Origin of the sequence: Gordonia soli NBRC 108243 (assembly GCF_000334455.1) — a bacterium.
GTDB lineage: Bacteria > Actinomycetota > Actinomycetes > Mycobacteriales > Mycobacteriaceae > Gordonia > Gordonia soli.
Genome location: NZ_BANX01000023.1, coordinates 57,672 through 115,342, shown reverse-complemented (window position 1 = coordinate 115,342; position 57,671 = coordinate 57,672). Strand labels below are relative to the sequence as shown.

At 67.7% G+C, this 57,671-nt stretch carries 48 protein-coding genes (1 of these 48 only partly in view); 18 read left to right on the top strand and 30 right to left on the bottom strand.

Annotated elements, in window-relative coordinates; all coding sequences use genetic code 11:
• Together GS4_RS15650 and GS4_RS15645 are read left to right on the top strand one after the other, a co-directional pair.
• Positions 1–374 carry the 3' portion of a TMEM165/GDT1 family protein gene (locus tag GS4_RS15650; protein WP_007622227.1) on the top strand. The gene continues 355 nt to the left of window position 1, outside the view, so 374 of the gene's 729 nt are visible here — the last part of the coding sequence; its start codon lies off the left edge, out of view; it ends in the stop codon at positions 372–374.
• 105 nt (positions 375–479) lie between these two features.
• A complete protein-coding gene (locus GS4_RS15645; protein ID WP_007622226.1) occupies positions 480–1,241 on the top strand; it encodes an SDR family oxidoreductase in 762 nt (253 codons plus the stop codon).
• 87 nt (positions 1,242–1,328) lie between these two features.
• Here the strand turns inward: GS4_RS15645 and GS4_RS15640 are convergent, their stop codons facing one another.
• Both GS4_RS15640 and GS4_RS15635 read right to left on the bottom strand, forming a co-directional pair.
• Positions 1,329–1,907, bottom strand: a complete 579-nt coding sequence (locus tag GS4_RS15640; RefSeq protein WP_040510692.1) for a helix-turn-helix transcriptional regulator — start codon at positions 1,905–1,907, stop codon at positions 1,329–1,331.
• A 297-nt stretch (positions 1,908–2,204) separates the two neighbouring features.
• Positions 2,205–3,842 (bottom strand): TM0106 family RecB-like putative nuclease, encoded by a 1,638-nt coding sequence (locus GS4_RS15635; protein ID WP_007622220.1) that lies wholly within the window; start codon positions 3,840–3,842, stop codon positions 2,205–2,207.
• 220 nt (positions 3,843–4,062) lie between these two features.
• Between GS4_RS15635 and GS4_RS15630 the strand changes: the two genes are divergently transcribed.
• Positions 4,063–4,755 carry a DUF6474 family protein gene (locus tag GS4_RS15630; RefSeq protein ID WP_007622219.1) on the top strand — a complete coding sequence of 231 codons (693 nt, stop codon included), beginning with the start codon at positions 4,063–4,065 and terminating at the stop codon, positions 4,753–4,755.
• A 100-nt stretch (positions 4,756–4,855) separates the two neighbouring features.
• Here the strand turns inward: GS4_RS15630 and GS4_RS25930 are convergent, their stop codons facing one another.
• Both GS4_RS25930 and GS4_RS15620 read right to left on the bottom strand, forming a co-directional pair.
• Positions 4,856–5,563 carry a hypothetical protein gene (locus GS4_RS25930; RefSeq protein WP_176564505.1) on the bottom strand — a complete coding sequence of 236 codons (708 nt, stop codon included), beginning with the start codon at positions 5,561–5,563 and terminating at the stop codon, positions 4,856–4,858.
• Positions 5,564–5,690: 127 nt separating this feature from the next.
• A complete protein-coding gene (locus GS4_RS15620; RefSeq protein WP_007622213.1) occupies positions 5,691–6,545 on the bottom strand; it encodes a helix-turn-helix domain-containing protein in 855 nt (284 codons plus the stop codon).
• Positions 6,546–6,650: 105 nt separating this feature from the next.
• Here GS4_RS15620 and GS4_RS15615 point away from each other — a divergent pair, with 105 nt between their 5' ends.
• Positions 6,651–7,097, top strand: a complete 447-nt coding sequence (locus GS4_RS15615; RefSeq protein WP_007622212.1) for a DUF3224 domain-containing protein — start codon at positions 6,651–6,653, stop codon at positions 7,095–7,097.
• Positions 7,098–7,509: 412 nt separating this feature from the next.
• Here GS4_RS15615 and GS4_RS15610 read toward each other — a convergent pair whose 3' ends face one another.
• From GS4_RS15610 to lysX, 10 genes are all read right to left on the bottom strand, one after another.
• The gene (locus tag GS4_RS15610; RefSeq protein ID WP_007622211.1) at positions 7,510–9,633 is read right to left on the bottom strand and encodes an ArnT family glycosyltransferase; all 2,124 of its coding nucleotides are present in this window, start codon (positions 9,631–9,633) and stop codon (positions 7,510–7,512) included.
• 183 nt (positions 9,634–9,816) lie between these two features.
• Positions 9,817–10,824 (bottom strand): Gfo/Idh/MocA family oxidoreductase, encoded by a 1,008-nt coding sequence (locus tag GS4_RS15605; protein ID WP_007622210.1) that lies wholly within the window; start codon positions 10,822–10,824, stop codon positions 9,817–9,819.
• Positions 10,825–10,861: 37 nt separating this feature from the next.
• Positions 10,862–11,839 carry a Gfo/Idh/MocA family protein gene (locus GS4_RS15600; protein ID WP_007622209.1) on the bottom strand — a complete coding sequence of 326 codons (978 nt, stop codon included), beginning with the start codon at positions 11,837–11,839 and terminating at the stop codon, positions 10,862–10,864.
• 125 nt (positions 11,840–11,964) lie between these two features.
• Complete coding sequence (locus GS4_RS15595) at positions 11,965–12,759, bottom strand: cyclase family protein (protein WP_007622208.1); 795 nt, start codon at positions 12,757–12,759, stop codon at positions 11,965–11,967.
• A 29-nt stretch (positions 12,760–12,788) separates the two neighbouring features.
• Entirely contained in the window at positions 12,789–13,979 is a 1,191-nt protein-coding gene (locus tag GS4_RS15590) for a PQQ-dependent sugar dehydrogenase (protein ID WP_007622206.1), read from the bottom strand.
• Positions 13,980–14,143: 164 nt separating this feature from the next.
• Complete coding sequence (locus tag GS4_RS15585) at positions 14,144–15,697, bottom strand: succinic semialdehyde dehydrogenase (protein WP_007622204.1); 1,554 nt, start codon at positions 15,695–15,697, stop codon at positions 14,144–14,146.
• A 10-nt stretch (positions 15,698–15,707) separates the two neighbouring features.
• On the bottom strand, positions 15,708–16,196 hold the full coding sequence (rraA, locus tag GS4_RS15580) for a ribonuclease E activity regulator RraA (protein ID WP_007622202.1): 489 nt from the start codon (positions 16,194–16,196) through the stop codon (positions 15,708–15,710).
• Positions 16,197–16,206: 10 nt separating this feature from the next.
• Entirely contained in the window at positions 16,207–16,716 is a 510-nt protein-coding gene (locus GS4_RS25920) for a hypothetical protein (protein WP_007622200.1), read from the bottom strand.
• A 40-nt stretch (positions 16,717–16,756) separates the two neighbouring features.
• Positions 16,757–17,659 carry an alpha/beta hydrolase gene (locus GS4_RS15570; RefSeq protein WP_007622199.1) on the bottom strand — a complete coding sequence of 301 codons (903 nt, stop codon included), beginning with the start codon at positions 17,657–17,659 and terminating at the stop codon, positions 16,757–16,759.
• A gap of 73 nt (positions 17,660–17,732) precedes the next feature.
• Positions 17,733–21,173: a bifunctional lysylphosphatidylglycerol synthetase/lysine--tRNA ligase LysX gene (gene lysX / locus GS4_RS15565; protein WP_007622198.1), complete on the bottom strand. Its 3,441-nt coding sequence runs from the start codon at positions 21,171–21,173 to the stop codon at positions 17,733–17,735.
• A 142-nt stretch (positions 21,174–21,315) separates the two neighbouring features.
• Between lysX and GS4_RS15560 the strand changes: the two genes are divergently transcribed.
• Both GS4_RS15560 and GS4_RS15555 read left to right on the top strand, forming a co-directional pair.
• Positions 21,316–23,109, top strand: a complete 1,794-nt coding sequence (locus GS4_RS15560) for an ABC transporter ATP-binding protein (RefSeq protein WP_007622197.1) — start codon at positions 21,316–21,318, stop codon at positions 23,107–23,109.
• A gap of 78 nt (positions 23,110–23,187) precedes the next feature.
• Complete coding sequence (locus tag GS4_RS15555; RefSeq protein WP_007622196.1) at positions 23,188–23,415, top strand: RNA-binding S4 domain-containing protein; 228 nt, start codon at positions 23,188–23,190, stop codon at positions 23,413–23,415.
• Positions 23,416–23,505: 90 nt separating this feature from the next.
• On the opposite strand, the gene GS4_RS25855 is transcribed toward GS4_RS15555, so the two are convergent.
• Together GS4_RS25855 and GS4_RS15550 are read right to left on the bottom strand one after the other, a co-directional pair.
• Positions 23,506–23,664: a Rossmann-fold NAD(P)-binding domain-containing protein gene (locus GS4_RS25855; protein WP_007622195.1), complete on the bottom strand. Its 159-nt coding sequence runs from the start codon at positions 23,662–23,664 to the stop codon at positions 23,506–23,508.
• Between the two features lie 252 nt (positions 23,665–23,916).
• Positions 23,917–24,759 carry a cutinase family protein gene (locus GS4_RS15550; RefSeq protein WP_051989745.1) on the bottom strand — a complete coding sequence of 281 codons (843 nt, stop codon included), beginning with the start codon at positions 24,757–24,759 and terminating at the stop codon, positions 23,917–23,919.
• A gap of 833 nt (positions 24,760–25,592) precedes the next feature.
• Here GS4_RS15550 and GS4_RS15545 point away from each other — a divergent pair.
• Complete coding sequence (locus GS4_RS15545; protein ID WP_007622193.1) at positions 25,593–26,030, top strand: SRPBCC family protein; 438 nt, start codon at positions 25,593–25,595, stop codon at positions 26,028–26,030.
• A 99-nt stretch (positions 26,031–26,129) separates the two neighbouring features.
• Here the strand turns inward: GS4_RS15545 and GS4_RS15540 are convergent, their stop codons facing one another.
• Both GS4_RS15540 and gltB read right to left on the bottom strand, forming a co-directional pair.
• Entirely contained in the window at positions 26,130–27,596 is a 1,467-nt protein-coding gene (locus GS4_RS15540) for a glutamate synthase subunit beta (protein WP_007622192.1), read from the bottom strand.
• Complete coding sequence (gltB, locus tag GS4_RS15535; RefSeq protein ID WP_007622191.1) at positions 27,589–32,172, bottom strand: glutamate synthase large subunit; 4,584 nt, start codon at positions 32,170–32,172, stop codon at positions 27,589–27,591. Before gltB ends, GS4_RS15540 begins: the two co-directional genes overlap by 8 nt.
• 381 nt (positions 32,173–32,553) lie before the next feature.
• On the opposite strand from gltB, the gene GS4_RS15530 reads away from it, so the two are divergent.
• Together GS4_RS15530 and GS4_RS15525 are read left to right on the top strand one after the other, a co-directional pair.
• Complete coding sequence (locus GS4_RS15530; protein WP_007622189.1) at positions 32,554–33,615, top strand: alpha/beta hydrolase; 1,062 nt, start codon at positions 32,554–32,556, stop codon at positions 33,613–33,615.
• Positions 33,599–34,225, top strand: coding sequence for a DUF937 domain-containing protein (locus GS4_RS15525; RefSeq protein ID WP_007622187.1), 627 nt, complete (start codon positions 33,599–33,601; stop codon positions 34,223–34,225). The genes GS4_RS15530 and GS4_RS15525 overlap by 17 nt, the downstream gene beginning before the upstream one ends.
• Positions 34,226–34,253: 28 nt before the next feature.
• Here the strand turns inward: GS4_RS15525 and GS4_RS15520 are convergent, their stop codons facing one another.
• The gene (locus tag GS4_RS15520) at positions 34,254–36,449 is read right to left on the bottom strand and encodes a DUF2254 domain-containing protein (protein ID WP_007622184.1); all 2,196 of its coding nucleotides are present in this window, start codon (positions 36,447–36,449) and stop codon (positions 34,254–34,256) included.
• 495 nt (positions 36,450–36,944) lie between these two features.
• On the opposite strand from GS4_RS15520, the gene GS4_RS15515 reads away from it, so the two are divergent.
• Positions 36,945–37,940, top strand: a complete 996-nt coding sequence (locus tag GS4_RS15515; RefSeq protein ID WP_439644624.1) for a LysR family transcriptional regulator — start codon at positions 36,945–36,947, stop codon at positions 37,938–37,940.
• On the opposite strand, the gene GS4_RS15510 is transcribed toward GS4_RS15515, so the two are convergent.
• The 5 genes from GS4_RS15510 to GS4_RS15490 all read right to left on the bottom strand — a co-directional run bounded on the left by GS4_RS15510 (position 37,902) and on the right by GS4_RS15490 (position 43,854).
• Positions 37,902–38,327, bottom strand: coding sequence for a DUF779 domain-containing protein (locus tag GS4_RS15510; protein WP_007622180.1), 426 nt, complete (start codon positions 38,325–38,327; stop codon positions 37,902–37,904). The two genes, GS4_RS15515 and GS4_RS15510, sit on opposite strands and share 39 nt — an antisense overlap.
• Before the next feature lie 63 nt (positions 38,328–38,390).
• Positions 38,391–39,914 (bottom strand): acetaldehyde dehydrogenase ExaC, encoded by a 1,524-nt coding sequence (gene exaC, locus GS4_RS15505; protein ID WP_007622179.1) that lies wholly within the window; start codon positions 39,912–39,914, stop codon positions 38,391–38,393.
• A gap of 644 nt (positions 39,915–40,558) precedes the next feature.
• Positions 40,559–41,416 (bottom strand): type IV toxin-antitoxin system AbiEi family antitoxin domain-containing protein, encoded by an 858-nt coding sequence (locus tag GS4_RS15500; protein ID WP_007622177.1) that lies wholly within the window; start codon positions 41,414–41,416, stop codon positions 40,559–40,561.
• Positions 41,417–41,671: 255 nt separating this feature from the next.
• Complete coding sequence (locus GS4_RS15495) at positions 41,672–42,943, bottom strand: GAF domain-containing protein (protein ID WP_007622175.1); 1,272 nt, start codon at positions 42,941–42,943, stop codon at positions 41,672–41,674.
• Positions 42,944–43,014: 71 nt separating this feature from the next.
• On the bottom strand, positions 43,015–43,854 hold the full coding sequence (locus tag GS4_RS15490) for an AraC family transcriptional regulator (protein ID WP_007622173.1): 840 nt from the start codon (positions 43,852–43,854) through the stop codon (positions 43,015–43,017).
• Positions 43,855–43,923: 69 nt separating this feature from the next.
• Between GS4_RS15490 and GS4_RS15485 the strand changes: the two genes are divergently transcribed.
• Positions 43,924–44,502, top strand: coding sequence for a maleylpyruvate isomerase family mycothiol-dependent enzyme (locus tag GS4_RS15485; RefSeq protein ID WP_007622170.1), 579 nt, complete (start codon positions 43,924–43,926; stop codon positions 44,500–44,502).
• A 61-nt stretch (positions 44,503–44,563) separates the two neighbouring features.
• Here the strand turns inward: GS4_RS15485 and GS4_RS15480 are convergent, their stop codons facing one another.
• Positions 44,564–44,818 carry a hypothetical protein gene (locus tag GS4_RS15480; protein ID WP_040510733.1) on the bottom strand — a complete coding sequence of 85 codons (255 nt, stop codon included), beginning with the start codon at positions 44,816–44,818 and terminating at the stop codon, positions 44,564–44,566.
• Positions 44,819–45,078: 260 nt separating this feature from the next.
• Here GS4_RS15480 and GS4_RS15475 point away from each other — a divergent pair, with 260 nt between their 5' ends.
• The 7 genes from GS4_RS15475 to GS4_RS15440 all read left to right on the top strand — a co-directional run bounded on the left by GS4_RS15475 (position 45,079) and on the right by GS4_RS15440 (position 51,558).
• Complete coding sequence (locus GS4_RS15475; RefSeq protein WP_040510731.1) at positions 45,079–45,486, top strand: YccF domain-containing protein; 408 nt, start codon at positions 45,079–45,081, stop codon at positions 45,484–45,486.
• Between the two features lie 198 nt (positions 45,487–45,684).
• Positions 45,685–47,058, top strand: coding sequence for an NAD(P)/FAD-dependent oxidoreductase (locus GS4_RS15465; RefSeq protein WP_007622159.1), 1,374 nt, complete (start codon positions 45,685–45,687; stop codon positions 47,056–47,058).
• Positions 47,055–47,897: a DUF1365 domain-containing protein gene (locus GS4_RS15460; protein ID WP_007622157.1), complete on the top strand. Its 843-nt coding sequence runs from the start codon at positions 47,055–47,057 to the stop codon at positions 47,895–47,897. The genes GS4_RS15465 and GS4_RS15460 overlap by 4 nt, the downstream gene beginning before the upstream one ends.
• On the top strand, positions 47,897–49,198 hold the full coding sequence (locus tag GS4_RS15455; RefSeq protein WP_007622155.1) for a class I SAM-dependent methyltransferase: 1,302 nt from the start codon (positions 47,897–47,899) through the stop codon (positions 49,196–49,198). Before GS4_RS15460 ends, GS4_RS15455 begins: the two co-directional genes overlap by 1 nt.
• On the top strand, positions 49,195–50,052 hold the full coding sequence (locus GS4_RS15450) for a DUF1295 domain-containing protein (protein ID WP_007622153.1): 858 nt from the start codon (positions 49,195–49,197) through the stop codon (positions 50,050–50,052). The genes GS4_RS15455 and GS4_RS15450 overlap by 4 nt, the downstream gene beginning before the upstream one ends.
• Positions 50,049–50,729: an ECF RNA polymerase sigma factor SigK gene (sigK, locus tag GS4_RS15445; RefSeq protein ID WP_007622151.1), complete on the top strand. Its 681-nt coding sequence runs from the start codon at positions 50,049–50,051 to the stop codon at positions 50,727–50,729. The genes GS4_RS15450 and sigK overlap by 4 nt, the downstream gene beginning before the upstream one ends.
• Complete coding sequence (locus GS4_RS15440) at positions 50,722–51,558, top strand: anti-sigma factor (RefSeq protein ID WP_007622149.1); 837 nt, start codon at positions 50,722–50,724, stop codon at positions 51,556–51,558. The genes sigK and GS4_RS15440 overlap by 8 nt, the downstream gene beginning before the upstream one ends.
• Before the next feature lie 24 nt (positions 51,559–51,582).
• On the opposite strand, the gene GS4_RS15435 is transcribed toward GS4_RS15440, so the two are convergent.
• The 5 genes from GS4_RS15435 to GS4_RS24830 all read right to left on the bottom strand — a co-directional run bounded on the left by GS4_RS15435 (position 51,583) and on the right by GS4_RS24830 (position 57,518).
• Complete coding sequence (locus tag GS4_RS15435) at positions 51,583–53,112, bottom strand: ATP-dependent DNA ligase (RefSeq protein ID WP_040510687.1); 1,530 nt, start codon at positions 53,110–53,112, stop codon at positions 51,583–51,585.
• Between the two features lie 62 nt (positions 53,113–53,174).
• A complete protein-coding gene (locus GS4_RS15430; protein WP_083862742.1) occupies positions 53,175–54,464 on the bottom strand; it encodes an MFS transporter in 1,290 nt (429 codons plus the stop codon).
• A gap of 256 nt (positions 54,465–54,720) precedes the next feature.
• The gene (locus tag GS4_RS15425) at positions 54,721–55,356 is read right to left on the bottom strand and encodes an MBL fold metallo-hydrolase (protein WP_007622141.1); all 636 of its coding nucleotides are present in this window, start codon (positions 55,354–55,356) and stop codon (positions 54,721–54,723) included.
• Positions 55,356–56,444 carry an S-(hydroxymethyl)mycothiol dehydrogenase gene (locus GS4_RS15420; RefSeq protein ID WP_007622140.1) on the bottom strand — a complete coding sequence of 363 codons (1,089 nt, stop codon included), beginning with the start codon at positions 56,442–56,444 and terminating at the stop codon, positions 55,356–55,358. Before GS4_RS15420 ends, GS4_RS15425 begins: the two co-directional genes overlap by 1 nt.
• A gap of 144 nt (positions 56,445–56,588) precedes the next feature.
• A complete protein-coding gene (locus GS4_RS24830; protein ID WP_007622139.1) occupies positions 56,589–57,518 on the bottom strand; it encodes a hypothetical protein in 930 nt (309 codons plus the stop codon).
• Between the last annotated feature and the right edge of the window lie 153 nt (positions 57,519–57,671).

The window sequence follows — 57,671 nt, the reverse complement described above, 5'->3', positions numbered from 1 at the left end:
ACAAGACGATGCTCGCCACCATTACGCTGTCGACCAACCACAACTGGCTCGGCGTCTGGATCGGATCGACGGTCGGCATGGTCGCGGCGGACGCCCTGGCCATCGCCGTCGGCGCCCTGCTCGGCAAGCACCTGCCCGAACGCTCCATCGCGATCGGTGCCTCGATCCTGTTCTTCGGCTTCGCCGCATGGCTGATGTACGAGGGGCTCGCCGACGCCACCGCGGTGCCGATCGTCGCCACCATCTCGGCCGTCGTGGTGATCGTAGGTCTCGGGGTGTGGCTGATCCGCCGTAACCGACGGTCAGAGAGCGGCGCTCAGGCTGTCGAAGCAGACGAGACGACAGACGACAGCTCCCGACCGATCGCTCGGTAATTCGGGGGGTCGTCGCCGCCTGGAGTCGCACCCGTGTCTAGGGTGAGCGGTGAATCCTCTCCGGCACGCCCTCACGGTGGCCGGTCGTGTCACCGAAAGGACATCATGGACGTCTCCGGTTCATCCGTACTGGTCACCGGCGCAGCCTCCGGGCTCGGCGCCGCCACGGCCAAGCGATTCGCCGCCGCCGGCGCACAGGTCTTCGGCATCGACCTGCAGCCCTCCATCGACAAGGCCGAGAAGGTCGGCGGGGTCACCCTCCTGGCCGCCGACGTCACCAGCGAGGTCGACGTCCAGGCTGCGATCGACACGATCACCGACGGCGGCGCCCCGCTGCGTGTCGCGGTGAACTGCGCGGGTGTCGGTTGGGCGTCGCGCATCCTGGGCAAGGAGGGGCCGCACGATCTCGACCTCTTCCGCAAGATCATCGACATCAACCTGATCGGCACCTTCAATGTCATGCGTCTGGCCGCCAACCAGATCCAGAAGGAGTCGACGGTCAACGACGACGAGGGCCGCGGCGTCATCATCAACACCGCGTCGGTTGCCGCGTTCGAGGGGCAGATCGGCCAGATCGCGTATGCAGCATCCAAGGGTGGCGTGCACTCCATGACCATCTCCGCAGCTCGCGACCTGGCCCGCGCAGGCATCCGGGTGAACACCATCGCTCCCGGCACCATCGAGACCCCGATGCTGGCCGGTATCACCGAGGAGTTCCAGAAGACGTTGTCGGCGGCCATCCCGTTCCCGCAGCGCCTCGGCAAGCCCGACGAGTACGCCCAGCTGGCCGAGTTCATCGTCACCCACGACTACCTCAACGGAGAAACGATCCGCATGGACGGCGCGCTACGCATGGCGCCGCGCTGACCACCGGCTCCCCGAGAGCGAAGAAGGCCGCCGACGCATTGCGCGTCGGCGGCCTTCTCGTCGAGATGAGTTGACGCTGCGACGATCTCAGTCGAGACGCGGGAGTCCACCGACCACCCGCAGGCGCGCGTCGGCGGCCACCTCATCGCTGATGCCCGCAGCGATGATGTCCGGCGGATCCTTGGGAAGTCCCTGCTGCTCGCGCAGGACCTTGATGAGCTCGTTGACCACCGTCACCGAATCGCTCGACAGGCCCGCCAGGCGGAACGCCGCCAGCTGGACATTGGTGTCTGCCTGGAGACGCATCAGATCGATCTCGTCACGCGTCCGCTGGGCGGCGCGGTCCTCGAGGAAGTAGTGGACGTCGACCCCGAAGGCAGCCGCGATCCCCTCGACCGTGCGGAACGACGGCGACTTCGCCTTACCCGAACGCAATTGGCTCAAGTAGGACTCGCCGAGCCGGAATCCACGCTCGGTGGATCGGGCGGCGATCGCCTTGGCGCTGTAGGCGCGTCCGTTGGGACCCGGCACTGTGCGGAACAACTCTTCGAGCCGTCGGGCGAACAACCCCGGATCGACCGTCTCATGAGTCGATGCGTTCGCCGCCTGGGACCCGATGCGATGTGCGGTATCGGCCACAGGCTTATCCGTACCTCGTGAAGTCATGCTTCTCCCCGGTAACCAAAACTTGAACTTGCAAACATTAAACGCCCCCGCGCATCCCCCATGCAACGCTCAGTACCGTCAGAACGTACCCGAGACGACCTACCCCGCGTATCACCTGTGGCGATGTTGTAACGAAACACGGTGTGGCATTCTTCACACTTGACGCCGCATCGGGCTTTCCCAGCCGAATTCTCGCCATCCAGCGGGTGAACAGTCGATGAATCCGCGTCGCGCGCGCCTGGCCGAATGGTGGCACTCCGGCCCGCCGACGACGTGGGCCTGATTCACTCGGCGGCCTCAGTCTCGCAGGGCCAGGAGACTGTCCTGATACGGCACCTCGTCGCGCGCCGGGCCGTCCATCCACTCGCGCAACACCTTGGTCGCCCGGACGTCGTCCTCGTTGTACTCCAACAATCGTTCTCGCTGACCGAGATCCGGGCTTCCGCCGTCCAGCGCCACCGCCAACCGGTACCAATCCATGGACGCCTCGCCGCTCGCCTCGTCATCTCGCCATCGGAAACCCGCCACGGGGGCAACGCGTTTGAGTCCTTTGCCCAGCGGGCAGATGAAGTTGCGGCCGACCGCCTCGAAGATGTCGACCCACTCGTCGGAGTCGATGAACTGCTGTACCTCCGTACGGGTGGGCACACCGGGATCGCCGGCGAAACGATCCGTCGACGACAGCAGCCAACGGTTCTCGGCCTGTTGCGAATAGCAGTACGCCGCAAAGGTCTTGCCCGCGCGGGTCGCCTTGTCACGCTCGTCGATGAGCCAGGTCCAGAACTCCCCGAACGAGCGACCCTCGTCTCGAGTGGGCAACGGGTCCCAGGTCACGAACGGGCGATAGCGCACTTCGCGCATCGGATCGGTGGTGTCGGTGAGCAGAGTGCCCCAGAGGTACGCGCCACTCTCGCCGTAACTCTCCATGTCGACGTCCACCTCTACATCGGCCCGCGCGACGGTCGGCTCCTCCACCCGCCGCACCAGCTTGGTGTCGGTCAGCCAGGCCATCGCCAGCACGACGGCATCCGAGAAACGAGCATTGCCGGGCCAATTGGGTGGTGGGGCACCGCGGTATGCGGCCAGTTGATCGATGGTGTTCACGCCGATCTCGAACAGTGCCGAGCTCTGGTTGCCCCCGACGACCAGGCTCACGTCGCGCCTGCGTTCGAGGTCGGGACCGCATCGCTCCCACCACGGACAGCTGCGGCACTCTCCGATCCGACGAGGGATGGTCGCGATCAACTGTTCGGCGATCGCGATACGGCGGTCGAACACCTGCTCGTAGTCGGCGAGCACGGGTCCCATCGCGTGGACGACGATGCAGTCGGCGTCGATGCCGATGATCCCCGCCTTCAGCTCTGTCGGGTCGTCGGACGGTGTCAGCCCGAGATCGCTCATCATCGTGGTGAGCTGCGCCAACCGGAGAAGGTCCCGACGCTGGTTGCGGGCACTCCGGGACGAGTCCACCTGTGGCGCCCAGGTCCACACCGGACTCGTGAGGACCGTCGGGCCGCCGCTCGCCCTGGCGGCCGCGGAGGTCGGATAACTCACCCGGTGGTTGACCACGATCACCGGGACGTATCCCCCGTCTACCCGGACCAGGAGTTCGGCATGACCACGACGTCCACGCTCGGTCGGGAGCGTCGCGTTCCAGATCCACTCGACGCCGTCTCGGCACGCGGCCAGCGTCGCATCGACCCTGGCCTGATGGGAGGCACCGACGATCACCTGCCATGTGCCGGGCGGCTGGTCACTGTGGACACCGCGGAGCATCTCGCGGACCGCCGTCCGATGATCTGCGGCGGCTTCCTTGCGGCGAGCGGTGTCCGGGGTGTCGGTGCGGTCGGCCCGCTGATCAGGGTGAGCGAAGTCGAGCGCGAGGCGGTGTTCACATCCGGCGAGGTCACGGGGGTGCAGGACGACTCCGCCCACCTCACACCTCATCTCTCGCCATCATCCGAACCGGCACGGTCGCGTCGACGCCGGAGTCCCCCCTCCGACGGCACGCGCTCTTCCGCCTGCCGGCCACCGGCGGCCGGATCGCGCCCGGTCGCCTTGTGTCGACCCTATGTAATGCTTGTAGCACCATCAGCACGCGCGCTCGGCGTTTCGTCGAGTCGGCGCCACCACGATCATCGGCGAAAGGTCTGACATGGGTGTGTTCTCGTCCGACGGCGTGAGCCGCGCGCAGCGCAAGGCAGAGGCCAAGGCGCTGAAGGCGAAGGCCAAGCTGGAGGCGAAGCTCGACGCCAAGGAGCGTCGGCGCACCGCCAAGCAGAGTCGCAAAGTGGAACACAAGTTCCGGGCCAAGGAACTGAAGGCCGAGCGCAAGAACATCGACCATGCGGCCAAGGCACGCGACAAGATCGCGAAAGCCGAGATCAAGACGACCGCTGCAAAGGCCAAAGCGGCCGCCGACGCGCGCCCACTCAGTCCGACGAACGTCAAGCGCTACCTGACGGTCGCCCGCCTGGTCAGCCCCATCGTCGTGCCCATCGCCTACCGCGCGGCAGTGGGCGTGCGTGGTCGTCTCACCGAGGTCCGCGCGTCGCGTGCCGGGGTGCCGGCCGACGTCCTACGCCAGTTCTCCGGCCATGGGGCGACGCTCGCCGCACGCATCGCCACCTCGCGCTCCTCGGTGGAGCAGGTCGCCGGCCGCGACCGTGGCGACGAGAACCAGGCCTTCGTGAAGGCGATGACCGAACGCCTCGACAACCTGGCCGTCGCCGTCGACACCGCCGAATCGATGCCGCCGGGACAGCGTCGCACCGCTCATCAAGCCATCGAGAACGAGCTCGCGGCCATCGACGCCGACGTGCTCGCCCGACTCGGGGTCCGGGCCTGACTACGATGGTCGCAATTCCCATCGTGGGCCGGTCGGGCGTAGGTCGATCCGACTGATCCGCACCGGCCGGACCACGGTGGACTGTCGAGCGGTGACCATCTCAAGCGACTCGAGGAGACTGACCGATGACCGATCCGGACCCGAACGCCACCCCGGCCCAGGAACCGGATCGGCCTGATCCAGGCTCGGCCACTCCACCGACGGCACCCGAGTCCGGAGCCGACTCGCCGGCGGCGTCCGCGTCGAAGCCCGCGAAGAAGGCACCGGCAAAGAAGACCGCGGCTACGAAGAAGACACCGGCAAAGAAGACCGCGGCTGCGAAGAAGGCGGCACCGGCGAAGAAGACACCGACCAAGAAGACCGCCGCGAAGAAGGCACCGGCTGCGAACAAGACTGCGCCACCTGCGGCCAAGCCTGCCGAGCCCACCGGCTCGCCAGCATCCAGCGAGCCGACCGTCGACGAACCATCCTTGTTCGACGCACCGGCGCCGGAGGCTCCGGTCGGACAGCCCGCGGCCGAGGTGCCGCAGACGGCGGGGATATCGAAAACGACGGAGGGATCGAAGGCACCGGGGGTCGAGCCGCCGGTCGCCGCCGCCGAGACTGCTGCACCGGACGAGCCGGTGCGCGCCGTGGACCCCCCGAGTGACCCTCCGGCATCGACCGGGCACACCGCGAAGCCCAAGAAGGCGCCGAACAAGCCACCGACTCGCTCCGCGTCGACCGGCCCGGCCGGGCGTGCATCCACCGCTCCCACTGCGCCGACCGGTTCGCCGACTGCACCGCACCGGCCGTCCGTGCCGGCCACCGCCACCGACCCGGTGGCTGAATCCGACGCCGCGCGAGCGACTTTCGCACAGCTTCGGTCCGCGACGCCGACCGCTCCCCCGGCCCCGGATCGCACGCCGATCATCGCCGCCGGTGTCGCCGGGACGCTACTGATCCTGTTGTTGATCCTTCGCCGGCGCCGTAGCTGACGGCTCCGTGGCGGACCGCGCATAGGTCGCCGGCGGCGTTCCGACGACTTGGGTGAACGCACGGATCATGTGTGCTTGATCGCTGAAACCGAGGTCGTTGGCGGCCGCAGCCCAGTCGACGACGCCGCCACGATTGGCGACTGCCGCGACGTCGAGGAGCCTGAACCTCTGGATCACCCACTTCGGACCGATCCCGACGTACTCTCCGAACAACCGTTGCAGGCTGCGGACACCCATCCCGGCAACTTCGGCGAGGTCGTCGACGCGGGTGATCGCCTGATCGGTTTCGGCGCGGTAAACCAGGTCGGCGACGTGATCGATGACCGGATCCGGTTGCAGCGCCAACGACTCGAGCCATCCGTCCGCCGTCGCCACCATCTCGTCGTCGGTGATCGACGGGTCGGCGATGCGCATAGCGACCGGTTCGTCGTCGATGTCGGTGACGTCACCCAGCGGCAGCACCGATCGCGTCACCGCACTGACCGGACGGTCGATCACGGCGCGGAATCCGCCTGGGCGAAACGCGATCCCGAGGACATGTCCGGTTCCGGTGAGAGTCCGGGAGAACTCGTTGTCGCCGACTCCGTGGACCAGCATCCGCCCACGCTCGCCCGCCACGTGGACGATCGGCTGCGGGATGACACGCTGGGTGTGTGGCTGGTCGGTACGCCACCGGACGATCCAGTAGTAGTCGACGAACGGGCTCAACGACGGCTCGCAGTGGCGACGGCGGACGTCCAGCATGTTCGCCTTTGCCGGATCCAGGATGGCCTGGTCACGACCGTCGGGATCGGGTGAACCCGGCATCTCCATCGGTCCAGTCTCCTGCGCGGACCTCGCGTCTGTCCATCCGCGCGTCGACCATCGGTGTCGTGTTTCTCCAAGACCCGACGGGGTGTCGGCGAGCAGGCTGGGAACATGACCACGCAAACACACACCGCCACCGGAACTTTCACCGTCACCTCCTGGAGCGAGGAGCCCGTCTACACCGCTGACGACGAGACCGTCGAGGTCAGCGGGATGCCCTACCCTGCACGCGGTTTCACCCGCGCCGCGGTCACCTATTCGTATGCGGGAGACGTCTCCGGGACCGGCACCATCGGCTATCTGATCGCGTACATCGCAGGACAGTCCGCACCGACCGTCGGATTCCAGGGCTTCGAGGGGACCATCGACGGTCACGAGGGGACGCTGGTTCTGCAGCATTCCGGCGAGCACGACGCCACCGCCGTCCGTGAACGTCTCGAGATCGTCCCCGGTCTGGGGACCGGCGGACTGGCCGACATGCGCGGACACGCCGACGTCGAGCTGGCCGGCCACTCCGAGGACGGCTACCCGATCACTTTCGAGTACTCGATGGGATGAGTCGGGTTGGGCAGACTGCGCGGTCGGGCTGGGTCGATTCCGGGGACGGTCTCGGGCCGATTTCGGGGACGGTCTCTGGCCGGTTCCGGATTCGGTCTCGGATTTTTGGCACCTCAGCGCCGCGAACTGTGGAATACGCACAGCTGAACTCGCTCACGTGCCAGAAATCCGAAACCTGCGAGCAGGCAGCCCCTGCGACCACGACCGGGCGTCCACCGACCTACACCCTCGGCCCCGGATTCCTGACAGCCCACCAGCACAAACTGTGGAATACACACAGTGGAACTCGCTCACGTGCCAGAAATCCGGGCACAGCCCCACCCCCGACTCGCACCCGACAACCGAACCGACCGCGCCCGCCCCGGATTTCCGGGACGGGCGCGAGCGAGCACGCGTGACGACCGACGCAGGATCAGATCAGCTTGTACACCGTTGTACCGCCGATGGTGGTGGCCGTGTAGTTCTCGGCGACCCACTGCGAGATCTCCGAGTTGCCGCCGGGGCCACCGCCGCTGCCGCCCAGGTAGTAGGCGATCTTGCCGGCCTTCACGTAGGCGATGAACTGTTGCAGGGTCGGAGCGGGGTCGCCGCTCCACCCGCCGATCGCCATGACGGCCTTGCCGGTCGCGATCTCGATCCCAGCCGCGGACTGCGACCCGTTGGTGGCCGCGGCCCAGGTGGCCGATGTCGATTTCAGCGCGGTGACCAATTCGGTGTTCGACGAGATGTCGCCGCCCATCCCCGGGCCGCCACCGCCACGACGGCCGTCCTGGGACTGCGTTGTCCCCGTACCGCTCTGGGCAGTGCCGTTCTGGGCAGTCCCGTTCTGGGCAGTCCCGTTCTGGGCAGTCGACGACCCGGTGGTACCGGTACCGGTCGGGGCCTGAGCATTGGCACCCTGGCCGTTCTGAGTGCCCTGGCCGTTCTGAGTGCCCTGACCGTCCTGCGCGGTCGGCCGACCGCCACCCATCCCGCCGGGCCCGCCCATCCCGCCGCCGTCCATCGACGTCGACACCGCGGTCGGGATCGAGCCACTGTGCGGAGTCGCAGCCGTCGCGATGGAGAAGGCGGCGGTGCCACCGAAACCGGCGAGGGAGCCGGCGATGACCGCGGCCGCAACCGCTTTACGCCAGCCGAGCGATCCACCGACCAGGATGATCACCACTGCGATGGCGGCGACCACACCGATGATCCATCGACACCAGGTCGGTCCGAAGTCGTTGCGGTTCAACAACACGATGGACATCGCGGCTGCCGCACCGATCATGGCGCCCAGTACGATCCGACCATCCCAGTGCGAGCGACGCTTCCAGGCAAAGGCGCCGCCGAAGCCGACGAGCGCGCCGATCGCCGGGGCGAGTGCAACGGTGTAGTACGGGTGGATGGTGCCGCTCATGAAGCTGAAGATCATCCCGGTGACCAGAAGCCATCCGCCCCAGGCCATCACGGATGCCTGCTCGGTCCGCGACAGTCGCCGGTCGAACCGGAAAACCGGGAAGCTCCGGACGACGAGGTAGCCGGCGAATGCGAGTGCGATGAGCGCAGTCGGGAGGAGCCAGGCGATCTCGTTGCCCATCTCGGAGCCGAAGAGCCGGTCGAGGCCGGTGGAACCGCCGAACGAACCACCTGCCTGCCCGCCACCGCCGGGTCCGCCTCCGTTACCGCCGCCGCTGATGCGGCCGACACCGTTGTAGCCGAACACGAGGTCGAGGAAGGTGTTGTCGGTGGAGCCGCCGATGTACGGACGCGCAGATGCCGGTACCAGCATCGTCGCCACGACGAACCAACCGGCCGAGACGACGAGGGCGACCGTCGCCCCCACGAGGTGCCCGATCCGCTTCCACCAGCCGACGTTCGCGAAGAGCAGGTAGGCGAGCCCGAAGAAGGGCAGCACCAGCAGCCCCTGCAGCATCTTGGTGAGGAAGGCGAAGCCGAGGGCGACACCGACCAGTGCGAGCCAGCGGCCGGAATTGGTGGCCACCGCCCGGGTCAGCGCGTACGCGGCGGCGACCATCAGCAATACCAGGAGTGCGTCGGGGTTGTTGAAGCGGAACATCAGCGCGGCGGCCGGTGTGAATGTGAGCACGGCTCCGGCGATGAGGCCCGCTGCAGCGCCCAGCTGCGGATCTCGGATGGTGCGACGCATCGTCGCGTAGAGCAGGGCGACCGCTGCGACTCCCATCAGAGCCTGGGGAGCGAGCACCGCCCACGAGTTCATCCCGAAGATCCGCACGCTGAGGCCGGTGACCCACAGCGATGCCGGAGGTTTGTCGACGGTGATGAAGTTGGACGAGTCCAGCGCGCCGAAGAACCACGCCTTCCAGCTCTGGCCGCCGGCCTGGGCCGCGGCGGCATAGAAGGTGTTCGCATATGCGCTGGCCGAGAGGTTCCAGAGGTAGAGAACGGCTGTCGATGCCAGCAGGCCGATCAGGCCGAGACGGGCCCAGCGGGGCGAACCGTCGGTGCGACGGTGGCGCCCGGGGGGCGCGTCGGGGTCGGACGGCGCGGTCGTCGGCCGGTCCAGTACTGCGGTCATGGGTCCTCCTCGGAGATCTGTTCGGATCCCAGAGTCGGCGTCGCCGCTCCGCCCAGGCTGGAGGTCGGCTGGGAGAACCCTGTGAACGGTTGTCCGGCCGACAGCGGCTGGAAACCGCCCTCCAGCGCAAGCCGCGGTCGCGGCCTCGACGACGCGCTGGAGGGCGGGGTCTCGGGTGGCGGGTCAGTTGGGTACGTCGACGGTCACGCCGCCGGACCGCATCGACTCGAGCACTGCTTCGGCCACCACCGACGCGCGTAAGCCGTCCGCAGCCGTGGCCAGCATCGACGTCCGCCCCGCCCGGAGTGCATCGACCCACTCCTGCAGTTCGAGCCGGTACGCGTCGGCGTAGCGCGGTATCCAGTCCGCCGGATAGGCGACACCGCGGGCGCGTTCGCGATCGACGACGATCCGCTGCGGCAACGTGAGGGCGGCGGTCCCGACCTCGCCGACGACCTCACACCGGGTGTCGTATCCGTACCGCGCGTTGAGGAACACCTCGACGGTCACCAACACCTCGGACTCGGTACGCAGCAACAGCAGCTGCGGATCCTGACGCGTACCGGAGTTCCGGCTCGACCGTCCGGCGTGCCAACTGACCTGCGTGATGGGCGAATCCAGCAGCCAGGGCACGATGTCGAGTTCATGGATGGCGGAGTTGGTGACGGTTGACGCCGAGTCCCCACCGGGATAGCTCTCGACCGTGCGGCTCACGCAGTGCGCCACCAGGATGTCGCCGAGATCGCCGGATGTCACCGCTTGCTTGAGGTCCACATACGAGGGATCGAAGCGCCGCATGAAGCCGACACCGATGAGGGGATGTCCGGTGTCGGCCTCCGCCTGGACGACTCGACGCGCCTCGTCGACCGTCGGGGCGAGCGGTTTCTCGCAGAGCACCGGCTTGCCCAGTTCGAGCGCCGCGAGTGCGAAGGATGCGTGCGTGGAATCATGCGAAGCGATGACGATCGCGTCCACGTCGTCGCTGCGGATGAGGTCGAGACCGTCGTCGAAGACCCGAGGTGCATCGATCTCGGCGGCGACCTTCTCCGCGACGGGACGGTTCTGATCGGCCAGTGCGGTCACCGTCGCGCCCACCACCGCGCCGTGCAGATTCCGCGCATGGTCGGCGCCCATGACTCCCGCACCGATCACACCCACGCGGATCGCCGCGCCACCTGATTGCTGGCCCATCTCATCCATCCTTCTGATCGCCTGTTGCGGAATCGATTCAGAGTCCGCCGGGGAACTCGATGCCCAACTGTGCACGGATCGCGTCCATCGCCGACAACGTCGCGACGATGTCGGCATGCGGATGGACCGCCGATTCGCTGCGTCCGTCGGCCACCGACCGCGCGGCATCGACCGCCGAGAAGTGCAGACCATCGACGTGTCCGCCGATCGGCTCGACGTGATGGAGGGGCTCGCCATCGCGCGGGAACACCGAGAAGGGCCCGGGGTGATACCAGGGGGCGGGCAGGTGGACGAAGCCGTCGCGGCCGCTGATCGAGGCGACCACCGGCGTGTTCGACAGAATCGTCGTGGTGACCACCGACTGGGCGCCCGACGTGTGGTCGATGATCGCCGAGATCTGGCCGTTGAGTTCATCATTCGCGGGCCTACCGGTCGCCGACACCCCGTCGACCTCGCCGCCGGCCCAGATCGCGAGCGCGATGGGATAGGTTCCCAGATCCAGCATCGGACCGCCGGCGAGCGTCGGGTCGTAGATGCGGTGGTCCGTGGTGAAGTACTCACCATGGTCGGCACTCACGGTGGTGATCGGCCCCAACCCACCGGAGTCCAGGATCTGCTTCAGCACATCGAACTTGGGCAGGAAACGGGTCCACATCGCCTCACCGGCGAAGAGACCGGCCGCGTTTGCCGCCGCGGCGATCTCCCGCGCCTGGGTGGCGTTCAGCCCGAACGGCTTCTCCACCAGGACGTGTTTGCCTGCGTGCAGCGCGTCGAGTGCTCCGCGCAAGTGCTCCGTGTGCGGCGTGCTGATGTAGACGATGTCGACGTCGGGATCGGCCACGAGCGCGTTGTAACAACCGTGCGCGCGCCCGATCGCGAGTCCGGCGGCGAAACGCTCGGCACGATCGACCGATCGCGACCCGACGGCCACCACCTGCTGGCCGGTGTGAGCCTGGACTGCGCCGACGAACCGCTGCGCGATCCATCCGGGGCCGAGGATTCCCCAGCGCAGCACGGGCGCGTCCCTCGGATCAGGTGTCCGGGCGGCGGGGAGGTGATCGATCACACTCCGCAGTCAAGCCGCGTGGTGCGAACTTTGTCAAGACATACGGTCATTTTCGAGGTGCGTCGCCGACCAGGCTAAGCCAGGGCGAGCACGCGCGAGGGGCCGCCGGTCCCGCCGGCGAAGCGCGGGGCACCGACGACGACCTGCGCGCCCGTCGCCGGAACCGACGCGAGCGCGGCCAGCGCCTCGACGGCATAGCGTCCCGCACCGAGGATCGCGGTGTGTGCCGCGACCGCGTCTTTCACGTCGATGCTGAGCGTGTCCGTACCGATCGCGACAACGTTCCGTTCGGACACCAGGAAGTCGACGGCGCCGCCGCTGAATCCGGCGGCGTCGGCGCCGCCGGTGCTCGGCTGCCACCCGGTGTGCAGCGCAACGAGGGAGCGGCTCGGGATGCGACCGTGTCGCTCCTCGAAGTCGGCGATGTCGCGTTCGGTGAGCGTCGCCCGCCGATTCGTCGCCGCGCGAGCGGCGATGCTGATGACCACGAGCGGCGCGACCAGGTCTGACGCTGCGATCCGTTCCACGGTGATCCCGGCGCCGATCTTGTGGGCCGGCGCATCGACGTGGGTGCCCGAGTGTTCCGGATAGGAGACCCATCGCGTGGCGTAGCCGCGGTCACCCGACCCGACCCGCGACGTCTGGACCGAGACCATCGGGGGATTTCCCGGCCATCTCGGGAACGAGGGCGACAGCACATGTGTCAGATCGACGACTCGCGTACCCGGCGCGGCCTGGGCGAGTGCCGGGCCGGTGGCGATCGCCGCCGCCGTCCCACCGGCCAGTCCGGCGGTCATGCGCAGCGCGGCGCGTCGGGAGAACCGTCTCGCTTCGTCATGCGCGTGCCGCACGATCTCCTCATCGCACACGGTCAGCTCGCTTGATCGTCGCAGCCCGGTCAGCTCGCCGGGCGTACACGCAGGATGCGGTCGGAGCCCCCGTTGTCGGTGGTGACGAGCAACGAGCCGTCCTGGTCGAGCTTGAGGCCGCGGAGGCGCCCGTAGGTGTCCTGGAGCGCTTCGGTGGTACCAACGGTCTGCTGGCCGTTCTCGGAGAGCTTCACGAACACCAGCCGCTTGCCCTTCTGGGCCGAGATCGCGACCGCGCCGTTGAGGTCCCCCCAGCCGCTGGTCGGCAGGAACTCGAGGGCGGGGGTCGCGATGGTCGGGTAGCCGGACTTCCACACGGCGCCGATGGCACCGGGCACCCGACTCGGGTCGGTCATCGGCACCGACTCGTCGTAGATGAAGGGCGCACGGTCGGGGCGATATCCGTAATTGCCGCCCGGGCGAAGGAGATTCAGTTCGTCGTCGCGGTCGGTGCCCTGCTCGATGGCGTACACGCGGCCGGTACCCGGCTGCACGGCGACGCCCTGGACGTTGCGATGGCCGAGGGAGTAGATGGGCGTGCCGCGCAGCGTGCCGCCGGCCGGTGCGCCGCCGGTGGTGATGTGGAGGACCTTGCCGCCCAACACCGTCCGGCTCTGCGGGTACGACGGAGTGGCGTTGTCGCCCGTCCCGACCCAGAGCGTTCCGTCGGGTGCGGCGGTGAGGCCGCATCCGGCATGGCGGCCACCGGAGTTGACCGGGATGTTCGTGAGGACCGTCCGCGTGCGCGTCGCGGCCGACCAATCGTCGTTGATCCGCCACGCCACCACGTTGATGACCTGTCCGGTGTTCGGCAACGGAATGGGCAGCGGTCCTGCGGAACCCGCATCGAGGGCACCTGGTGAGGTCTTCTCGGCCTGACACGAGTACAGGGTGCGGTTGGATGCGAAGTTGCGATCGAGCGCCAGGCCCATCAGGCCTGCCTCGTTGGTGACGAAGAGCTTCGACTGATCGGCGGTCACCGTGCGGGTCGCCCCACCGGGGCGGACCGCCACGAAGCGACCGCTGCGCTCACCGGTGATCAGCGTTCCATCCGGTGCCACCTCGACGTCCCACGGTTTGTCGAGGCCCGACGCGACCGTGCTCACCGACAGAGCGGGAGCGGCCTGGGCCGGGGCTACCGGACCCATCAGACCGGCGGCAAGAGTGCCGGCGGCGAGTGTGACGAGCAGGGTACGGGGTCGCGCGGGGCGGCTGATCACGTCGCCACCGTAACCCGGGGCATGGTGGCCCCGCTGGCTGTTCGCGTCACGAAAGATGTTCCTCCGCCCCGAACTTCTCCTTCCGCGTGCTGCAGGCGGCGGAAGAGAAGGTTCGGGGCGGAAGAAACAGAGCGCCTCGGTGCGCTACCGAAAAGCGCGCGTGATCAGCGGCCGGGCAGGTACTTCAGAGCCCGGATCGCGAACGGGGTGATCGTGCGGTACACACCGTCCGGGATGCCACGCGTCTTGTCGATGCCCAGGAATCGCTGCTCGGCGATGGTCTGGGGCTCGGTGTACTTGAGCAGCCCCTCCTCGCCGTGGCGACGCCCGACCCCGGAGATGCCCATGCCGCCCATCGGGGCCGCAGTCGAAGCCCACGCCGCGGCATAGCCCTCGTTGATGTTCACCGTTCCGGCGCGGAGCTGCTCGGCGATCTCCTGAGCCTCGGAGCTGCTGCCGGCGAACACACTCGCGTTCAGTCCGTAGTCGGTCTGGTTGGCCAACTTGATGGCCTCGTCGGTCGAGTCGACCGGGTAGATCGACACGACCGGACCGAAGGTCTCGCCCGCGAAGCACTCCATCTGCTCGGTGACCTCGGTGAGCACGGTCGGCTCGTAGAAGAACGGTCCGAGGTCGGCGCGACGACGTCCGCCCGCGACCACCTTGGCGCCCTTGGCCTTCGCGTCCTCGACATGCGCCTCGGTGCCGTCGATCTGAGCGGCCGAGGCCAGCGACCCCATGTCGGCGGAGAAGTCGTAGGTCGCGGTGAGCTTCATGTTGCTGACGTGCTCGGCGAACTTCGCGGTGAACTCGTCGGCGATCGCCTTGTCGACGTACAGGCGCTCGATGGAGATGCAGAGCTGCCCGGAGTTGGAGTAGCAGGCGCGCGCGGCACCGTCGACGGCGCGGGCGATGTTCGCCGACTTGGTCACGATCATCGGGTTCTTGCCGCCGAGTTCGGCCGAGAACCCGATGAGGCGACGCCCGGCCTGCTCGGCCAGTGACGCGCCGGTCTCCGACGAGCCGGTGAACATGACGTAGTCGGTCGACGCCAGGATCGCCTGTCCGACAACACTTCCCGGCCCCGGGACAACCGCGTACAGGTCGGCGGGCAGACCTGCCTCGTAGAGCAGTTCGGCGATGGCGAGTGCGCAGTACGGTGTCTGGCTGTCGGGCTTGATGACCACGGCGTTGCCGGCGAGCAGCGCAGCAACCGCGTCGGAAGCGGCCAGCGTCAGCGGGTAGTTCCACGGGCTGATCACGCCGACCACACCCTTCGGCTGGTAGCGCACCCGGACATTGGTGGCTCCGGGCAACATGCCCTTCACCCGACGCTCGGCGAGCAGCTTGGGCCCGACGGTCGCGTAGTGCCGCGCGGTGATCGCGACGTCGAGGACCTCTTCCTGAGCGTAGATCCGGGCCTTGCCGGTCTCGGCCTGCGCGATGTCCTGCAAAGCGGCGGAGTGCTTGTGCACGAGATCGGCGAAGGCGTCGAGCACCTCGGCGCGCTGGGCCGGGGTGCGGGTGGCCCAGCCCTGCTGTGCGGCACGCGCACGACCGACCGCACGCTCGAGGTCGTCGGCGGTACCGACGGGGATGGTGGCCATCTCGGTGCCGCTGTAGGCCTCGAGGATCGAGCGCGTCGGACGGGACGCGGCATCCTCGATGGCGGCCAGCGCGGCCAGACGGCGAAAGGTGTCCGGGGTGGGCTTCGGCATGATCCTTACCTCACTTCTCTTGCGCGACCAGCACGATGCCGTCGTCGTCGGAGTAGAGCAGGTCACCGGGGGTGAACGTCTCGCCGCCGATGGTCAGCGGGATGTCGCGTTCACCCGCTCCGGTCTTGGTGGATTTACGTGGGTTGGTGCCGAGGGCCTTGACCCCGATCTCCATTCCGCCGATGGTCGCGGCGTCACGGATCGCACCGTTGACGACGATCCCGGCCCACCCGTTGGAGCGGCCGAGCTCGGCGATGATGTCGCCGACGAGCGCGGTGTGCACCGAGGCGTCACCGTCGACGACGAGCACGCCGCCGGGGTTGGATTCGCCCAGCACCGACTTGAGCAGCGCGTTGTCCTGGAAGCACTTGACGGTGGTGACCCGCCCGACGAACTCCCGGCGTCCCCCGTACTGGGTGAACTGGGTGTCGACGCTGCGGACATCGGGGCCGATCTCGTCGACGAGATCGGCCGTCGGGGTGAAGACTGCCTCGGTCATGGGGACCAGCTTAGGTGTGACCCGACGTCATGGGTACCCGCGGGTAACTTGGGCCACTCCCGGGCCGCTCGGCGGGGTGGATCCTAGCGCGTGCCCAGAGTGCGAGCAGAGTCGTCGCGAGACAGACCGGCGTCCACGTCGCGCGTTCCGGCACCGATGGGGAGGCCGCGTTCAGCACGGTCCCGACACCGGTGAACGCGGCGACGCCGGTGAGCAGGCGACGATGTACGTGCGGCTCGAGATCGTCGGCGACCAGGGCACCCGCCACCCCCGCGTATCCGACTGCGGCGATCGCGCTGACCCGCCGGAGTCCGACGGGGACGGCGCGATCGTGGGTGCCGCCGTAGGCGAATCGCCCCCACGGACGACCGGCGGCCAGTCCCGCCTGGAACAGGCCGAGTCCGACGAGCGCCCCCGCGGTGGCCCGGCGCCGGGAGCGCAGCGAGCGGGCCGAATCATCACCGCGCCGGGAGCGTAGCGAGCGGGCCGAGTGTTCACCTGCGGCGCCCGAGGTGGTCATCCCGCCGAAGGTAGTGCGCGACCGTGAGGCGTGGGCGACCTCAATATGCCGGACGCACCTCGTCGATGATCGCGGCGACGTCGTCCGGGCGGTCGAGTACGACGAAGTGGTGTGCGGGTTCGATTTTCGCGACCCGCCCACCGAGGACGTCGGCGTATCGCTGCTGCTTCCACAGCCAGAACTCGTTCCACGGTCGGGGCCCGGGGAGCGCGACCACGACCACCACCGGACAGTCAGCGGGCGGCGGCATCGGCCGCCGACGGCGCCATCGTCGGAGGTCGCCGTTGATCCGCGGGAACGCCGCGTTCTCGGCGAGCAATGCCAGGAGCATCTGTGGGCTGCCGAACACCCGCCGTGTCCAGTACTGCTGGTGCTCGTCGAATCCCTCGGGTGGGGCAGGCAGGAATCGGCCGCGGAAGACGTTGGTCCCGCGTCGCCGGACACCGAGTCTGGTGCCCACTGCCTCGGCGAGTCCGATGAGTCGGTGCGCGTTGCCGACGCGGAAACCGGTGGGGACCAGTCGCCACGGTGCGAGTACGAACGATCCGTCGAGCATCAGCACCCCTGCGGTCCTTGTCGGGTGGGTGCGCGCGAAACCCTCCGCGTACAGCGACGCCATCGAGTGGGCGGCGATGGTGACCGGTTCGGTGACGCCCAACTCGTCGAGGACGCCGACCATCCGGTGCACCTCGCCCGCAAGGGTGTGCGGACGGCCGCGGATGAGCCGACCCGACAGTCCGTATCCCGGTCGGTCGTAGCGGATCACCCGCCAGCGGTCGCGGAGTCGGGCCGCCAACGGGTCGAGGTCGAACCAGTTGCTGCCCAACGCCGCCATCAGCATCAACGGCGGACCCGACCCTTCGTCGACGACGTGCAGCCGATAGCCGCCGACATCGATGAGCCGGCCGGGCGCGGGCCGGTCGGTCGCGGGCCGGTCGGTCATTGTCTGCGGTCGCCAACAGCGCGGAGCCGGCATCGGAGGTGGCGGCATGGGAGGCGCCGACCTCGCGAAACGGTCACGAGTCGCCCTGGGGCTTGGCCAGCGGGAACGCCAACGACTCACGGATAGATTGCCCGGTGATCAGCATGACCACCCGGTCGACTCCGACGCCGAGACCGCCGGTCGGCGGCATCGCGTACTCGAGGGCCTGCAGGAAGTCCTCGTCGAGCTCCATCGCCTCGGGGTCGCCGCCGGCGGCGAGCACCGACTGCGCGGTGAGCCGTGCCCGTTGCTCCACCGGATCGGTCAGCTCGGTGTACGCGGTCCCCAACTCGACACCCCAGGCCACCAGGTCCCACCGTTCGGCGACGCCCGGTCGGGTCCGGTGCGCACGCGTCAGCGGCGACGTCGACGTCGGGAAGTCGGTGTAGAAGGTGGGGAACGTGGTCCGATCCTCGCCCAGATGCTCGTACAGCTCCAGGACCACCTGTCCCGCATCCCAATCCGGCCGATGCGCGATGTCGAGGCGATCGCAGATCCGACGCAGGTTCTCGACCGGTGTCTCCGGCGTCACCTCTTCGCCCGCACCCTCGGAGACCACCTGGTGGACGGTCTTGACCGGCCACTGACCCGAGATGTCGACGCGCTCGGGACGGCCGTCCTCGCCGTGCCGCCAGATGACCGGTTCGCCGTACGCGGCCGTGGCGGCGTGCTGGATCATCTCGCGGGTGAGGTCGAGCATCTTCAGGTAGTCACTGTGCGCTTCATAGGCTTCGAGGCTCGTGAACTCCGGGTTGTGGCTGAAGTCGACGCCCTCGTTGCGGAAGTTCCGACCGATCTCGAAGACCTTCTCCACACCGCCGACGCACAGCCGCTTGAGGTACAGCTCCGGCGCGATGCGCAGATAGAGGTCGAGGTCATAGGCGTTGATGTGGGTCTGGAACGGGGTGGCGTTCGCGCCGCCGTGGATCTGTTGCAGAATCGGCGTCTCGACCTCCAGATAGCCTCGCGCCGAGAGGAAGTCGCGCAACGATTTGACCACCACACTGCGGGTGGCCAACAGATCGCGCGACTCCTTGTTGATGGCGAGGTCGACGTATCGCTGCCGCACCCGCGCCTCGGGGTCGGTGAGCCCACTCCACTTGTCGGGGAGCGGGTGCAGGCACTTGCCCAGCATCCGCCACGTCAACATCACCACCGACAGTTCGCCTTTGCGGCTCGTGCCGACCTCGCCGGTCACCTCGACGAGATCACCGAGGTCGACGTCGCCGGCGAAGTCCGGCGTGCCCTCGACGAGTTTCGACGCATCGATGAGGACCTGGATCTGGCCGGACCAGTCGTGGACGTCGGCGAACACCACCTTGCCGAAGTCGCGCAGTCGGGTGATGCGGCCGGAGATCCGGACGCCGGTCCCTTGTGGCGCCGCGGCGGCCTCGGCGATCGTGTGCGTCGGCGGATCCGCGGGTGGGTAGGGGTCGATGCCCTCGGCGATCAATCGGTCCATCTTGGCGATGCGGACGCGGACCTGCTCGGGACGATGCACGTCGACCGAGTCGGCGTCCCGACGTTCGGTGTCGAGTTCGGCGATCAGCTGATCGACGTCCACGCCGGCCGGGATGGCGGGGGTGCCGTCGGTGTAATGGCGCTTCCGACCGAACGTCGGGAGCCGGACGAACCCCTCGGTCACGATGGCGGCCAGGCCGACCCGGGGAATCATCCGGTTGTCCTCGAAGCAGAGGAAGCGCGGTTCCCAGTCGGGCAGATACTTGGCGTTCGACTTGTACAGCGACTCCATCTGGAAGAACCGCGATCCGAACATGAGCACCGAGTAGGTCAGTCGCATCACCGGCCCGGCACCGATCTGCGGGCCGTTCTCGAAGAAGGCGCGGAAGGCCGCGAAGTTGAGCGACACCTCGGTGATCCCGACCGTCTCCGAGTTGCGGGCGAGCTCGGTCACCATCGTCTCCACGATGCCGTTGACCGAGTTGCGGTCGCGCCGCATCAGATCCAGCGAGACACCGGTGCGTCCCCACGGGACGAACGACAGCATCCCGACGACCTTCTCGTCGGGGGTGTCGGCATTCTCCACCGCTTCCACCAACAGGCAGTCGCCGTCGGACGGATCGCCGACACGGCTGAGTGCCATCGCGAACCCGCGTTCCTCGTCGGTGTCCCGCCATGCGTCGGCACGTGCGACGACCTCGGCCATCTCCTCCGCGCTCAGCTCGAGGTGCCGACGGATGCGCACCGAGATGCCCGCCCGCCGTGCGCGGGTGACAGCGTGGCGGACACCCTTCATCGCGGGGCCGTTGAGGCTGTAGTCGCGCGTACGCAGGATCGCCTCGTCGCCGATGTTGAGCGATCCGAAGCCCGCCGCGTCGTAGGCCTGCGCACCGCGCGCGCTCGGACCCATCGCTGCGGGGTGCCAGCCGTACCGCTCACAGAGCGCGAGGAACTCGGCGATGGCATCCGGCCAGGAGTCGGGATCACCGATCGGGTCGCCACCGGCGATCCCGACACCGACCTCGACGCGATAGGTGACCGCGGCCCGGCCGTCGGGCGAGAACACGACTGCCTTGTCGCGACGGGTGGAGAAGTAGGCGAGTGAGTCGTCGTCGTTGAACCGCGCGATCAGCGCGCGGATCAGCCGCTCGTCCTCCGCGGTCATCAACGACCGCAACCGCAACGAACGGAACAGCACGATGGCGGCAGCCATCAGGGCGAGCGCACCGAAGAGACCCAGCAGACCGTTGATCGGCGGAAAGGTGTGGTGGCCGTTGAAGTTGTCCTGGTCGACCGCGGCGAACGCGACGACCCGGTTGATGGCGTAGGGCAGGCGTTCCGCGCGGGTGAGCGTGTGCGGGAAGAGCCAGACCAGCCCCCACCCGACGACCGTTCCGACGACCAGTCCGCCGACGAGCACTGCGAGAGCGGCGAAGACGGCGCCTCGGCGGACGCGGGTGTAGAACTGCCGGTACGACGCGATCAGGAAGACGACCGCGACGAGATCGATCGCCAACCCGATGATGATGTTCAGTCGCTGCACGTCGTCGACGCCGTATTCGCGCGCGACCGGCGGCAACAGGTACACCACTGCGGTGATCATGAACAGCAGCAGGTAGACCAGGCAGATCCACCAGGCGATGCGCTTGCGCGCCGACAGCGCGACCGCGATCAGGGCGAGCACGAACGCCCAGGCGAAGCTGGTGTCCGGCATCGTGATGATGTAGTCGTCGACATAGTCGCGCGGGTAGTGGATGGCGTGCCGGAAGAACGGGAACACGCTGGACAGCAACGAGATCGCGGCGAGGATGCCGACCACCGTGCCGGCGATCCGGGGACCGTTGCGGCCGAATCCACGGGGACTGCGGATGCGCTCGAGGAGCGCGAGGGATCGCCGATCGGCTGCGGTCCGCTCGCGTGCCGGGAGTTCGGCGGGGTCGACACCTCCCGGATGCCGCCCCCTCGGATGCCCGTCACCCGAATGCTGCACGCCGTCATCGATGTCGACAGTCATGGACAAACGGTAGCCGCACGCATGCGCACCCGCGTGTGTTCGCCGAGGTCGTGTCCGCCGAAAGCCCGATCGGAGGTACGGGACACCGGCGTGCCATCGTGGAACCCGACCGTTCCGCGTCCGACTCGAGGAAGCCATCGACGTGACCCAGGCTCTGCAGCGCGAATCCGGCACGACTCCGACGATGTCCACCCGATCGAAGATCGGGATCCTCTGGTCGTATGCGAGGCCGTATCGATGGCTGATCGCCCTCGGCGTCTTCCTCGGTCTGCTCAGCACCGCCGCCGAGCTGGCCACCCCCCTGGTCACCAAGCGGGTCCTCGACGGTTTGTCGATGTCGGAGTCGTTGCGGGGACCGGTGACCACCCTCGCGGTCCTGCTCGTCGCGGGATCGGCCATCGCCCTGGTCCAGACGATCATGCTGGGCACTCTCGCCGAGCGCATCATCCTGGCCACCCGCACCGGCCTGATCGGACACCTGCTGCGCGTCCGAATCCCCGAACTCGCGCATCGACCCAGCGGTGAGATGGTCGCCCGGGTCACCTCGGACACACTGCTCATCCGAGAGGCGACCACGTCGAGCATCGTCAACGGTGTCAACGGCTTCGTCGGGATGGTCGGCGCCCTGGTGCTGATGGCCGTGTTGGACCTACCCCTGTTCGTCGCCTCGCTCATCGTCATCAGCCTCGTCGCCACCGCGGCGGCCGCCCTGATGCCGGGCCTGGCCCGGGCCCAGCAGGAAGCCCAGGCCGAGATCGGTCTGCTCGGTGGGCGATTGGAGGGGGTGTTGCGCTCGCTCCGGACGGTCAAGGCGAGTCGAGCGGAAGCACGGGAGTCCGAGCGGATCGGCGACTACGCGCGTCGATCCGCGGCCCGTGGGATCCGTGCCGTCCGCATCGAGGCCTGGGCCTGGACGATCACCGGCGGCGGTATCAACCTCGCGATCATGATCGTCCTGGGGCTCGGGGCGATGCGGGTGGCCGACGGCGCGATCGAGGTCAGCACGCTGATCGCGTTCTTGCTGTACGCGTTTCAGCTGATGATGCCGGTGTCCCTGCTGACCCAGTCGATGACCTCGATCCAGTCCGGGCTGGCTGCGGCGGCACGCATCGCCGAGCTCAACGACCTCCGGACCGAAGACGACGCCCCGAGCGCGACCGCTTCCGTCGACACAGAGACCGCGCGAACGGGCGATGTGCTCGAACTCGACGACGTCGTCTTGCGCTACTCCCCCGGACGTCCGCCCGCACTCGACGGTGTGAGCCTCTCGATCCCCACTCGCGGGCACACCGCCATCGTTGGCCCGTCGGGCGCCGGCAAGACGTCGATCTTCTCGCTCCTGTTGAAGTTCCTGGAGCCCGAGCGCGGTCGCATCAGCCTCGACGGCCGTCCGCTCGAACAGTGGACACTGCACGACCTTCGATCCCGGATCGCCTACGTCGAACAGGACACCCCGCTGCTGCCGGGCACGGTTCGGGAGAACGTCGCGTATGCCGCATCGGACGCCACCGACGATGCGATCTGGCGCGCGCTGGCGGCGGTCCACCTCGACGAGCGGGTCGCCGCGATGCCGGACCAACTGGCGACCGATGTCACCCAGTCGACACTGTCCGGTGGCGAACGGCAACGCATCGCGCTCGCACGTGGGCTGGTCGCCGACCCCGACCTCCTCCTGCTCGACGAGGTGACCGCGCAGCTCGACGGTCTGACCGAGGCGGCAGTCGCCGAGGGCATCCGTCGGCAGGCCGGACGGGGCGCGGTGGTGACCATCGCCCACCGGTTGTCGACGATCATGGACGCCGATCAGATCGTCGTGCTCGAACACGGACGAGTCCGCGCCGTCGGCGACCACCGGTCGCTGTTGACAGAGGACGAGTTGTATCGGGAACTGGTCGCCGCGATGCGCATCGACACCAGTCCGACACCCGCATCTTGAACCGATCACTTCGGAGAAGCGACGTTCTCGCGGCCCGGCCGGTGTCGCGCCCCGGGCGGCCTGCGGCATCATGAATCCGTGGGCAACGATGCGATCGACGAGGTCCCGGTCGCCGGGGACTCCATCCGACTGGGTCAGTTCTTGAAGCTGGCCAACCTCATCGACTCGGGCGCGGAGGCCAAGGGCGTGCTCGCCGACGGCCTCGTCCGGGTCAACGACGAGGTGGAGACGCGGCGCGGCCGTCAGCTGACGGCCGGAGACGTCGTCGAGATCGGTGGGATGGCGGTCCGGGTCGTCGACGCCTGAGCGTCGGCACCCGCATGCTGTGCCGGCATGTGCCGACACCCGACCTCTGAACTCCGCGACAACCGTTCGGGGATGCGGTAGTCGGGTCGGTCAGTGGTGCAGGCGCTTGAGGTCGGCGGGTGTGACCAGCCGCTCGGCCTCTTCCGGGAACATCTTCGATGATCGGGTACGACTACCGAGCAGTCCGCCGGTGATCGAACTCAGCACCTGTGTGCGTCGGGACGTGTGGAACGTTGCTTGCAACCGCATGGCAATCACTTCTTGATTTGACATATCGGACCGGAACTTCATCTTACTGTAGTAGCTCCGCGCGAACCCGCCGGGGATTCACACGTGGCACAGCAGCCACGATTCGTGTGGCACCTGCCTCACCCGGGTACATCGATGGTGACACGGCAGCCGTTACCTGCGCGGGAGCGACGCGGCCCGGATTCCATCGTTCGACCGACACCCAGTCCGCGAGATCAGGACCCTCGACCAGCGGTCGGCGGATGTCGCGCGTCAGGCCAGGGCGGCCAGACGGTTATGGGCCCACTGAGTCGCCGTGACTCCGGGAGCCACCTGGAAGGTCGCATAGTCGGCGTGCGCACCCGACTGCAGGAACCGGTTGAAGATGATGATCTGTTCCCGCGCGCGAGCGTTGCCGAGCTCACGGACGATCGCGCCCGGGCCGCCGCGGGTCAGCAGTTCGTTCACGATCGCCGATGCCTCGGCCTGATATTGCGCGAACTGACTGGGCGTCGGGTCACTGGTCTCGGCGAGGTAGCCGATCACGCGGGTCACGTAGTAGTCGCGCGGGGTGTTGCAGTAGAGATCTCCCGGAGCGCACAGGGTCGCCGACCGTGGCAGGACCCAGCCCATGCCACCGATCCGGGGCCCACCGCTGCCCTCACCTGTGAGGCGGGGTCCGATCAGGTTGTCCTTGCGAGACCGTCGGGGGTCGGAGATGAGGACCACCCCGGCCACCTGCGAAGGTCGGATGGCCGCGCGTCCGGTGCCGATCTCGGCGGCGACATCACCCGCGGCATCGGCACCCTGGCTGTATCCGGTGAGCGCGATCTTGGTGCGCGGACACTGCCGCAGCATCGCCCGTGCGAGGCCGGTCGTGTTCGCCACGGCCTGCGCCTTGGACTTGCCGTAGATCGCCCGCTCCCAGGGGAAGGCGGTCGCGTCGTACCCGACGAACTGCACCTTGGTCTCCGGCCCCAGATCGGAGGTGACCGCGGTGAGGAGACCGGGCTGCGCACCGTTCGCCCAGGTACCGGGCACCGCGAGAACGTAGAGCGCCGGGCACGCGGACGGTGCCGCGTCGGCCTGCGCGGCCACCCCCGTGGTCGCACCCATGGCCGCGAGCACCGTCGCAGAGATCACCGTCAACGCCCTGCGCACACCCATGCGCCACTCCTTCGGATTGCTGCCCACCCCACGAGAAGTGTAGGTACCCGACACCTGTCCGGCCATCGGGATGACAAGACTTCACTCGCGAGAAACCCAACCACGTTGCGAACAGGTGATTCTCGGCGGAACTCGTGCCGGTGGTCACTTCATCACGAACTTGTGATGCTCAACTCTGGACAGCAAACCCTACTTTGCGGTAGCTTACGGAGCAGTAAGCTACTCGGCGGTAGGACACAGAGGACAGCCACCGTTCCGCCGGATGGCTTCCGAGTACCACCACCGGTTGAAGACCTCCGCACGGAGATCACGACCGCAATGGCTCGGAGGGTCGCACAGCGAATTGCGCGCCACGGGGCAGGCACGCACTTTGGCGATCCCCGCCATCGCGCGGTCTCCGCTGCGAGTCCACCGAAGCGTCGCGTGAGGGGAGCGCGCTGAGAGTGGTAGGGGGCCGGGCCGGGCCGATCGTTCATCGATCGGCCCGGCCCGGATACTTTCTCCCGTCGTCTCCCGACGCACGGCGACATTCCCACATCGTGTTCCTCGGTCCCCCGTCATGTTCCTCTGTCCCCCGCTGTACGCAGCACGATGCCCGTGCGGTGTCGCTGCCGGTCCGTGACCCCACATCTCGTCGACATCACGACTCGACGTCGCGACGTTTCGCCGACGTCGCTCCGGGCATCCGGATTCCGAGCGTGCCGAACCATCCGATCGCCATCCGCGCACGGCCACGGCACCGAATCACCGCCGACGAGGCACCTGCCGAGAGGAACCGATCCATGGTCGACGTACAGCGAACCTTCACCGTCCGAAAGCCTGTCGCCGATGTGGCGGCCTATCTCCGCGACTTCTCACACGCAGAGCAGTGGGACCCGGGAACGCAGTCGTGTGAACGGATCTCCACCGGGCCGATCGGGCTGGGCACCCGCTGGCACAACGTGAGCAAGCTGTTCGGGATCTCCACCGAACTCGAATACGAACTGACCCGCGACGATCCCGACCACATCGTCGTCACCGGTCGCAACAAGACGGCGACGGCCACCGACGATCTCCGTCTCGCGCCCGCCGGTGACGCTGCGACCGAGATCACCTATCACGCACACGTCGATTTCAACGGCATCGCGAAGATCGGCGACCCGGTCTTCCAACTGATGTTCAACCGACTCGCGCAGAGCGTGCCGAAGCAGCTCACCGAGACGCTCGAGAAGAGCGCCTGACACGGCCGAGCTCATCTGAGCCCGGGGCCGACCGGCCCCGACAAGCGATCGACCCCGCCGACGATCTCGGCGGGGTCGATCGCTGTGGTGTCTCCGCGATCAGCGCTGGGCGACCTGGGTCGGGACGATCGGCGCGGGCAGATCGGTCCGGCCGGCGAGGAAGGTGTCCACCGCGGCGGCAGCCGCACGACCCTCCGCGATGGCCCACACGATCAGCGACTGGCCGCGTCCCGCGTCACCGGCGACGAAGACGCCGGGCACGGTCGAGCTGAACGAATCGTCCCGCTTGATGACGCCGCGGTCGGTGTACTCGACACCCAGCTTGTCGAGCAGGTCGTCGCGCTCCGGACCGACGAAGCCCATCGCGAGCAGCACCAGATCGCACTCGAGCACGAAGTCCGAGCCCTCGACCTTGGTGAAACGGCCGTCCTTCATGACGACCTCGCTGGCGTGCAACGCGGTGACCTTGCCGTCCTCACCGACGAACTTGTCGGTGTTGACCGAGAACACGCGCTCGCCACCCTCTTCATGAGCCGAGGAGACGCGGTACATCAGCGGGTAGGTCGGCCACGGCGTCGAGTCCGCACGGTCGTTCGGCGGCTTCGGCATGATCTCGAATTGGTGCACGATCTCCGCACCCTGGCGCAGCGAGGTGCCGAGGCAGTCGGCGCCGGTGTCGCCGCCACCGATGATCACGACCTTCTTGCCCTTGGCGCTGATCGGCGGCTGGCCGTCGGCGTCGGTGACGTCGTCGCCCAGCTGGACCTTGTTGGCCCACGGCAAGAACTCCATCGCCTGGTGGATGCCGTCGAGTTCCCGACCCTCGATCGGCAGGTCGCGACCGATGGTCGATCCGTTGGCGAGCACCACGGCGTCGTAGTCCCCGCGCAGCTGCTCGACGGTCACGTCCACCCCGACGTTCACGCCGGTGCGGAAGACGGTGCCCTCGGCCTCCATCTGCTCCAGGCGACGGTCGATGTGGCGCTTCTCCATCTTGAACTCGGGGATGCCGTAGCGCAGCAGTCCACCGATGCGATCCGCGCGCTCGAACACGGTGACCGCGTGGCCCGCACGTGTGAGCTGCTGGGCCGCAGCGAGTCCCGCGGGTCCCGAACCGATCACCGCGACGGTCTTGCCGGTCGTCGCCGCCGGCAGGACCGGGGTGACCCATCCCTGCTCGAAGGCGTTGTCGATGAGCTCGACCTCGACCTGCTTGATGGTGACCGGAGGCTGGTTGATGCCCAGCACACACGACGCCTCGCACGGCGCAGGACACAGCCGACCGGTGAACTCCGGGAAGTTGTTCGTCGCGTGCAGACGCTCGATGCCGTCGCGCCACCGGTCCTTGTAGACCAGGTCGTTCCACTCGGGGATCAGGTTGCCCAGCGGGCAGCCGTTGTGGCAGAACGGGATACCGCAGTCCATGCAACGGCTGGCCTGCGTCTGCAGCTCACCGCTGTCGAACTCCGTGTAGACCTCTTTCCAGTCCAGCAGCCGCAGGTCGACGGGCCGGCGATCCGGCGTCTCCCGCTCGGTGTGCTTGAGGAATCCTCTGGGATCAGCCACGTGCGGCCTCCATGATCGCTTCGTTCACGTCTCGTCCATCTCGCTCGGCCGAGGCGATCGCCTCCAGCACGCGCTTGTAGTCGCGCGGCATGACCTTGCGGAACTGCTGCTGTGCCACATCCCACCCGTCGAGAACCGCTGCGGCGACCGGCGATCCGGTCTCCTCACGGTGCTCGGCGACGAGGTCGGCGATGAACTCCAGGTCCTCCACCTCGAGCGGCTCGATCTCGACGAGCTCGGTGTTGAGGTTCGACTCGAGCTGGTTGTCCGGGTCGTACAGGTAGGCGACACCACCGGACATGCCGGCCGCGAAGTTGCGTCCGGTGGCACCGAGGATGACCACGCGACCACCGGTCATGTACTCGCAGGCGTGGTCGCCCACACCCTCGACCACTGCGGTCGCACCCGAGTTACGGACACAGAAGCGCTCGCCGACGACGCCGCGGAGGAAGATCTTGCCGCTGGTGGCGCCGAACCCGATCACGTTGCCCGCGATGATGTTGTCCTCGGCCACGAAGCCTTCCGGAGCGGTGCGTGCCGGGCGGACCACGATCCGTCCACCCGAGAGGCCCTTGCCGACGAAGTCGTTCGCGTCGCCCTCCAGCCGCAGGCTGATGCCCTTGGGCACGAAGGCGCCGAAGCTGTTACCCGCGGACCCGGTGAACTCGATCGCGATCGTCTCGTCCGGGAGTCCGTGCGCGCCATGAGCCTTGGTGACCTCATGACCGAGCATGGTGCCGACGGTCCGGTTCACGTTGGTGATCTTCGACGAGAACGACACCGCGGTCGCGTGGTCGATCGCCTCGCGGCTCTGGGCGATCAGCTGCTGATCGAGCGCCTTGTCCAGCGCATGATCCTGGGTGCCCGAGTTGTACAGGTCCTGGTTCATGAACGGGGAGTCGGGCATGGACAGCACGGCCGACAGATCGAGCTTGCCCGCCTTGGCCGAACCCCAGTGCGCCTGGGCCTTCCCGGTCTCCAGGGCCTCGACGTGACCGACCGCCTCCTGCAGGGTGCGGAACCCGAGGCGGGCCAGCAGCTCGCGGACCTCTTCGGCGATGAACATGAAGAAGTTCTCGACGAACTCGGGCTTGCCGGTGAATCGCTCACGCAGCAGCGGGTTCTGGGTGGCGACACCGACCGGGCAGGTGTCGAGGTGACAGACACGCATCATGATGCAGCCCGAGACCACCAGCGGGGCCGTGGCGAAGCCGAACTCCTCGGCGCCGAGCAGCGCGGCGACCACCACATCGCGGCCGGTCTTGAGCTGCCCGTCGACCTGGACCACGATGCGGTCGCGGAGACCGTTGAGCAGCAGGGTCTGCTGGGTCTCGGCCAGACCGATCTCCCACGGTGCGCCAGCGTGCTTCATCGACGTGAGCGGCGTCGCGCCGGTGCCGCCGTCGTGTCCGGAGATGAGCACCACGTCGGCGTGCGCCTTGGAGACTCCCGCGGCGACCGTACCGACGCCGACCTCGGAGACGAGCTTCACGTGGATGCGCGCCTGCGGGTTCGCGTTCTTCAGGTCGTGGATCAGCTGCGCCAGATCCTCGATCGAGTAGATGTCGTGGTGCGGCGGCGGCGAGATGAGGCCGACGCCCGGCGTCGAACCGCGCACCTCGGCGACCCACGGGTACACCTTGTGCGGCGGCAGCTGGCCGCCCTCACCGGGCTTGGCGCCCTGGGCCATCTTGATCTGGATGTCGGTGCAGTTCGACAGGTAGTGCGAGGTGACACCGAACCGTCCGGAGGCGACCTGCTTGATCGCGCTCCGCCGCCAGTCGCCGTTGTCCTCGTGGTGGAAGCGACGCGGATCCTCGCCGCCCTCACCGGAGTTCGAGCGTCCGCCGAGGCGGTTCATCGCGACGGCGAGGGTCTCGTGCGCCTCGGCCGAGATGGAGCCGAAGCTCATCGCACCGGTCGAGAAGCGCTTCACGATCTCGCTGGCCGGCTCGACCTTGTCGATCGGGATCGGGTCGCGGTCGCCGAAGTTGAAGTCGAAGAGTCCACGCAGCGAGGCGATCTTGCGCGACTGGTCGTCGACGAGCTTCGTGTACTCCTTGAAGACCTGGTACTGCCCGGTCCGCGTGGAGTGCTGCAGCTTGAACACGGTGTCGGGGTTGAAGAGGTGGTACTCACCCTCACGCCGCCACTGGTACTCGCCGCCGACCTCGAGCTCGCGGTGCGCGCGCTCGGTCGGACGGTCGAGGAAGGCCAGCGCGTGCCGGCGCGCGACGTCGGCGGCGATCTCGTCGAGGCCGATGCCGTCGAGCTGGCTGTGCAGACCCGTGAAGAACTCGTCGACGGTGTCCTGCGAGATGCCGATGACCTGGAACAACTGCGCGCCGGTGTACGAGGCGATGGTGGAGATGCCCATCTTGCTCATCACCTTCAGCACACCCTTGCCGGCGGCCTTGATGTAGTTCTTGCGCGCCGACGCGAAGTCCAGGTCGCCGAGCTCTCCGCGGTCGACCATGTCCTCGATCGATTCAAAGGCCATGTACGGATTCACCGCTGCGGCACCGAATCCCACGAGTGCGGCCACGTGGTGGACCTCGCGGCAGTCGCCTGCCTCGACGATCAGTCCGACCCGGGTGCGCTTGCGCTCGCGGACGAGATGGTGGTGGACGGCGGCCGTCAGCAACAGCGAGGGGATCGGCGCCAGGGTCTCGTCCGACTCACGGTCGGACAGGACGACCAGCGTGACACCGTCATCGATGGCGGCGCTGACCTGAGCGCGGATCGCGTCGAGCGCGGAGCGGAGGCCGTCACCGCCCTCCGCGACCGGGTAGAGGCCGCGGATCTGGATGCTGCGGAAGTCGGAGAAGCGATCGTCGTCGTTGATCCGGACCAGCTTGGCCAGGGCGTCGTTGTCGAGAACCGGCTCGGGGAGCACGATCTGACGGCACGACTCGGGACCCGGGTTCAGCAGGTCGGCCTCGGCGCCGATGGTGCCGCCGAGGCTGGTGACGACCTCTTCGCGGATCGCATCCAGCGGCGGGTTGGTGACCTGCGCGAACATCTGCTGGAAGTAGTCGAAGAGCATGCGCGGACGTGCCGACAGCACCGCGATCGGGGTGTCGGTGCCCATCGAACCGAGGGCCTCCGCCCCGGTTCGCGCCATCGGGGCGACCAGGAGGTTGAGCTCCTCGGTGGTGTAACCGAACACCTGCTGGCGCAGGGCGATCCGGTCGTGCGCCATGTGCTCGTGCGGGCGCTCCGGGAGGTCGGCGATGGTCAGCAGGCCCTCGTCCAGCCACTCCTGGTACGGGTGCTCGGCAGCGAGCTCGTCCTTGATCTCCTCGTCGGCGACGATGCGTCCGGCTTCGGTGTCCACCAGGAACATCCGGCCCGGCTGCAGGCGCAGCTTCTGGACCACGTCGGCGTGATCGATGTCCAGGACACCGACCTCCGACGCCATCACGACGAGGCCGTCCTTGGTGACCCAGATCCGGCTGGGACGCAGGCCGTTACGGTCGAGGACCGCACCGACGACAGTGCCGTCGGTGAAGCAGACCGACGCCGGTCCGTCCCACGGCTCCATCAGGTTGGAGTGGTACTGGTAGAACGCCCGATGCTCGGGCTTCATCGACTCGTGACGCTCCCAGGCCTCCGGGATCATCATCAGCACCGCATGCGGCAGGCTACGACCCCCGAGGTGCAGCATCTCAAGCACCTCGTCGAAGCGAGCCGTGTCGGAGGCACCCGGCGTGCAGACCGGGAAGATCTTCTCCTCGGCGTTCTCGCCGAACAGGCTGGTGTCGATGAGCGCCTCGCGGGCACGCATCCAGTTCTCGTTGCCGGTGACGGTGTTGATCTCACCGTTGTGGGCGACCCGACGGAACGGATGCGCCAGCGGCCACGACGGGAACGTGTTGGTGGAGAAGCGCGAGTGGACGAGTCCGAGGGCGCTCTCGACCCGCGAGTCCTGCAGGTCGACGTAGAACTCCCGCAGCTGCGGGGTCGTCAGCATGCCCTTGTAGACGAAGGTCGTGCCCGACAGGCTCGGGAAGTAGACGGTCTCGCGGCCCGGCCCGTCCTGGCCGGCACCCTTGTTGCCGAGTTCGTTCTGCACGCGCTTGCGGATCACGAAGGCCTTGCGCTCGAGCTCCATGCCCGAACTGCCAGAAACGAAAACCTGGCGGAAGGTCGGCATCGCGTCACGTGCGAGCGCGCCCAGCGACGAGTCGTTGGTCGGGACCTCACGCCAGCCGAGCAGCGTCAGGCCTTCCGCCTCGACGATCTTCTCGACACCCTCGCAGGCCAGACGCGCATCCTCGGAGCCCTGGGGCAGGAACGCGATACCGGTGGCGTACTCACCCTCGGCGGGGAGGTCGAAGTCGACCGACTCGCGCAGGAAACGGTCGGGGACCTGGATCATGATGCCCGCGCCGTCGCCGGTGTTCGGCTCTGCACCGGCGGCACCACGATGTTCCAGATTGATCAGCGCGGTGATCGCCTTGTCGACGATGTCGCGGCTACGACGTCCGTGCATGTCCACGACGAATGCGACACCGCAGGAGTCGTGCTCATTGCTCGGGTGGTACAACCCGACCGGACCAGGAGCATGCTTCATAGTTCGCCTCACTTCGTGCGCGACGCTGCGCATCCACTACACCGATGATGACCTGGGGACGCCTGGCCGACCGGCCGCTGGCTGTTCGTCACCCACAGGGGCTGACCTGGGCGAACGCAGCGATGTCCGGTTCGGGCATCCGATGTCAGCGTCGTTGCTGACGGCACGTGCGAACCGTGATCCGGCTCCGCACCACCTGCTCCGAGAGCATTGTCAGATATTTTCTCACGCCGGACACCCAGTATCGAAATCCGGCTACCACAATGAGGGTGATCATGCAGCGTACGCGCCCGAAGCGGTCCGAATCGACGTGGTCGGTACGCCGATGTCGGCGCGCCGAACCGGCTCCGATCGAGGTCGCCGCCGACTAGTCTCGGACAGATGAGTGCGCGTGGCACCCACGAGGTCCACACCGGAGCCCGCGGATCCCTGCGCGCCAGGGCGACCAACGCCTACCTCGGCCGCATCCGAGGTCCCCTCTTCGCGGTCACCGGAGCAGGCCGGTCACGTCCGTCTCCCCTGGTTCTCCGTGCGATGCGACCGTCGATCAACCGCTCGCTGGCCGCGATCAGCCCGGTGCCGTCGGGCACCAGGGTCCGCCCGGTCCGCGAGTCCTTCGATTCCGGGAGCGTCCGCGGCGAATGGGTCTCCGGCACGCGCCCCCGCACGCCCGGCCTGCGTCCGTCGCCGGACGAGGCGATCATCTACTACCTGCACGGCAGCGGGTACGTGGTGTGTTCGCCGCGCACCCACCGCGGACTCGTATCCCGACTCAGCAGACTCACCGGCATGCCCGCCTTCAGCCTCGACTACCGACTCGGCCCGGAGTATCGACTGCCCAGCGCGGGCGACGATGCCATCCGCGGGTACCGGTGGCTCCTCGACAACGGGCACCGCGCCGATCGCATCGTCGTCGCGGGCGATTCGGCCGGCGGGCACCTCGCAGCCGACCTGCTGGCCGACAACCATCGCACCGGCCGACCGCAACCGGCCGCGATGGTGCTGTTCTCCCCGCTCTACGACCCGACCTTCGAACTCGCCGTGGAGAACCAGCGCGGCGGTGCGCGTGATCCGCTCATCGAAGCGCTTGCCGCGCAACAGATCCTTCGCTTCTACACCGCGGGCACCGACGCGGACGACCCGCGGATGCGGGTCGACCTCACCGCCGATATGGATCTTCCGCCGACGCTCCTCCAGTACGGCGGGCTCGAGGTCATGGGCGCTGACGCACGAGCCCTGCATCAGGTGCTGAGCGATGCGGGAGCGCAGGTCGAGATCCAACGGTGGCCCGATCAGGGACACGTGTTCCAGATGTTCCCGCTGTTCACCCCGGAGGCGCAGCGCGCCCTCCGTGATGCCGCACGATTCATTGCTGCACAACCGATCCCGCGGCCGCGGGGCGAGTTCCGGACCGAGAAGAGGACCGATGCCCGAGTTCGATGACCTGATCAGCCGACTGCCCATCGCCGACATCGCCGGGCGACTCGGCGTCGACGAGGCGACCGCGCAGGCCGCGGTGGAGCAGGCCGTTCCCGGTCTGTTGACCGGCCTGGAACACCAGACCACCGACGAGGGCAGCGCGCAGCAACTCGCCGGCGCATTGGACAAACACACCAACGACCTCGCCGACGGCGAGATCCGACTCGATGAGGTGGACACCGCGGACGGGTCGAAGATCGTCGGCCACATCTTCGGCGGTCGCACCGACGACGTCGCCCACGCACTCAGTGGAGCGGCACCGGCGGCAGCTGTCGATCCCGGTCTGATCAAGAAGCTGCTGCCGATCCTCGCCCCGATCGTGTTGAGCTATCTCACCCAGAAGGTGCTGAGCGGCAAGGGCTCCGGCGGGGCCGCTGGTGGCGGCAACTCCGGCGGTGCCGGTGACCTGGGCAGCATCCTGGGCGGCGCGCTCGGCGGGAGCGCCGCCGGAGGTCTCGGCGGGGTCCTGGGCTCGATTCTCGGCGGCGCATCGACGTCGGGCGGCTCCGGCGGCGATCAGAAGTCCGGCGGCGGACTCGGTGGCCTGCTCGGCAGCATCCTGGGCGGCCGGTAGACGATCGGTCCGGCACCACGGCAGCAACTCAGTCGGCGACGACGCCACCGTCGTCCGCGCCGCGCTCACGCTGGTGGTCGATGCTGAGTCGCCGGACCCGCGACCACCGTCCGGTCTCGGTGCCGAATCCCTGACGATCCGACGCGCGTGCGAGATCCCGGTCGAGGCCGATCGCCCATTCGGCGTCGAGTTGCTCGTCGAGCGCGTCGATGCGAGCGCGGAGCGGCGCCTGCTGCTCGGGCGAGCACTGCTCGGACAAGGCGTCGAACAGCGCCCGCAGCCGCCGCTGCACCTGCGCCGATCCGCGGCTGTGATGCCGGATCTCGTCGGTCCCGATGGACACGTAGTCGGCCCACGATCGTCGGTAGCCTCTGATCGTCGACAGCTCGGGCGAATTCGATTCCGTGTGTACCCGGGGCGCCAACATCAGCAGCAGGTCCTCGATGTGGTCGAGCGCCTGGACCGCGCGACTCGCGTCGTTGACCGCGGGCGACAGCGCCTTGAGGGCGATGTCCGAGATCGATTGCAGCGCAGCGGCCGGACTCACCGCCGGTCGGTGCGTGTCGCCGAACAGCAGCGCCGCGAGCAACTGATGCGGCCGGACCGCACGGCGATCACCGCGCACCTCGAAGACGGCACCACTGTGCGGGACGTAGTCGCCGATGCCGACGAGCAGGTCGACCCGCACGTCCCAGCGCAACGCCAGCCGCTGGATCCGCGGCAGGTCGATGGCGAGCAGGACCCGCCCACGCGTCGGGATCTCGCGGAGGTTGATGATGATGGGCTCCGAGGTGTCGACCGGGGCATCCGCCGGCGCCGACACACCGGTCGGGAGTGGCGCGTCGGCCGGGTACGCCCGGCGGATCGCCCCACGCCCCTCGCTGTCGATCCACCGCAGCAACTGTGCCGAGTTGAGGATGCTGCCGACCTTGGCGACCAGCGCGATGAACAGATAGGCACTGGCGAGGGTGAGCGCGAGGGCGATCCCCGTCGAGATCCCGGGTGCCGGGTCGTCGTCGCCGGAGACCGTGAGATCCAGGGCGACGATCAGCGTGAACACGAAGGTGGCGAGGAAGACCCCGATCGACCATCGCATCACCGGCTCCCGCTGCAGCATCGGGACGACCCGGATGGAGATCTGGGACGCGCCGAACTGCATCGCCAGGGTCACCGCGGTGAACACCAGACCGGTGAGCGTGGCCATCGCGCCGGCGATGACGGCCAAGAGGGTCGCCGTGGTCCCGGCGTTCAATGCGTCGAGCTGCAGACTGTCGTCGAGCCCGACGCAGGCGAAGGCAGCGACCATCGCCAGGGACACCAGGATCACCGGGAGGCGCCAGATGGGCACCAACTCCAATTGGTGCCGCGTGCGTCGCCAGCGGATGGCGGTGGCGAGCGCGTTCGGCGCCTTGATCGCGGGTGGCAACTCGGGGTCGTGGGCGAGCGGTAGCGCGGGCGGCTCGTCCGGGATCCCGAATCTGCCGGCCACCGCCTCTTGCAGCACGATCTTCCACCGGACCACCGGCTCGCGGTAGCGACGCTCCCGTCGCAGTGACTTTGCCCGCTTTCCCGGACGTGAGGTGTACCGCCACCGCGCCCACGGCGAGGCCGGGCGGGCGACGCGCAGCGCGCCGACGAACAGCAGCGGCGGCACGAACAGACCCACGAGTCCCGTCCACAGCTTGCCTTTGAGTAGCGTGACCACGGCGAGCCCCACGATGATCGCGAGCGCGATCAGCACGACGACCCGCGTGGCGGTGTCGCCGGCCTCCCGGAACTCGTCGAACTCACCGAAGCCGATGGGGCGTAGCCCGAGCAAGAACAGCAGCCCGATCGCGACGGCGACGAACACGGCGTCGATCGAACTACGGCCCTCTTCTTCCCAGTACACGTCGCGCAGGTGCAGGATCAGCGCGAACTCGTCGAGTACGAGGGCGCTGCCGATGCCGAAGAACGAGGCCAGCACGCAGTTCGCGATGGGCGTCTCGAAGTTCGCGAGTGCGACCAGCGCGAACCCGCTCAGCAACATCAGGATCACACCGAAGAACTCGTGGTGCATGTGGACGCCGCCCGGCGTCACATTGCCCGGCCACCAGCTGACCTCGGCACGGATCATCCGCACGCTGAACCGGATGAACAGGAAGGTGAGGACGAAGGCGACCAGGAGGAAGAACAGCGGCAGACGACCGGTGTCGACGACGGTGTGCTCGAACCAGCGCGTCACGTCGCCGATCCCGTGGCTGTCGTCGGGGCCGTGCCCGCACGTGTCATGGCGGGATTCTACGTCGCAGAACAGTGCATCCCAGGCGGTTCGACGCCTTCACCGATCACGAGACTGTCCGTTTTCGACACCATCAGGACGTTCGTCCAGAAAGTCGACGGAATTGTTCGCAACGTGAACATGAATGCCCGAATGGTTGCATCTTCAACAAATGGCTGCCTCGAACGTCGGCCATGCCCGAAAGTAATGTGCATTAGCGATGGCAGATCTGTTGGAGCATCGGATGAATCGCGGCGTTGCGACCGACGAGACCGAGAAATGGCGGAGAATCCGAAGGTCCCTGTTCCCCACATCCCCTCAGTGCGGGGAACAGGGACCAACGTACGTTGCATCACGCCTCTAACGAACGTGTCACAACGTCCGCGCAGTTCAGGGTAAAGAGCCGTCGCACAATCTACAATCGAAGCAATTTGGTGTACCGACAAGGACCGGTTGATCGTGAGTGAAGTAGGCCCCGCGCGAGACCTCGACCTGAGGCGACTCCGCATGTTCGTGACCGCAGTGGATGCTCCAACTCTCAGTGCCGCGGCAGAAGAGTTGTTCATCACACAACAGGCGCTTTCTGCGGCAATTCGAGAACTCGAACGACAACTCGATGTGAGCCTTTTCTCGAGAACGCGCCGAAGCCTCACACTGACCCCCGCCGGGCACGCTCTCTATCGCGGGGCGGTTCCATTGTTGGCCGGCGGTCGGCAACTCGCGAGAATGGTTCGGCGCGCCGACGCCGGTCGTCCGGATCCGTTCGTCATCGGGCACACGCCGGACGTCGCGACGTCGGAGATCTTCCAGATCATCGAGAGCGTCGTGCTGGCCGATGCGTCGGTGCCCATCACGGCGCGTCCGGTGTTCGCCGAGAGTATCCGGGAGGATCTCCTCGCCGGCACCATCGACATCGCGCTCGCGCGGGGTGTGCAGCCCCCGTCCGATCTCGCGTCCACCATCGCGACGTACCACGCACTGCGTCTGGCCGTCGACGCCGACCATCCTTTGGCACAGCAGGATTCGGTGACCATCGAGGACCTCGCGCCGCATCCGATCGTGGTCTGGGGCCCAGAACACGAGTCGTATTACACGGATGTTCTGGTCTCGCATTGTCGGCGTGCGGGATTCGACCCGACGCTCATCGTATCGACGCTGCTGGGAACGCCGCCGCACACCGCGGTGGTCGCGCATCCCGACGCGTGCGCGTTCGTGACCAACGATCCGGGCTGGGTCTACGGAAACCGGATCCGCATCATGGAGTTCACCGATCCGCCGCTGGTTCCGGTGCAGGCGATGTGGTTGCCGCACACCGCCTCAGAGCTGCGCAATCGCATCCTGGCCGCAGGCGAGGAGAGTGGCGGCGCGGGGGTCGGCACCGCACCGCCACTCTCGTCGGGAATCGACGCCGACGGGTCAGCCGGCCTCGACCATCGCCCCCGTCAACGGGGGTGACTTCTCGAGGAGTTCGTTCTCCTCGGGACTGAAAGCGCGTGAGCGCGAGAGGAATCGCACACCCTCGGGTGCCTCCAGGCTGAACCCGGCACCTCTACCCGGCACGACGTCGAGGATGAGTTGGGTGTGCTTCCAGAGATCGAACTGATCTCCGTTGATCCAGAGCCGCACGGGTGGCAACGGTTCAGGCAGGTCGATGACGCCGACCAGCACATCGCGTTGTCCCACACGGTATTCACCCACCGGGTAACACATCGGGGCGGAACCGTCACAGCATCCACCGGACTGGTGGATCATGAGTCCGCCGTGCAACTCCGACAGCTTGGTCAGGAGTTGCACGGCGGCGTCTGTGGCGACCACCCGATCAGGAGTCTGTGTCTCGGTCATCGGGTATCACCTGTCCTTGTCAGAGAGATCCTCGGAGTTCTCGGATCAGGGTGTTCGCCCTGGTCAGAAGAAGCCCTTGGCACTCTGAGCGTAACCAACCAGCAGGTTCTTCGTCTGCTGATAGTGCTCGAGCATCATCAGGTGGTTCTCGCGGCCGATGCCCGACTGCTTGTATCCACCGAAGGCGGCGTGTGCCGGGTAGTCGTGGTAGGTGTTCGTCCACACGCGACCGGCCTGGATCTCGCGGCCGGCACGGTAGGCGGTCGCGCCGTCACGGGTCCACACGCCGGCGCCGAGGCCGTACAAGGTGTCGTTCGCGATGGCGATCGCATCGGAGTAGTCCTTGAAGGACGTCACCGCGAGCACCGGCCCGAAGATCTCCTCCTGGAAGATGCGCATCTTGTTCTTGCCACCGAAGACGGTCGGCTGGATGTAGTAGCCGCCGGACAGGTCACCACCGAGATCGGCAGGCTCGCCACCGACCAGCACCTCGGCACCCTCTTCCTTGCCGATGGCCAGGTAGGAGCTGATCTTCTCGAACTGGTCGTTCGACGCCTGCGCGCCCATCATCGTGTCGGTGTCGAGCGGGTTGCCCTGCTTGATCGCCTTCACGCGCTCGACGGCGCGACCGATGAAGTCGTCGTAGATGCCGTCCTGCACCAGCGCGCGGCTCGGGCAGGTGCAGACCTCGCCCTGGTTGAGCGCGAACATCGTGAAACCCTCGAGTGCGCGGTCGAGGAAGCCGTCGTCCTTGGCCGTCACGTCGTTGAAGAAGATGTTGGGGCTCTTGCCGCCCAGCTCCAGCGTGACCGGGATCAGGTTCTCGGACGCGTACTGCATGATCAGGCGACCGGTGGTTGTCTCACCGGTGAAGGCGATCTTGCGGATGCGGTTGCTCGATGCGAGCGGCTTGCCCGCCTCCACGCCGAACCCGTTGACCACATTGATGACACCCGGGGGCAGCAGGTCGGAGATCAGGCTGACCAGGTACAGGATCGATGCCGGAGTCTGCTCGGCGGGCTTGAGCACCACCGCGTTGCCCGCGGCCAGGGCCGGCGCGAGCTTCCAGACGGCCATCAGGATCGGGAAGTTCCACGGGATGATCTGGCCGACGACGCCGAGCGGCTCGTGGAAGTGGTACGCGACCGTGTCCTCGTCGATCTCGGAGATCGAACCCTGCTGTGCGCGAAGCGCTCCGGCGAAGTAGCGGAAGTGGTCGATGGCCAGCGGGATGTCGGCGGCCAGGGTCTCACGGACCGCCTTGCCGTTGTCCCACGACTCGGCGACCGCGATCTTCTCGAGGTTCTCCTCGATGCGGTCGGCGATGCGCAGCAGGAGCAGCGAGCGCTCGGCGACCGACGTCTTGCCCCACGCCGGAGCGGCCTTGTGCGCGGCGTCGAGAGCGAGGTCGATGTCCTCGGCGGTCGAGCGGGCCACCTCGGTGAAGGTCTTGCCGTCGACCGGCGACGGGTTCTCGAAGTACTGACCCTTCACCGGCGGGGTCCACTCGCCACCGATGAAGTTGTCGTAGCGGGACTCGTAGCTCATCACCGAGCCGTCGGTGCCCGGCTTTGCGTAGACAGTCATTCTGAGGTGCTCCTCCGTCGTATCGGGATGTCGCACTCGCCACGAGCGGTGACGTGTGTGATCTGTTGCACACGGTACGGCCGGGCTCGTTGCAGGAGCGTTGCACCGACGTACCCAACGTTGCAACGGGACGTCGGGGCAGGTCAGCAGGTTTGGTGGGGCTTGTCGGGGTGCGTCTGCCTGGCGGCGTGGTCGAAATCTGCCGTCCAGCGGGGCGCCGCGTGGATATTGCACACGACCACTCGCTGGGCAGCAGATTTTGGATACGCAAGCCCGGAGAAGAAGCACTCGGTCACGGGGTCCCCCACTCGTCCATCTGCCAGGCCCCACCGACCAAAATCTGCCGTACAGCAGCGCACCGCGTGGATATTGCACACGAACACTTGCTGAACGGCAGATTTTGGTCGGGGAGACAGGGCGAACCTTCGGTCGGGCGCTCCCCGATCTCCCACCCGCCGACTCTTTCCCCGGCCCCAGCCCCCGCCCCAGCGACCAAAATCTGCCGTCCAGCGGGGCGCCGCCTGGATATTGCACGCGACCACTCGCTGAACGGCAGATATTGGTCAACCGAGGGCGCATCGGACGAAGTCGGGGCAGGGTTCAGCCAGGCGAGGTTGCTGACGGGCGGGTGCCGCGGATGGTCGTCAGGCAACCCGGGATCGCGGCCAGCGGTGCATGCGCCGGCGTACCATGTCGATGATGTCGTTCTCGGCCGCAGACCAGTTCCGGGTGACCTGGGCATACGTCAGTCGAATCACGATGTACCCGAGTCGCGCGAGTTCCCGATCACGGCGACGGTCCCGTTCGTACGCATCCGAGTCGGTGTGGTGCTCGATGCTGTCGACCTCGATGATCAGCCGATCGCCGATGAGCAGGTCGACGAATCCGACGCCGACCACGTGATGTTGGACGATCACCGGAAGTCCGAGCGCTCGTAGTCGCACGCGGGCCATGGTCTCGGTGCCCGACTGCGCACGTTCATCGCACCTCGCAAGCAGATCTCCGATGCGCTGCGGCGCAGCTCTCAGAACGGTCTCGATCTGCTCTCGGGTCATGACCCGTTTGTTGAGGATCGAGTCGCAAACCACCACCAGCGACTCGTCGTCCAGACATCGTGCGGCGTGCAGTAACGCGATGTCCACGGCATCGACCGCGCCGACCGACGGCGGGATCTCGCCGTAGGCGCGACACCCCATGTCCAACGGCGCCGCCTCGGCGACCCGGCCTCCATGCCTGGTGACTCGCGAATGCACCTGGCGCAGCGAGACGTCGGGAACCCAGATCCCCTGCTCGGCAAGGGCACTGGCGCATGTCAGCACAGCCCCCGCGCTGACGACGGCGACGATGACCGGATCGGCCCCTTCCACCATGAACCACCCGTGCCTCAGCCGACGTAGGAACCCGCTGCGCACGGCTCGCCGAATGTCGGCGCGCGTCTCACCCCACGCGACCAGTTGTGCCGCGGAGACCACTCCGCCGAACTGTTGATACCGACCGTCCATCGGCCCAGCATCGGCGAGAACTGCGGTTCGGGAGTGCCGCAATCATTGAACTGGGGATGAAAACAGAGGTGTGGACATCTCCCCGGACACCGTCGCACTCCGTGAGAGCCCCCGGACGATGACCATAATCTGCCGTGCAGCGATGAGCGGCGTGGATATTGCACGCCGCACCCCGCTCCGCGGCAGATTTTGGCCAGCCCCCCGGCCCCCGCGGCAGATTTTGCCCAGCCCCCGACCCGCACCCAACCGAAAGAACTACAACCCGTACCGCTTGTCCAGCAATCGGATCCGGCCGCCGACAACTGCGCGGTCTGGGTGCCCGACAGGCAGCCGGTGTTCGAGTCGACGCCAGGCGACGAGGTCGTCCCGACCATGCGTCGACGACGTCCATACGCGCAATGCCCCGACATCTCCGTCGGCGATGACGCGCGACCGGATGTCCTCACGGACCTCATCGAAGATCTCAACGATGCCGGGGGCCGACGACTCGGCGAGCAGTCCACCGCGGCCGAGGTCGGCGATGACGGCGCCGAGGTCGGCGCCGGTCCGGATCCGGGTGCGCAGGTCATCGACATCGGAGTCGAACTCGACAGTCAGTCGGTACGGCCGCGACTGGACCACCTCGGTGCCCAGATCTCTACGCAGGCGCGATATCTCGGCCCGGACGGTGACCGGGTCCACCCCGTCCTCGGCCAACATCATCGCGAGCTGCTCGGTGTTCAGACCCTCCGGGTACGCCTGCAGCAACACCAGGATCTCCGCGTGTCGACGGGAGAGCGTGCGTTCGACACCACCCCGGCTCCACCGACAACCGTTGCCGCTCAACACTGTCAGTTGCGCCGCCGACTTCGGGGTGAATGTGGTGGGGTCGGCCAGGTCGACGGAATGCGACCGCAGTTCACGCTCGACGGCGGCGACCACCGATCGCACGGCGGCCAGCGCGAACGGTGCGGCCACCTCCCGACCACCGGTCACGTCGATGACGCCGATGACGTGCCCGGTCACCGGATCGTGGACAGGCGCCGCAGCGCAACTCCACTCCTGGACCGGACCGGCGAAGTGCTCGGGCCCCACGACCTGAACGCCCCGGTCGACTGCCAGGGCGAGTCCGGGCGCGTTGGTGCCGACGACGTCCTCGGCCCACACGGAACCTTCGACGAAGTTGATGTGGCTGGCACGGTCACGGGCCGGCGATGCACCTTCGACCCACAGCAGTCGCCCGCGCTGGTCGGTGAGCGCGACGACGACACCGGAGTCCGCGATGTCGTCGAGCATCAACGACTGCACGAGCGGCCGGACCGCGGTGATCGGATGCGCATCCCGGTACTCGGCGAACTCGGTGGCCGACATCGCCGGCGCACGTTCGCCCTCGGGCACCGCTTCACCAGGGTCGATGCCCCGACTCACCGACCGCATCCACGACTCGCGGACCACCGACCGCACGGCATCCGCCGGCGGCTCGACTCCGGTCAAGAAATCCTCGTACGCCCGGCGGATCCGCGATGACACCCCGGCCGCATCGCTCATTGATCCTCCGTCACTCCCCACCTGCACTCGATTGTGCCGCTTTCGGTGTGATCTCGGCAACAATACCCAGCTCAGCCCGACCTCGGACTCGCCACCTGGTCACCCCCGAACCGCGCAGCGAATCGACCCGGTGTCTCCCCGGTGACCGTCCGGAAGTCACGCACCATGTGCGCCTCGTCGGAGTAGCCCAGGTCGGCGGCGATCCTCGCCACCGTGACCCCGGGGTCGCGCAGACGTTCCGACGCCTCCTGGAGTCGGCGACGTTGGATGAGCCATTTCGGTGTCAGCCCCAACCGCCGATGGGTCAATCGCTGGAGCGTGCGCTCGCCGATGCCGAATCCGGCACAGATCTGCGCGACCTCGGTGACGTCGGAATTCGACTCGACGTAGGACACGATCTCGTTCACGAGGTGTCCGTCGGCATCGACGGGGAGGTGGGCACGCAGCCAGTCCTCGAACAGTCCGGTGGCGGCGTGCTGCCGGTCGTCGGCCGACGGCGCGGGCAACATCGTCGCCCGGACAGCCGCAGCCAGTTCCGCACCGACCGAACCGAAGATTTCGGCGAGCTCGGCATGCCGGTCGGTCCACGCGGCAACCGAGCCGCCGACGACCAGCGATCCGGCTGCCGGCGACAGCATCGTGCCCACCGCCCAGCCGTTGCCGCTCAGCACGTTCTCCGACACCCCGCGGCGCACCCCGTAGAACCGCGCATAGGTGGGGGTCACCACCATCAGGCAGACCGGGTACTGCAGAACCCGTTGCGGCGCAGCGTCCCCGGGTGGCACCGACCACACGGGCACCCAGAACCGACGGATGAGGTCGGTCAGATCTGCCGCGGGACCCCATCGACCGATGCGGAAGCTGCGATCGGTGGGATCGACGAGATGAGCGCGCTCGATGTCGTCGACCATCAGCAGACCTCCCGATCATGTCGGCTTTCTTCAATCCCGGCGCACCCGCACCGACCTACGCTCTCCATCATGACTGCCACCTCGGACACCCCGACCCCCATCGCAACCGACTACGCCCGTCTTGCCGACGGATTCGCCGGAGTACTCGACGCCGTGCCCTCGGACAGCTGGACCGCGGCATCCCCGTGTCCCGGCTGGACCGCGGCCGACGTCGTCGGCCACGTCATCGACACCCAGCGCGATTTCCTCGGCCGCCACGACATCGATCTCGGTACCGCCCCGGACCTCGGCACGCCGGCCCGTGCGTGGCGCGAGCACGCCGATCGCGTCACCGAGCTGCTCGCCGACCCCGCTGTCGGTGGGCGCGAGTTCGACGGTCACTTCGGCCCGACCACCGTCGGCGACACGGTGATCCGCTTCTACGGCTTCGACATGGTCGCGCACCGATGGGATGTCGCCGCGGCCCACGGCGTCGACCACCGGTTCACCGACGACGAACTGGCGATGATGGAGACGGCCGCCGACGGCTTCGGTGATGCGTTGTACAGCGACGGTGTCTGCCGTTCCGGGGTGAGGGTGCCCGACGGCGCCGATCGCCAGACCCGGTTGCTCGCCCGCCTCGGCCGCGACGCCGCGACGGTCTCCTGAGCCGAGTCAGCGCGCCACACGCGGCGTGGTCACCCGGCCGCCTCCGAGTGCGTCCGGCGCTTCAGGGCTCCCACCCGTTGCGCCGGGGGTGCCGGGCACGGAGGTAGCTGTAGAGCCAGGTGCTGATCAGCAGCGCCACGCAGGAGCCGATCGACGGCCACAACCAGCCGTTCAGCACGGATTGACGGACCGAGACCACCGCCCAGCCGACCACGAACAGCACCATCGCGATGGTCGCCAGGAGGCGCACGACCAACACGAAAGTGGTGAGCAGCGCCCACACGGTCTCCCGGACTCGGTCGGCCCGCTCGGTCATGTGCCCAGCGTAGACAGCCGCCGACCACCGACGCTCGTGGTCGAGGCCGTGATCACACGCCGGATCTCCGCGGGTCCAGGTCATCAGGAACACAGGGCGTCAGGCACACGGGTATCGGGCACGGGCATCGGAGGGCGACGACACGCACGTCACCCCGTCGTCATCACCCGGACAACCACTGGTGAGAGGGAGTCCACACCCGCAGATCTGCAAGACGTTTCCTCCCACATCTCGGCGCGCGAGCGCGGACAATGGCAGACATGAGGACTCTGCTGAACGTGATCTGGCTGCTCCTGTGCGGCCTCTGGATGGCGATCGGCTACGCCGTCGCCGGTGTGGTCTGCTGCATCCTGATCATCACCATCCCGTTCGGGATCGCGTCGTTCCGGATGGCGAACTACGCCCTGTGGCCGTTCGGCCGCACCGTGGTCCGCAAGCCGACTGCGGGCGCGTTCTCGCTGATCGGCAACATCATCTGGCTCGTCGTGGCCGGCATCTGGCTCGCGATCGGCCACATCACCACCGGCATCGCGCTGTGCATCACCATCATCGGCATCCCGCTCGGGATCGCGAGTTTCAAGATGGTGCCGGTGTCACTGCTGCCGCTCGGCGCCGACATCGTGTCCAGCGACGAGTACATCCCCGGTCGCCCGGCAGCGCAGTACTAGCGCCCGTCCGAGCGTGCGCGTCGACGACGATTCCACCTCCGGATCAGTGGGCATCCCCACGACCATGAGCACGGAGTCCAGGACTGACGGAACCGGTAGCGACACAACCGACACCATCGACGCCATCGCGGACCGGTGTGTCCTCCACCACACCGATCGCAGACCCATCCGCCCACGTCATGGTTTCGAACACCAGGCATGAGTCTCACCGTTGGCCCCAGTCGCCCGCACCGCCAGTCGGTCGCGGTCGTGGGCAGCGGCGTCGCCGGGTTGACCGCCGCCCATGTCCTGTCCGCCGACCACCGCGTGACCCTGTTCGAGGCGGATTCGCGCCTCGGCGGGCACGCACACACTCACGACCTCACCCTCGACGACGGACGGTCGGTCTCCATCGACTCCGGCTTCATCGTGCACAACGACCGCACCTACCCGACGTTGCTCCGACTCTTCGCGGAGCTCGACGTGGCAACCCAGGAGTCCGACATGTCGATGTCGGTCCACTCCGAGATCAGTGGCCTCGAGTACGCCGGTGCGCTCGGTGCCCGCGGTCTGTTCCCGACATCGCGCAACCTGTTCCGCGGTCGCTATCTGCGGATGCTCGGCGAGGTGAAGCGCTTCCATCGCGCAGCGCACCGCCTGCTCGACACCCCGGACTCCGACGAGCCGCTGTCGGAGTTCGTACGGCGTGAGAAGTTCTCGCGGTACTTCCTCGACAATTTCCTGCTCCCGCTCGTCGCAGCGGTGTGGTCGTGCGATTCCGAGGTGGCTGCCGCGTATCCGGCCCGCTACCTCTTCGCCTTCCTCGACCATCACGGCATGCTGTCGGTGTTCGGCTCGCCGACCTGGCGAACCGTCAGTGGGGGCTCGGCGCGATACGTCGAGAAGGTCGCCGACGGAGTCCGTGCCCGCGATGGTGAGATCCGGCTGGCGAGCCCGGTGCGCGAGATCGCGGACATCGCACCGACCACGGACGGCGTCGGTGGGGTGTCCCTCACGACCGACGCCGCCACCGAGCAGTTCGATGCCGTGGTCATCGCCACCCATCCGCATCAGGCCCTGTCCGTGCTCGCCTCCCCCACCGAGGCCCGGCGTCGCGTCCTGAGTGCGATCCCCTACTCGGTGAAGCCCGCTGTGCTGCACACGGATACGTCACTGCTGCCGCACGCCCGCAATGCCTGGGCATCCTGGAATTACCAGATCCGAGCCGACGCACCGACGTCGGGCGGCGCGCCGTTCGGCGATTCGCTCGACGGCTCCGGAGTCGCGGTCACCTACGACCTCACGCGCCTCATGCGACTGCCGATCGACGATCCGCGGTTCCTGGTCACCGTCGGTCGCACCGATCTCGTCGACCCGACCACGGTCATCGCCGAGATGACCTACGAACATCCCGTCTACACCACCGAATCGGTCGCGGCACAGGCGATGCTGCCCGACATCGACTCCGACACCATCGTATTCGCCGGCGCGTATCACGGGTGGGGCTTCCACGAGGACGGCGCGTTGTCCGGCGTGCGGGCCGCGGCTCGACTCGGCACGGTGTGGGCCGCCGACGAGCAGGTGCCGGCATGAATCACACGACACCGATCGGCGACACCTCACCGCGCGCGACCGTCGGGACCCACCCGACCCGGACGGGCACCACTGCGTCGTTCCCGACGCCCGCCGTGATCCACACCCGGATCACCCATGTGCGGACATCGCCTCTGCGCCACTCGTTCCGATACCACGGGCAGTCGTGGCTGGTCGACGTCGACGACCTGCCGGAACTCGCCGCACCGTTCCGGCCGCTGGCTCGATTCCTGGCGACCGACCATTTCCCGGAGCCGGCTCGGCTGGGAGACACCCTTCGCTCGCGGCTGAACCGCCATGTGGCGGCGGCCGGACTCACGGTCCCGACCGGCCGTGTGACCGCGCTGCTCTCGCCACGCGTGGCCGGCTACGTCTTCAACCCACTGAGCGTCTTCTGGTGTCACGACGCCGACGGCTCGATCGCCTTCGTCATCGCCGAGGTGCACAACACCTACGGCGAACGGCACTGCTACATCGTGCGCCCCGACGAGCGGGGCCGGGCCGAGGTGGAGAAGCAGTTCTACGTCTCCCCCTTCAACGACGTCGCCGGCTCCTACCGATTAATACTGCCCGAACCCGGCCCCGACGGCCGAGTGCACATCGCGATCACCCTGGAGCGGACCGGTCAGGCGCCGTTCGTCGCGAGCCTCTCCGGTCAAGCAGAACCGGTGACGGTCCGAGCCCTCACGCTCGCCCAGCTACGTACACCGCTGGCCCCCTTGGTCGTCGCAGCCCGGATTCGGTTGCACGGAATCCGACTCTGGTTGCGCCGCCTGCCGATCCAGCCCCGCCCCGCCCATCCCGACCACACCACGGTCGCACCTACGCAAGGACGATGATGAGCACCAAGACACGTGATCCCCGCCTCGTCCCGGTCCTGTCGGCCGAGGACGCCGCCCGGTGGCCCGACATCGCCGATCTCCCTCGCCGCCCGTTCACGAAGTTCCGTGCGGCCGCGGCGAACCGTCTGTTCCGCTACGCCGCCAAGCAGATCGACGTCCGGATCGAGTACCCCGACGGTGAGCTGACCGGACTACAGAGCGACGCGGTCCAGCCGCGGATGATCATCCGCCGTCCCCGCTCGTTCGCCCGGCGCGTCGGCAGCGGCGGACTGATCGGTTTCGGCGAGGCCTACATGGCGGGCGACTGGACCACCGACGATCTGGTCGGCGTCCTCACGCCCTTCGCGGCGCGCGCGGCCGAACTGGTGCCGAAGCCGTTGCAGACCCTGCGTGCGCTGGTGCTGCCGAAGCAGCCTGCGTCCGAGGAGAACACGACCAAGAACACCCGGTCGAACATCGCGCGCCACTACGACCTCTCGAACGACCTGTTCTCGACGTTCCTCGACGAGACCATGACGTACTCGAGCGGCCTGTTCACGGAGTCGGAACTGTCGGCCGGGCCGGAATGGGCCGGCTTCGCGGATGCTCAGCGCCGCAAGGTGGATCGGCTCCTCGACATGGCGGGCGTCGGCGAGGGCTCCCGTGTGCTCGAGATCGGGACGGGGTGGGGCGAACTGTGCCTGCGCGCCGCCGCGCGCGGTGCCACCGTCCGCTCGGTCACGCTGTCCTCGGAACAGCGGGAACTCGCGCTGCGACGGGTGGCCGAGGCCGGTTTCGCCGATCGCGTCCAGATCGATCTGCTCGACTACCGGAACATCGACGGTGAGTTCGACGCGGTGGTGTCGGTGGAGATGATCGAGGCAGTGGGACAGAAGTACTGGCCCACCTACTTCGAGACCATCGACCGTGTCCTCGCCCCCGGCGGTCGGGTCGCGATCCAGGCGATCACCATGCCGCACGACCGCATGCAGGCGTCGCGCAACACCTACACCTGGGTGCACAAGTACATCTTCCCGGGCGGTCAACTCACATCGCTGCCCGCGCTCGATGCGGTCACCCGCGAGCACACCACGCTCCGTCTGCGCGACGAACATCAGATGGGCGCCCATTACGCGGAGACCCTCCGACTGTGGCGCGAACGATTCCGCAGTCGTCGCGCCCGCGTCCGTGAGCTCGGATTCGACGACACCTTCATGCGGATGTGGGACTTCTACCTCGCCTACTCCGAGGCAGGCTTCCGAGCCGGCTACCTCGACGTGATCCAGCTGCAGTTCACCCGAGACGAGATCCGGTCATGATCGATCTGCACGGTTGGGCCGCCTTCGGTGTCGTCACCGGCGCCGCGTTGGTCTGGCTGATCATCCTGCAGGCGACCACCTTTGCCATCGGCCACCGGCTCGGGCGGTACAACGTCGTCGACGTCACCTGGGGCGCAGGCTTCGTCGGCGTCGGGATCATCGCACTGATCCTCGGCCCCGGGGATCCGTTGCGCCGCTGGCTGCTCGCCGTCCTCGTCGCCTTCTGGGGCCTGCGCCTGACCTGGCACGTGTGGTCGAAGACGAAGGGCAAGGGCGAGGACCCCCGCTACGAGGAGATGCTCGGGCGGGCGGGCGGTGGCGTCGGGACGGTCATCAAGAAGGTCTTCGCCACCCAGGGGGCCGCGCAGTGGTTCGTCTCGCTGCCGATCCAGGTCTCCGCCGTGGTCGGCGCCACCAGCGGACCATGGATTGTCGTCCTCGTCGTCGGTGTGGCCCTGTGGCTGGTCGGACAGGTATTCGAGGCGGTGGGCGACGCCCAGCTGAAGTCGTTCAAGGCCGACCCGGCCAACAAGGGCAAGGTCATGGATCGCGGTCTGTGGGCGTGGACCCGCCACCCGAACTACTTCGGCGACTCCGCGGTGTGGTGGGGCATCTGGCTAGTCGCGGCCAGCGCATGGCCCGGTGTTGTCACGGTGCTCTCGCCGGTGATCATGACCTACTTCCTGGTCTTCGCGACCGGCGCGCGCCTGCTGGAGAAGTCGATGAGCAAGCGCCCGGGATACCCCGAGTACCAGGAGCGGACGTCCTACTTCATCCCGCTGCCGCCCAAGAAGAACCAGGGAGACGGGGATCCGGCGACGTCCGGTACCCCGCGCGGAGGCGAGCGGTCATGACCCTCACCGCCCCCGCTCCGACCGTCCCGACCACGACGTCAGCGTGGTTGAGGCTCCGTTCACAGCGGATTAGGCTGACGTCCGATGAGCATGGACACACGCCGGTGACGGTGCACTCGAACGCCGGCGTGGCAGAACTCCCGGACCTCCTCGCCCGGATCGCCGCGGGCGACACCGCCGCCTTCGCGCGTTTCTACGACCTCACCAGCAGCCGCGTGCACGGCATGGTGCTCCGCGTTCTGCGTGATCCCGGGTACAGCGAGGAGACGACCCAGGAGGTCTTCCTCCAGGTCTGGCGCACGGCCAAGAACTACGATCCAGCGCTCGGCTCTCCGCTGGCCTGGCTGATCACCGTTGCCCATCGGCGCGCAGTCGATCGCGTGCGCACGGAGTCGTCGTCGAGTCGCCGCGATGTGGAATACGGTGCAAAGCAGAATGTCTCGGAGTTCGATGAGGTCGCCGAAGCGGTCGAGTCGCGCGAGACGTCTATGTCGGTCCGCTCCTGCCTCGACACACTGACGGCAGTCCAGCGCGAGTCCGTCGATCTCGCGTATTACGAAGGGCTGACCTACCGTGAGGTCGCCGACCAACTGACCGTGGCGCTACCGACGGTCAAGTCACGCATCCGCGACGGCCTTCGTCGTCTGCGCTCCTGCCTGGGGGATCGTGATGCCTGAGAACAGCACACCGGGCATCGGCCCGAAGGACCACGACGAACTGCTGGATCTGGCAACGATCGTCGGACTCAACGCCGTGCACGCCGATGAACTCGCCGACATCGAGCGGCGTCTCGCCGGCGCACCGATCGGCGTGCGGGTCGAGTTCCACCAGCAGGTCCGAGCGACCCGCGAGGCGATGGCCAGGGTGAGCGCCGCGACCGCGGCGGAGGCCCCGCCGACCGTTCGGGACCACCTCCTCGCCGCGATCCATGCCGAGCCGTCCTCGACCGAGACCACACGACCGGTCTCGACGACTGCGCCCGCCGAGACGGCAGTGCCGCCATCCGAGCCCGCGGGTGACGGCGCGGTCGCCCCGGTGACCGAGCTGCGTCCTCGACGCCGACAGACCGTCTACCTGGCAGCAGCCACGGTCGCCGCCGTCGCGATCGGTGCCGTCGGATGGGTCATCGGTGTCTCGACCGGAAGCTCCGACGACCCGGCCCGCTCACCGGCCGAACAGGTCTTCGCCGCCGGCGACGCCCGCTCTGCGAGCGGCAGCGTCGGGGGTGGCGAGGCGACCGTGACGTTCTCCGACTCCGCCAACGCCGGCGTACTGGTCATGCGTGACGTCCCGCCGCCCAAGGCGGGCACCGTCTATCAGATGTGGCTGCGGCATCCGTCGGGCGTCGTGTCGGCGGGGACGATGTCCGACAAGGACGTCTCGCCGACCACTACTGCCGTACTCACGGATCTGGATGACGCGACAGCGCTGGCCTTCACGGTCGAGCCGCCCGGTGGCTCACCACAGCCGACCGGCGCCATCGTCGCGGAGCTACCGCTCGGCTGACGCCGGCGGCGACCGGTGCACGCGTCAGGAGCCGTTCGGCGGCAACAGTCGGTGCAGGTTGTCGATCGGATCTGCCTCGGCCGCGGTTTTGTCCGGCCGGTAGCGCACCACCCGCGCGAAACGGAGTGCGATCCCGCCGGGATACCGGGAACTGCGCTGGACGCCGTCGAGTTCGATCTCGACGACGATCTCGGGTCGCAGGTGGACCGTGTACGAGTCGCGGTGCGTCTCGTGACGGGGGAACTCCTCGGTCTGCCAGCGAAGTAGCTCGTCGGTCAGGCCCTTGAACGTCTTGCCGACCATGATCGGCGGTCCGCCGTCGGGGTCACGTGCACCGAGGTGGAGGTTCGAGAGGAACCCCGTCCGTCGGCCCGAGCCCCACTCGGCACCCAGCACCACCAGATCGACGGTGTGCACCGGCTTGACCTTCTGCCACCCCTTGCCCCGACGCCCGGCCGCGTACACGCCGTCGAGCGACTTCACCATCACGCCCTCGTGACCGTCCGCGATCGCGGCATCGAACTGTGCTCGCGTCTCCTCGAGCGTGGGGCGCACCGCGGACGGGATGCGGAGATGCCCCGCAACGCTGTCGAGCGCGTCCAGCCGTTCGGACAGCGGGCGATCGATCAGGTCGGTGCCGTCGAGGTGGAGGCAGTCGAAGAAGAACGGCCGCAGCAGACGGGGATCGTCGGGACTGTCGGCCATCGAGCCGAACCGGCTCATCGTCTCCTGGAAGGGTCGCGGGCGGCCGTCGTCGGTGAGGGTCAGGGTCTCCCCGTCGAGGATCACCGAGCGGCACGGCAGCCCGACGACCACGGAGACGAGATCAGGCACCTGCGCAGTCACGTCGCGGAGAGTTCGGGTGAACACCGAGACGGCATCGCCGTCACGATGGACCTGGATACGTGCACCGTCGAGTTTGAAGTCGACGACGAGGTCGGGTCCGAGCGCCTCGTGCGCGGCCTCGAGTGAGTCGGCCGGCGTCGCGAGCATCGGCGAGATCGCCCGACCGACCTGCAGGCCGACGGCGGACAGGGCGTCGGCACCACCGTGCACGGCCAGCGATGCCGTCTCGGGCAGCGACCCGGTGAGCATGTGGGCTCGGCGCACGAGCGGACTCGGTTGCCCGGCGGCCGCGGCGATGGCCTCGACCATCACACCGGCCAGCGCTCCCTGCCGGAGTTCACCGGTCATCAGGCGGATCAGGAACTGCTGCTCGGTAGCGGTCGCGGCACCGAAGAGCTCGCCGAGGATCTGGGTCCGCGCCGCCCGTGAACCTGCCCCGGTCGCCGAGACGAGGGCCGTCAACGCTGCCTGCACGTCGGCGACATCGAGGGCCGCCTCGGTGGCCGGCGCGACGTCGAGGTTCGCCAGCGACCGCCAGCCGATACCCAGCCGCCCCTGAGTGGTGTCGCCCGACAACCACGCGACGACGGTCGGCATCTCGGTCGCGTCGGCCTCGGCCAACACCTCGGACAGCAGCGTGGTCTTCGCCGTTCGCGAGCGGGTGGCACCCACTGCGGCCGACGTCTCCACGACCCGGATGAACCTCACGACCCGATCGTGCCATCCGCCACCGACATCTCCGGTCCGACTCGTCCGGCCGGCCCTCTCGCTCAGACGTCGGTCAGCGAGACATCCCTGGTCTCACGCGCGGAGAACAGCGCGATCAGGGTGAGCACGCCGGCGATGGCCAGGTAGACACCGACCCAGGCGACGCCGTAGTCGTGCACCAGCCAGGTGGCGATGAACGGCGCGACCGCCGCACCGAGGATCGAGGCGACGTTGTACGAGATGCCCGAGCCCGTGTAACGGACGTTGGTCGGGAAGAGCTCCGGCAGGATCGCGCTCATCGGACCGAACGTCAGCCCCATCAACGACATGCCGACCACCAGGAAGACCAGCATCACGGTGTCGGTGACCGACTCGGGAGAGATGAACCAGCCGAACGAGATCCCGAACAGGATGATGCCTGCGGTGATGAGGATCAGCACCGGCCGGCGGCCGTAGCGGTCGGCGAGCAGACCGGACACCGGGACGAATGCGGCGAAGAACAGCACCGCGATCAGCTGCAGTCCGAGGAAGTCGCTGTAGTTGATCGAGACCTCGACACCGGATCGGTCGACCACCTTGCCGGTGCCGTACGAGGTCGTCCATGTGGTGACGATGTAGAAGAGCGTGTACGTCGCCAGCATGATGAACGTGCCGATGATCAACGGTCGCCAACTCGTCTTCACGACCTCGGCCAGCGGCGCCTTGACCTTCTTGCCCTCGGCGACGGCCTGCGCGAAGACCGGGGTCTCGGTCAGCTTGAGTCGCACATAGAGTCCGACGACCACCATGATCGCGCTGGCCAGGAACGGGATTCGCCAGCCCCAGGTGAGGAACGCGTGGTTGCTCGCGGCGGTCTTCGCATCGAAGTCGAGCCACACCAGCAGGAGCAAGAAGGTGCCGTTGGCGAAGAAGAAGCCGATCGGCGCACCGAGCTGCGGCCACATCGCCGCCCAGGCACGCTTGCCCGGTTTCGCGGTCTCGGTCGCGAGCAGCGCGGCCCCCGACCATTCGCCGCCGAGCCCGAGTCCCTGGCAGAAGCGGAGCAGGGCGAGGAGCGCGGGCGCGAGATAGCCGACGCTGTCGTAGGTGGGCAGCAGACCGATCACGAAGGTCGCGATGCCCATCGTCAACAGCGAGCCGACGAGTGTGGCCTTGCGGCCGATCCGATCTCCGAAGTGTCCGAACAGGATCGAGCCGATCGGGCGCGCGACGAAGGCGAGGCCGAAGGTCGCGAACGACGACAACAAGGCGACCGTGGGATCACCCTTGGGGAAGAAGAGCGTCGGGAACACGAGGACCGCGGCGGTCGCATAGATGTAGAAATCGAAGAACTCGATGCTGGTCCCGACCATCGACGCGATGACGATGCGGCTGCGCGGGACGGGAGGCGGCACGACGGCGTCGGCCGACGGTGCCGACTGCGCAGGGGATTCACTCACCGCGGGGACGTTACTCCGCGTCTCGACCGGTCCAACGTCGGTCTCGGGTTTTCGGTTCGTGCGAGTGCACTACTCGGGCATGCGCTTTTCGGGCATGGGCTTTTGGGGGCTGGGCTTTTGGGGGCTGGGCTCCTCGGACCACGTGTCGCGATCCGAGGAGTGCGAACGATCAGCTACCCCGGCGAATCCATTCCTCCAGATGCGGTGACTCGTCACCGACGGTGGTGCCGTCGCCGTGACCGGTGTAGACCTTCGTCGCCGGGTCCAGGGTGAAGATCTTCTCCTGGATGGAGCCGATGATCGTCGGGAAGCTCGAGTACGACCGGCCGGTCGCACCCGGTCCGCCCTGGAACAGGGTGTCGCCGCTGAACAGCACTCCCGCCTCGGGCACGTGGACCACCGACGATCCCGGGGAGTGCCCCGGGGTGTTGATGACCCGCAGGGTCGTACCGGCGACGTCGACCTGTTGGCCGTCCTCGAGGTCGACGTGCGTCACGTCGGGATGGGTCTCGTTCCACAGCATGTCGTCGCCCGGGTGCAGCAGGATCGGCGCACCGGTCGCAGTCGACAACTCCGGCGCCACGGTGATGTGGTCGTTGTGCCCGTGGGTCAGCAGGATCGCCTTCACGGTGCGATCGCCGACGGCCTCGAGGATCGGGGCCGCATCGTGGGCCGCGTCGATGATGACGACCTCGGAGTCGTCACCGACGAGCCAGATGTTGTTGTCGACGTCCCAGGTGCCGCCGTCCAGTGAGAACTGGCCGGAGGTGACGACGTTGTCGATCCGCAGGTCCGACGCCGTCATCAGAGCTCGACCACCGATCGCAGGACCTTGCCCTGCTCCATCGCCGCGAACGCGTCCTCGATGTCGGTGAGACCGATGCGCTCGGTGACGAACTTGTCGAGCGGGAGACGGCCCTGCTCGTAGAGGTCGATGAGCATCGGGAAGTCGCGCTCCGGCAGGCAGTCGCCGTACCAGGACGACTTCAGTGCGCCACCGCGCGAGAAGAAGTCGATGAGCGGCAGCTCGAGCTTCATGTCGGGCGTCGGCACGCCGACGAGCACGACGGTTCCGGCGAGGTCACGCGCGTAGAAGGCGTCGGTGTAGGTCTGCGGCCGTCCGACCGCCTCGACCACGACGTCCACGCCGAAGCCGTCGGTGAGGTCCTGGACCGCGGTCACCAGATCGTCGACCTCGGCCGCGTTGATGGTGTGGGTGGCACCGAGGTCGGTGGCCCACTCCAGTTTCGCGGGGTCACGGTCGATACCGATGATGGTGGTCGCACCGGCCAGACGCGCTCCGGCGATGGCTGCGTCGCCGACGCCGCCACAACCGATGACCGCGACCGAGTCGCCGCGACCGACATTGCCGGTGTTCATGGCGGCACCGAGACCGGCCATCACGCCACATCCCAGCAGCCCGGCCACAGCCGGATCGGTCTCCGGGTTCACCTTGGTGCACTGGCCCTCGTGGACGAGGGTCTTCTCGGCGAACGCACCGATGCCGAGAGCCGGGGTGAGCTCGGTGCCGTCGGTGAGCGTCATCGGGACGGATGCGTTGTGGGTGTCGAAGCAGTACCAGGGTCGTCCGCGCTTACACGCGCGACACTGACCGCACACCGCGCGCCAGTTGAGGACCACGAAGTCGCCGACCTCGACATGTGTCACGTCGGACCCGACGGTCTCGACGATGCCCGCCGCCTCGTGGCCCAGCAGGAAGGGGTACTCGTCGTTGATGCCGCCGTCGCGGTAGGCGAGGTCGGTGTGGCAGACGCCGCAGGCCTGGATCTTCACGATCACATCCCGCGCACCCGGGTCCGGGATGACGACATCGACCACCTCGGTCGGTGCCTTGGTACTGCGCGAGATGACTCCCCTGACGGTCTGCGACATGCGATTCGTGCCCTTCCTGCCGACGTCCATCACGACGGCGTGTCACCCCACCTTATCCATGCGGTGCAGGCCATGAGAACACGTTCATCCGCCGGACACCCCTCGTGGTCGATCGCCGCGCATTGCGCCGTCCGGCGAAGCGGATCAGCCGAGTGCGTCGAGCAGCTGCGCCTTCGTCATCGTCGAATATCCGCGTATCCCCTTGGCTTTCGCCTGGGTGCGGAGATCGGCGACGGTGGGGCCACCGGCACGGCGTGTCGGGGTCGTGCGGGCCGCGGCGCCGGTCGCCGTGGTCGACTTCCGCGGGGCGGCCGTCTTCTTCGCGGGGGCCGGGGTTTTGGGCGTCTGAGGTTTCGCCGTCGGTTTCTTGGGCGTCGGGGGTTTGGTTGTCTGGGGTTTGGTTGCAGCTGCCGGGGTCGACTTCGCGGGAGCGCTCTTGGCAGTCGACTTCGCGGGGCTTGCCTTCTTCGCGGTTGCCTTCGTCCCACCGGTTGCCTCAGTCGCGGTGGTCGGGCTGGGCTCGGTCGCCGCGGGCTTGGGTGCGGCGGGCTTGGTCGCGGCGGGCTTGGGTGCCGAAGAATTGGGTGCGGCGGGCTTGGTCGCGGCGGGCTTCTCGGATGTCGGTGTTGCGGTCGAGGTGGTCGCAGAACCGGACTTGGCGGCCGGCTTCTTGGCGGCGGTCTTCGTGGCTCCGGACTTCTTGTCGCCGGACTTCTTGTCGTCGGGCTTCTTACTCGACGTCGGGTCGGCCGCCTTCGTCGGCTCGACTGGCTTCTTGTCGGCGGACTTCTTCTTGCCGGACGCAGCGACCCCGACGGTCTCGCCCCCGGCATCGGTGCGCTGCTTCGCCTTCGGGAGCTTCACTGCCGGGGATGCGAGCTTGTGCAACGCATCCTGCAGTGCAACGGCACGTGCCTCTGCTTTGCCGACCCGCTTACGTGCCTTCTTCTCCAACTTCGCCAGTTCGCCCTTGAGCGAGTCGATCTCGGATTCCAGTCGGCCGATCAATCGCTTCTTCTTACCCATGACGCGCCCCTCGTCGTTGCGGTACCCAGATGGGTCTCGGTTCGTCACCAACCTATCCGTCTGCGGGTGTTTCGTCCCTGTTCGACGGGGTATCCGCGACGGCATGTCGCGCCCGGTCGTCCTGCCGACTCCACCGATGTCGGCTCCGGGCACGACCGCGCGGGGCGCGCGGCGCGGGCACCGTCCCCGGCCCGCCGCCCC

Bases quoted from the DNA above. Each gene is read 5' to 3' on its own strand.
- GS4_RS15645 (WP_007622226.1), top strand. From the start codon at position 480: ATGGACGTCTCCGGTTCATCCGTACTGGTCACCGGCGCAGCCTCCGGG.
- GS4_RS15605 (WP_007622210.1), bottom strand. From the start codon at position 10,824: ATGGGCCAGCAATCAGGTGGCGCGGCGATCCGCGTGGGTGTGATCGGT.
- GS4_RS15510 (WP_007622180.1), bottom strand. From the start codon at position 38,327: ATGACCGAGACACAGACTCCTGATCGGGTGGTCGCCACAGACGCCGCC.
- GS4_RS15420 (WP_007622140.1), bottom strand. From the start codon at position 56,444: ATGTCGCAGACCGTCAGGGGAGTCATCTCGCGCAGTACCAAGGCACCG.
- GS4_RS15530 (WP_007622189.1), top strand. From the start codon at position 32,554: ATGAGTGCGCGTGGCACCCACGAGGTCCACACCGGAGCCCGCGGATCC.
- rraA (WP_007622202.1), bottom strand. From the start codon at position 16,196: ATGACCGAGGCAGTCTTCACCCCGACGGCCGATCTCGTCGACGAGATC.
- GS4_RS15585 (WP_007622204.1), bottom strand. From the start codon at position 15,697: ATGCCGAAGCCCACCCCGGACACCTTTCGCCGTCTGGCCGCGCTGGCC.
- GS4_RS15465 (WP_007622159.1), top strand. From the start codon at position 45,685: ATGAGTCTCACCGTTGGCCCCAGTCGCCCGCACCGCCAGTCGGTCGCG.
- exaC (WP_007622179.1), bottom strand. From the start codon at position 39,914: ATGACTGTCTACGCAAAGCCGGGCACCGACGGCTCGGTGATGAGCTAC.
- GS4_RS15450 (WP_007622153.1), top strand. From the start codon at position 49,195: ATGATCGATCTGCACGGTTGGGCCGCCTTCGGTGTCGTCACCGGCGCC.
- GS4_RS15475 (WP_040510731.1), top strand. From the start codon at position 45,079: ATGAGGACTCTGCTGAACGTGATCTGGCTGCTCCTGTGCGGCCTCTGG.
- GS4_RS15640 (WP_040510692.1), bottom strand. From the start codon at position 1,907: ATGACTTCACGAGGTACGGATAAGCCTGTGGCCGATACCGCACATCGC.
- GS4_RS15525 (WP_007622187.1), top strand. From the start codon at position 33,599: ATGCCCGAGTTCGATGACCTGATCAGCCGACTGCCCATCGCCGACATC.
- GS4_RS15460 (WP_007622157.1), top strand. From the start codon at position 47,055: ATGAATCACACGACACCGATCGGCGACACCTCACCGCGCGCGACCGTC.
- GS4_RS15495 (WP_007622175.1), bottom strand. From the start codon at position 42,943: ATGAGCGATGCGGCCGGGGTGTCATCGCGGATCCGCCGGGCGTACGAG.
- GS4_RS15480 (WP_040510733.1), bottom strand. From the start codon at position 44,818: ATGACCGAGCGGGCCGACCGAGTCCGGGAGACCGTGTGGGCGCTGCTC.
- GS4_RS25855 (WP_007622195.1), bottom strand. From the start codon at position 23,664: ATGCGGTTGCAAGCAACGTTCCACACGTCCCGACGCACACAGGTGCTG.
- GS4_RS15485 (WP_007622170.1), top strand. From the start codon at position 43,924: ATGACTGCCACCTCGGACACCCCGACCCCCATCGCAACCGACTACGCC.
- sigK (WP_007622151.1), top strand. From the start codon at position 50,049: ATGACCCTCACCGCCCCCGCTCCGACCGTCCCGACCACGACGTCAGCG.
- GS4_RS15425 (WP_007622141.1), bottom strand. From the start codon at position 55,356: ATGACGGCGTCGGACCTGCGGATCGACAACGTCGTCACCTCCGGCCAG.
- lysX (WP_007622198.1), bottom strand. From the start codon at position 21,173: ATGACTGTCGACATCGATGACGGCGTGCAGCATTCGGGTGACGGGCAT.
- GS4_RS15550 (WP_051989745.1), bottom strand. From the start codon at position 24,759: ATGGGTGCGACCACGGGGGTGGCCGCGCAGGCCGACGCGGCACCGTCC.
- GS4_RS15500 (WP_007622177.1), bottom strand. From the start codon at position 41,416: ATGGACGGTCGGTATCAACAGTTCGGCGGAGTGGTCTCCGCGGCACAA.
- GS4_RS15455 (WP_007622155.1), top strand. From the start codon at position 47,897: ATGAGCACCAAGACACGTGATCCCCGCCTCGTCCCGGTCCTGTCGGCC.
- GS4_RS15545 (WP_007622193.1), top strand. From the start codon at position 25,593: ATGGTCGACGTACAGCGAACCTTCACCGTCCGAAAGCCTGTCGCCGAT.
- GS4_RS15570 (WP_007622199.1), bottom strand. From the start codon at position 17,659: ATGACCGACCGGCCCGCGACCGACCGGCCCGCGCCCGGCCGGCTCATC.
- GS4_RS15620 (WP_007622213.1), bottom strand. From the start codon at position 6,545: ATGGAGATGCCGGGTTCACCCGATCCCGACGGTCGTGACCAGGCCATC.
- GS4_RS25920 (WP_007622200.1), bottom strand. From the start codon at position 16,716: ATGACCACCTCGGGCGCCGCAGGTGAACACTCGGCCCGCTCGCTACGC.
- GS4_RS15440 (WP_007622149.1), top strand. From the start codon at position 50,722: ATGCCTGAGAACAGCACACCGGGCATCGGCCCGAAGGACCACGACGAA.
- gltB (WP_007622191.1), bottom strand. From the start codon at position 32,172: ATGAAGCATGCTCCTGGTCCGGTCGGGTTGTACCACCCGAGCAATGAG.
- GS4_RS15630 (WP_007622219.1), top strand. From the start codon at position 4,063: ATGGGTGTGTTCTCGTCCGACGGCGTGAGCCGCGCGCAGCGCAAGGCA.
- GS4_RS15430 (WP_083862742.1), bottom strand. From the start codon at position 54,464: ATGGTCGGGACCAGCATCGAGTTCTTCGATTTCTACATCTATGCGACC.
- GS4_RS15610 (WP_007622211.1), bottom strand. From the start codon at position 9,633: ATGACCGCAGTACTGGACCGGCCGACGACCGCGCCGTCCGACCCCGAC.
- GS4_RS15615 (WP_007622212.1), top strand. From the start codon at position 6,651: ATGACCACGCAAACACACACCGCCACCGGAACTTTCACCGTCACCTCC.
- GS4_RS15490 (WP_007622173.1), bottom strand. From the start codon at position 43,854: ATGGTCGACGACATCGAGCGCGCTCATCTCGTCGATCCCACCGATCGC.